The 57671-nt window shown below is 39.2% G+C and carries 49 protein-coding genes (1 of these 49 running past the window's edge); 24 read left to right on the top strand and 25 right to left on the bottom strand.

Going from position 1 to position 57671, the window contains the following annotated elements; genetic code table 11:
* Positions 1–432 precede the first annotated feature (432 nt).
* From BUA53_RS14445 to BUA53_RS14455, 3 genes are read right to left on the bottom strand one after another with little or no spacing between them, the layout of a single operon-like run.
* Complete coding sequence (locus BUA53_RS14445; RefSeq protein ID WP_072836104.1) at positions 433–1647, bottom strand: sialidase family protein; 1215 nt, start codon at positions 1645–1647, stop codon at positions 433–435.
* Positions 1644–3977: a TonB-dependent receptor gene (locus BUA53_RS14450; RefSeq protein WP_072836105.1), complete on the bottom strand. Its 2334-nt coding sequence runs from the start codon at positions 3975–3977 to the stop codon at positions 1644–1646. Before BUA53_RS14450 ends, BUA53_RS14445 begins: the two co-directional genes overlap by 4 nt.
* Before the next feature lie 59 nt (positions 3978–4036).
* The gene (locus BUA53_RS14455; RefSeq protein WP_072836106.1) at positions 4037–4414 is read right to left on the bottom strand and encodes a hypothetical protein; all 378 of its coding nucleotides are present in this window, start codon (positions 4412–4414) and stop codon (positions 4037–4039) included.
* A 192-nt stretch (positions 4415–4606) separates the two neighbouring features.
* Here BUA53_RS14455 and BUA53_RS14460 point away from each other — a divergent pair, with 192 nt between their 5' ends.
* Complete coding sequence (locus BUA53_RS14460) at positions 4607–5848, top strand: hypothetical protein (RefSeq protein ID WP_072836107.1); 1242 nt, start codon at positions 4607–4609, stop codon at positions 5846–5848.
* On the opposite strand, the gene BUA53_RS14465 is transcribed toward BUA53_RS14460, so the two are convergent.
* From BUA53_RS14465 to BUA53_RS14505, 9 genes are all read right to left on the bottom strand, one after another.
* Entirely contained in the window at positions 5822–7261 is a 1440-nt protein-coding gene (locus BUA53_RS14465) for a cbb3-type cytochrome c oxidase subunit I (RefSeq protein ID WP_072836108.1), read from the bottom strand. The two genes, BUA53_RS14460 and BUA53_RS14465, sit on opposite strands and share 27 nt — an antisense overlap.
* Entirely contained in the window at positions 7206–7598 is a 393-nt protein-coding gene (locus tag BUA53_RS14470; RefSeq protein ID WP_072836109.1) for a c-type cytochrome, read from the bottom strand. The genes BUA53_RS14465 and BUA53_RS14470 overlap by 56 nt, the downstream gene beginning before the upstream one ends.
* Positions 7599–7635: 37 nt before the next feature.
* Complete coding sequence (locus BUA53_RS14475) at positions 7636–8403, bottom strand: ABC transporter permease subunit (RefSeq protein WP_072836110.1); 768 nt, start codon at positions 8401–8403, stop codon at positions 7636–7638.
* A gap of 58 nt (positions 8404–8461) precedes the next feature.
* Positions 8462–9205 carry an ABC transporter ATP-binding protein gene (locus BUA53_RS14480; protein ID WP_072836111.1) on the bottom strand — a complete coding sequence of 248 codons (744 nt, stop codon included), beginning with the start codon at positions 9203–9205 and terminating at the stop codon, positions 8462–8464.
* Positions 9202–10434 (bottom strand): nitrous oxide reductase family maturation protein NosD, encoded by a 1233-nt coding sequence (gene nosD, locus BUA53_RS14485; protein WP_072836112.1) that lies wholly within the window; start codon positions 10432–10434, stop codon positions 9202–9204. The genes BUA53_RS14480 and nosD overlap by 4 nt, the downstream gene beginning before the upstream one ends.
* Positions 10435–10453: 19 nt before the next feature.
* The gene (locus BUA53_RS14490; protein ID WP_084080094.1) at positions 10454–11482 is read right to left on the bottom strand and encodes a nitrous oxide reductase accessory protein NosL; all 1029 of its coding nucleotides are present in this window, start codon (positions 11480–11482) and stop codon (positions 10454–10456) included.
* A gap of 80 nt (positions 11483–11562) precedes the next feature.
* Complete coding sequence (locus BUA53_RS14495) at positions 11563–12123, bottom strand: fasciclin domain-containing protein (RefSeq protein ID WP_072836113.1); 561 nt, start codon at positions 12121–12123, stop codon at positions 11563–11565.
* A 47-nt stretch (positions 12124–12170) separates the two neighbouring features.
* Positions 12171–14177 (bottom strand): Sec-dependent nitrous-oxide reductase, encoded by a 2007-nt coding sequence (nosZ, locus tag BUA53_RS14500; protein ID WP_072836114.1) that lies wholly within the window; start codon positions 14175–14177, stop codon positions 12171–12173.
* 29 nt (positions 14178–14206) lie between these two features.
* The gene (locus tag BUA53_RS14505; protein ID WP_072836115.1) at positions 14207–14680 is read right to left on the bottom strand and encodes a c-type cytochrome; all 474 of its coding nucleotides are present in this window, start codon (positions 14678–14680) and stop codon (positions 14207–14209) included.
* 203 nt (positions 14681–14883) lie between these two features.
* On the opposite strand from BUA53_RS14505, the gene ric reads away from it, so the two are divergent.
* The 9 genes from ric to BUA53_RS14555 all read left to right on the top strand — a co-directional run bounded on the left by ric (position 14884) and on the right by BUA53_RS14555 (position 22523).
* Complete coding sequence (gene ric, locus BUA53_RS14515) at positions 14884–16098, top strand: iron-sulfur cluster repair di-iron protein (RefSeq protein WP_084080095.1); 1215 nt, start codon at positions 14884–14886, stop codon at positions 16096–16098.
* 104 nt (positions 16099–16202) lie between these two features.
* Positions 16203–16664, top strand: coding sequence for a hypothetical protein (locus BUA53_RS14520; RefSeq protein ID WP_072836116.1), 462 nt, complete (start codon positions 16203–16205; stop codon positions 16662–16664).
* A gap of 2 nt (positions 16665–16666) precedes the next feature.
* Positions 16667–17470, top strand: a complete 804-nt coding sequence (locus BUA53_RS14525; RefSeq protein ID WP_072836217.1) for a DUF2249 domain-containing protein — start codon at positions 16667–16669, stop codon at positions 17468–17470.
* Position 17471: 1 nt separating this feature from the next.
* Complete coding sequence (locus tag BUA53_RS14530; RefSeq protein WP_072836117.1) at positions 17472–18764, top strand: heme-copper oxidase family protein; 1293 nt, start codon at positions 17472–17474, stop codon at positions 18762–18764.
* Complete coding sequence (locus tag BUA53_RS14535) at positions 18761–19090, top strand: metal-sulfur cluster assembly factor (protein ID WP_245793151.1); 330 nt, start codon at positions 18761–18763, stop codon at positions 19088–19090. Before BUA53_RS14530 ends, BUA53_RS14535 begins: the two co-directional genes overlap by 4 nt.
* Positions 19091–19522, top strand: a complete 432-nt coding sequence (locus BUA53_RS14540) for an RrF2 family transcriptional regulator (RefSeq protein WP_072836118.1) — start codon at positions 19091–19093, stop codon at positions 19520–19522.
* 156 nt (positions 19523–19678) lie between these two features.
* A complete protein-coding gene (locus tag BUA53_RS14545) occupies positions 19679–21511 on the top strand; it encodes a hypothetical protein (protein ID WP_072836119.1) in 1833 nt (610 codons plus the stop codon).
* A 9-nt stretch (positions 21512–21520) separates the two neighbouring features.
* Positions 21521–21907 (top strand): group III truncated hemoglobin, encoded by a 387-nt coding sequence (locus BUA53_RS14550; RefSeq protein ID WP_072836120.1) that lies wholly within the window; start codon positions 21521–21523, stop codon positions 21905–21907.
* A gap of 121 nt (positions 21908–22028) precedes the next feature.
* Positions 22029–22523: a c-type cytochrome gene (locus tag BUA53_RS14555; protein ID WP_072836121.1), complete on the top strand. Its 495-nt coding sequence runs from the start codon at positions 22029–22031 to the stop codon at positions 22521–22523.
* Between the two features lie 29 nt (positions 22524–22552).
* On the opposite strand, the gene BUA53_RS14560 is transcribed toward BUA53_RS14555, so the two are convergent.
* Both BUA53_RS14560 and BUA53_RS14565 read right to left on the bottom strand, forming a co-directional pair.
* On the bottom strand, positions 22553–23788 hold the full coding sequence (locus tag BUA53_RS14560) for a hypothetical protein (RefSeq protein WP_139256456.1): 1236 nt from the start codon (positions 23786–23788) through the stop codon (positions 22553–22555).
* Between the two features lie 13 nt (positions 23789–23801).
* Positions 23802–24824, bottom strand: a complete 1023-nt coding sequence (locus tag BUA53_RS14565) for a multicopper oxidase domain-containing protein (RefSeq protein WP_175546087.1) — start codon at positions 24822–24824, stop codon at positions 23802–23804.
* A 183-nt stretch (positions 24825–25007) separates the two neighbouring features.
* Between BUA53_RS14565 and BUA53_RS14570 the strand changes: the two genes are divergently transcribed.
* From BUA53_RS14570 to BUA53_RS14585, 4 genes are read left to right on the top strand one after another with little or no spacing between them, the layout of a single operon-like run.
* Complete coding sequence (locus tag BUA53_RS14570; RefSeq protein WP_084080098.1) at positions 25008–25463, top strand: RrF2 family transcriptional regulator; 456 nt, start codon at positions 25008–25010, stop codon at positions 25461–25463.
* A gap of 29 nt (positions 25464–25492) precedes the next feature.
* A complete protein-coding gene (locus BUA53_RS14575) occupies positions 25493–26239 on the top strand; it encodes a DUF542 domain-containing protein (protein WP_072836125.1) in 747 nt (248 codons plus the stop codon).
* 33 nt (positions 26240–26272) lie between these two features.
* The gene (locus tag BUA53_RS14580) at positions 26273–27832 is read left to right on the top strand and encodes a sensor histidine kinase (RefSeq protein WP_245793154.1); all 1560 of its coding nucleotides are present in this window, start codon (positions 26273–26275) and stop codon (positions 27830–27832) included.
* Positions 27833–27834: 2 nt separating this feature from the next.
* The gene (locus BUA53_RS14585; protein WP_072836126.1) at positions 27835–28893 is read left to right on the top strand and encodes a response regulator; all 1059 of its coding nucleotides are present in this window, start codon (positions 27835–27837) and stop codon (positions 28891–28893) included.
* A gap of 72 nt (positions 28894–28965) precedes the next feature.
* Here the strand turns inward: BUA53_RS14585 and BUA53_RS14590 are convergent, their stop codons facing one another.
* A complete protein-coding gene (locus tag BUA53_RS14590; RefSeq protein ID WP_072836127.1) occupies positions 28966–30630 on the bottom strand; it encodes a hypothetical protein in 1665 nt (554 codons plus the stop codon).
* A gap of 26 nt (positions 30631–30656) precedes the next feature.
* Here BUA53_RS14590 and BUA53_RS14595 point away from each other — a divergent pair, with 26 nt between their 5' ends.
* From BUA53_RS14595 to BUA53_RS14605, 3 genes are read left to right on the top strand one after another with little or no spacing between them, the layout of a single operon-like run.
* A complete protein-coding gene (locus BUA53_RS14595) occupies positions 30657–32003 on the top strand; it encodes a dihydroorotase (RefSeq protein ID WP_072836128.1) in 1347 nt (448 codons plus the stop codon).
* 56 nt (positions 32004–32059) lie between these two features.
* Positions 32060–33376, top strand: a complete 1317-nt coding sequence (locus BUA53_RS14600) for a MutS-related protein (protein ID WP_072836129.1) — start codon at positions 32060–32062, stop codon at positions 33374–33376.
* Between the two features lie 54 nt (positions 33377–33430).
* Positions 33431–34987, top strand: coding sequence for a M1 family metallopeptidase (locus tag BUA53_RS14605; protein WP_072836130.1), 1557 nt, complete (start codon positions 33431–33433; stop codon positions 34985–34987).
* Between the two features lie 59 nt (positions 34988–35046).
* Here BUA53_RS14605 and BUA53_RS14610 read toward each other — a convergent pair whose 3' ends face one another.
* The 7 genes from BUA53_RS14610 to BUA53_RS14635 all read right to left on the bottom strand — a co-directional run bounded on the left by BUA53_RS14610 (position 35047) and on the right by BUA53_RS14635 (position 45354).
* Complete coding sequence (locus BUA53_RS14610) at positions 35047–36696, bottom strand: pyruvate dehydrogenase complex dihydrolipoamide acetyltransferase (RefSeq protein WP_072836131.1); 1650 nt, start codon at positions 36694–36696, stop codon at positions 35047–35049.
* A gap of 274 nt (positions 36697–36970) precedes the next feature.
* Positions 36971–38326, bottom strand: a complete 1356-nt coding sequence (locus tag BUA53_RS14615; RefSeq protein ID WP_217653004.1) for a vanadium-dependent haloperoxidase — start codon at positions 38324–38326, stop codon at positions 36971–36973.
* Between the two features lie 129 nt (positions 38327–38455).
* Positions 38456–39283 (bottom strand): helix-turn-helix domain-containing protein, encoded by an 828-nt coding sequence (locus BUA53_RS14620; RefSeq protein WP_072836133.1) that lies wholly within the window; start codon positions 39281–39283, stop codon positions 38456–38458.
* A 34-nt stretch (positions 39284–39317) separates the two neighbouring features.
* Positions 39318–39764, bottom strand: coding sequence for an SgcJ/EcaC family oxidoreductase (locus BUA53_RS14625; RefSeq protein WP_072836134.1), 447 nt, complete (start codon positions 39762–39764; stop codon positions 39318–39320).
* A gap of 170 nt (positions 39765–39934) precedes the next feature.
* Positions 39935–43399 carry a polysaccharide deacetylase family protein gene (locus BUA53_RS14630; RefSeq protein ID WP_072836135.1) on the bottom strand — a complete coding sequence of 1155 codons (3465 nt, stop codon included), beginning with the start codon at positions 43397–43399 and terminating at the stop codon, positions 39935–39937.
* A gap of 40 nt (positions 43400–43439) precedes the next feature.
* Entirely contained in the window at positions 43440–43535 is a 96-nt protein-coding gene (locus BUA53_RS21755; RefSeq protein WP_139256457.1) for a hypothetical protein, read from the bottom strand.
* On the bottom strand, positions 43525–45354 hold the full coding sequence (locus tag BUA53_RS14635; protein WP_072836136.1) for a DNA polymerase III subunit gamma/tau: 1830 nt from the start codon (positions 45352–45354) through the stop codon (positions 43525–43527). Before BUA53_RS14635 ends, BUA53_RS21755 begins: the two co-directional genes overlap by 11 nt.
* A gap of 176 nt (positions 45355–45530) precedes the next feature.
* Here BUA53_RS14635 and BUA53_RS14640 point away from each other — a divergent pair, with 176 nt between their 5' ends.
* Both BUA53_RS14640 and BUA53_RS14645 read left to right on the top strand, forming a co-directional pair.
* A complete protein-coding gene (locus tag BUA53_RS14640; protein ID WP_072836137.1) occupies positions 45531–46421 on the top strand; it encodes an alpha/beta hydrolase in 891 nt (296 codons plus the stop codon).
* Positions 46422–46482: 61 nt separating this feature from the next.
* A complete protein-coding gene (locus tag BUA53_RS14645; protein ID WP_072836138.1) occupies positions 46483–47238 on the top strand; it encodes a hypothetical protein in 756 nt (251 codons plus the stop codon).
* Positions 47239–47265: 27 nt separating this feature from the next.
* Here the strand turns inward: BUA53_RS14645 and BUA53_RS14650 are convergent, their stop codons facing one another.
* The 3 genes from BUA53_RS14650 to BUA53_RS14660 are packed head-to-tail and all read right to left on the bottom strand — an operon-like array spanning position 47266 to position 51818.
* Entirely contained in the window at positions 47266–48441 is a 1176-nt protein-coding gene (locus BUA53_RS14650) for a hypothetical protein (protein ID WP_245793156.1), read from the bottom strand.
* A gap of 30 nt (positions 48442–48471) precedes the next feature.
* Positions 48472–50163 carry a L,D-transpeptidase family protein gene (locus tag BUA53_RS14655; RefSeq protein ID WP_217653005.1) on the bottom strand — a complete coding sequence of 564 codons (1692 nt, stop codon included), beginning with the start codon at positions 50161–50163 and terminating at the stop codon, positions 48472–48474.
* A 2-nt stretch (positions 50164–50165) separates the two neighbouring features.
* Positions 50166–51818, bottom strand: coding sequence for a L,D-transpeptidase family protein (locus BUA53_RS14660; RefSeq protein ID WP_072836221.1), 1653 nt, complete (start codon positions 51816–51818; stop codon positions 50166–50168).
* 220 nt (positions 51819–52038) lie between these two features.
* Here BUA53_RS14660 and BUA53_RS14665 point away from each other — a divergent pair, with 220 nt between their 5' ends.
* From BUA53_RS14665 to BUA53_RS14685, 5 genes are all read left to right on the top strand, one after another.
* Positions 52039–52296, top strand: a complete 258-nt coding sequence (locus BUA53_RS14665; RefSeq protein ID WP_072836140.1) for a hypothetical protein — start codon at positions 52039–52041, stop codon at positions 52294–52296.
* A 785-nt stretch (positions 52297–53081) separates the two neighbouring features.
* Positions 53082–54581: a F0F1 ATP synthase subunit beta gene (gene atpD, locus BUA53_RS14670; protein WP_072836141.1), complete on the top strand. Its 1500-nt coding sequence runs from the start codon at positions 53082–53084 to the stop codon at positions 54579–54581.
* A 144-nt stretch (positions 54582–54725) separates the two neighbouring features.
* A complete protein-coding gene (gene atpC / locus BUA53_RS14675; RefSeq protein ID WP_072836142.1) occupies positions 54726–54983 on the top strand; it encodes an ATP synthase F1 subunit epsilon in 258 nt (85 codons plus the stop codon).
* A 151-nt stretch (positions 54984–55134) separates the two neighbouring features.
* Positions 55135–56214 (top strand): glycosyltransferase family 4 protein, encoded by a 1080-nt coding sequence (locus tag BUA53_RS14680; protein WP_072836143.1) that lies wholly within the window; start codon positions 55135–55137, stop codon positions 56212–56214.
* Between the two features lie 10 nt (positions 56215–56224).
* Positions 56225–57671 carry the 5' portion of an amylo-alpha-1,6-glucosidase gene (locus BUA53_RS14685; protein ID WP_072836144.1) on the top strand. It continues 719 nt past the right edge of the window, so only the first 1447 of its 2166 coding nucleotides appear in the window; its start codon is at positions 56225–56227; the stop codon falls past the right edge of the window.

The following is a 57671-nucleotide window of genomic DNA, read 5'->3' on the forward strand; positions in this document are numbered from 1 at the left end:
ATAAGACCCTCGGTCTATTCCTTTGCAAAGTTCACCTCACTTTCCTTCCACAAAATTCTTAATCTTTCTTCTCTCTGCTATTCTATTATGTCAATGAACTAATATTAACCTAAAGGTCCTTTGCGTTACTATTTTCGTAGAGTATCGCAGAGGGCGCGGAAAGAAGAAACGCAAAGGATCGCAAAGTGTTTTCCCGTACTATATACTAACTGAATAGGACAAACGATTTGGCCACTAAAGTTTTTGAATTTTTTCTTTTTACTTTTGACTTCTTCCTTGCGTTACTGTTTTCTTAAAGTATCGCAAAGGACGCAGAGAGAAGGCACGCAAAGGGTCGCAAAGGGTTTACCTTTTCTATATACTAACTGAATAGGACAAACGATTTGGCCACTAAAGCTTTTGAATTTTTACTTTTGACTTTTGACTTTATTTTCACTCTACTACCTGGTACGAAACAAACGTATTCTTTCCCTGTTTCCGTGAATAAGCTACAAGGCATTTATTGTCATCAAGCGCAGTTACAACAGGGTAGCTGCAAGACCCCGAATCAGGTGTTATGAATTTTTTCTTCAGGAATTTTCCTCCTTGTGCCCTCATCTCAATACCTATTCTTTTATTGATACTGGTATCAGTTTTTAGAGTTTCATCCCATGAGATCACAATATTGCCATTGGCCATAGTTGCCGCCTGTGGATGAGAACCCATGCTACTGATACTTTCGGGTGTAGAGAAGCTTTTGCCATTGTCTGTTGACTGGTTATAGAAGCATCCCTTATTCTTTCCACCTGTATACCAGGCAAAATGAATTCCTTCCTTATTTTCCGTCATAGTCGGACCTGTGTGAGGACAGGCATTTAAAACCCAGTTGTCTTTGCTGATCCTTTTTGGTTGCGAAAAGCTTTTCCCTCCGTCAGTAGATACAATGTGAACCATATCCCTGATGCTGTCCTGGATGATTCCCCTGTATAAAACATGTACCTGGCCATGGGTATCAACAAAGAGATCGGTGCGGCAGCACTGGCAGCATGGCTGGCTTATCAGACCTCCGGAGGTAAAGCCGGATCTACCACTTGTAGATGCGAAGTAAAGGCCAGAACCTTCTTTTGTCGTTGTTTTACGATTGTCAAGCCATATGATTCCTATTTCTCCGTTTTGTAACATGGCCACATCGTAATAGCGCTGATCATAACTTTTTTCATCATCTACTAAAGGTCTTGATGTTGTCCATGTTTTACCAGCATCAAAGGACTGGCTATAATATACAAGTCCTGAATATTTGTTTTTGGGATTAGGATAGGCGGCCCCCCATAATGCCATCACTTCACCCGAAGGCTTGTAGATGATTTTTGGAAGGTTTTCTGAATGAGGTTCAATGTTGGTACTGGAAGGCACTTCTTTGCCAGGACTAAACGTTTTGCCCTGGTCTTTAGACACAGCATAACACAAGATATGGGTGGAATCATTAAGGGACCGGATCCAACTCATTATAATATTGCCATTATTGTCTTTGGCCAGGTAAGGACATTCTCCTGGCAAAGAATCTACCTGAAGAAAGTTCCCGGCATTGCCTGACATTTTATTATTTCCTGTTTGACAGGAAGAAATAGTAATAGTTGATATAATAAATATGATCAGTAATTGTTTCATTTGTTTGATTTGAACAGGTTAGCCAGGTCATATGATGCGCCAATATTGAAATTTCTTGGCTCTGCCAGTGTATAACTATAGACTGAACCCGTTTTCGTGGAGATATAAGAATAGTAATTATTGGTAGCATTCATGATATTGACCCAAATGTCAAGGTCCTTTATTTTATAACCCACACGGATATTGAATACATTGTATCCCTGGTATTTTTCTGTGTTCCTGGCATCCATGAAATAGTTTCCAATCCTCTGCCATTCACCGCCTATGCGCAAGCCATTGGCAAAAGAAGGTTTATACCAGATCTCTGCATTATGCATCCACCGAGGGGCATTGTTCATCTCATTACCATTGTACTTGTTTCCTTTCTCTACAAAATCAAGGAAGTAATGGTGGCTGTAGGCACCACTAATTTTGAATGAAAGGTCTTTTAGTGGAGTGGCACTAATCCCGAACTCTATTCCGCGATGCTGGGTTCTGCCAGCATTCTGATTTTCTGATGAACCGTCATCCAGTTTTACAGAGATTACTTCGTTTGTCCCTTCGAGTTGATAGATGCTGATGTCTGCACTTAATTTATTCTTAATAATCTCGGCCCAACCGCCAATTTCATAATTGTAAAAAACAGAAGGGTGCAGGGTTGGCACTTTTACACCTGTGTACATTTCTGTAACCTGGGGAGGAACAAAGCCCTGGCTGTAATTGGCATAGATACCTGTTTTGGAGGAAAGGCTATAAGTAAAGCCGACCTTTGGACTGAACCTTTTGAAATAATTGATGGTATCGGTCGAGCCGCTAAAAGCTGATGGCTTAAGGGAGTTATTAAAACCATAATGAAAAAGGTCAAACCGGAGTGAAGCCACAATCCTTAATCTTTCAAGCGGGCTAACCTCAAAATTGGTAAAGGCAGCATAGTTGTTGATCCTTGTTGTATAGTTGGTAAGGATACTATCTGTTGACTGGTAGCCTGTGTATTTTTTTGAGATGGTATCTTTTTTAATGCGGATGTAGGCGGCATTGTAACCTGATGGGCTCAGGTCCATACTGATGCCTCCAAGCAGAACGGCTTTTTTCCAATCAAAAGAGTGTTTATGCTGTGCAATAAAAGCATAAGAATGAAAACTGCTTACATTGATCTCACCATGTGCCAGGCTTTTGTCGCCCTTATAAACACCATTTACTTTTTTGTAATCATCTTTTATCCTGTAATTGGGGTTTTGGCCTATGGAATTTTCACGATATATAAGGTTTACTGTTGTTTTACTATGATCATTCCAGGTTTGTGTAAGTGAAGAACGAAATCTTGTAGCATTCACTTTACGATAAGTAAAGGTTTGGGGATTAATAAATTTGTGAGTGGTGAACATAGTGCTGTCCACACCACTAGGCATATCGCTGTAGTAATCTAAAAAGGTCAGGCTGTTGGATAAACTTGTTTTATTACTAAAACTATAATCAGCCCTTGCTGTAAATGTTGCCTTATGAAAATCGGAGTACTCCATAAAGCCATTTCTTTTATCAGCATAATACCCGCTAATTGCAAATCCCCATTTGCCCTGTGTAAGGCTGCTTTGGATCTCAGCACGCTTGTAGCCAATATTGTTGCCCTGCAGTGAAAGCTTTAAAACCGGGATGGCTGTTGGTGCTATAGTGATGAAGTTCACAACACCCCCTATGGCTTCGCTTCCATACAATGAAGAGGAAGGGCCTTTGATGACCTCGACGCTTTTAACGGCTGCCATATTCATCTCTAATACAGCATTGTGGTTAAACAGTCCGGTGGTTCTGACAGGAATGCCATCTTCCAGGTACAGGAAAAGACTTTTGGTGGTCATGGGCTGCCTGATGCTCATTTGGTGCTGCTCATTACCCAGGTTCACCATATTCACCCCACTTATTTTATTCAATACCTGGTCAACGGTTATAGCCCTGGTATCCTGTAGTAAGCGGGTGTCAATTTTAGAAATGGCAATGGGCGCCTGCGATCTTTTAATGGCATCTCCACGTGTGGCAGATACCACCACTTCATTCATTGTATTAGAGGCAGGAACAAGGTATACCAATTGTGCGGAGGTTAAAATTTCCATGGGCTTATAGCCTATAGAAGTGACATTAAGTTTTTGACAATCCCTGCATTTCATTTGAAACTCGCCGGAGGCATTTGTTGTGCAACCACACATACAGGCATTATCTATACAATGAATGGTTGCCCCTGGAATAGGCTCTTTAGTAATGGCATCAATGATTTTTCCAGTTGCAATAACCTGAGCCTGGCCTTGCACTCCGTAAAATATTATGGATATAAGAATGAACAGCCTGGATAGAACAGACATAGCAATATTTTAATTTAATACTTAGTGTTATGGAATAGTAAAGGAAACAGTTAGACCGATCAGGCCCGGGAGGGGGGATGGAATATGGAGCTTATTGGTGATTCATAAAAGCGTGCAACAACATAATTATGAAACAATGGTTGAACCTGGGGATACGTAGTTGGATTATATTCTAAAAAGGTATCGAGGTAGACTATATCCTGGAATTTTATAGTGCCCTGGTTATTATTTCCGGGAGCATTTTGTTTTTCTTCCTCAGCCAGTTTTTTCATTAGCTGGCATTTGCCATTGCAATGCAGCTTAGGACGTTTTTTATTAATGCAGAGGTTTTTAGAAATGTATTCCTTATTGATCTCGTAGTCTGCCATAATCACCCACTTACTGAAAGATTGCAGTAAGGTGACAAGAGAAAAGAGTATGACAGCCAGTATTTTCATTTCAGACGCAAATATCCTTTATTATTTATTTCCCATAATTTGGTATTACTCAGTTTATATCATGACTTTAGTCATATTCATTTTCTTGCGAACTGGGATTGGTGATCCATAAATGGCAATAATATGATGGAAATCAGCTAATTATTTTATTGTTCATCATGGACATAGTTGTCCTTTTTCTGAAATTTGCATATGGTTCAGGTGCAGCCTCCATTAAAAGTTGAAGACCCTACATTAGTGAAGCAGGAAAGTTTGCAGAACCTGCTGCTTCGTTTGTCCTTTTTTAATTTGCTCATCATATCTGCTATTGGATTATTGGTTCGATCGCTTCCTTTTATTGATCATTTTCCTTTAGAATATAAAAACCTGTTACATGGCCATTCTCATTTTGCATTTGGTGGTTGGGTGATGCCTGCACTTATAGCTTTACTGATGATGAATATTCCTGAGCTTTCACAGAAAGTAGCTTACAAGCATTGGAGAAATATCAGCATTTTATTGATGGGTTCAGCCTATGGAATGTTGTTTAGCTTTCCCGTGCAAGGTTATAAGGCGGTAAGCATTACTTTTTCTACTTTATCAATTGGCGCAGGTTACTACCTTGCTATTGTATTGTGGAAGGCCCTGAGGACAGTTGATAACAGGGTATCTTATTCATTCATTAAATGGGGACTATTTTATATGGCTATTTCTGCCATTGGACCATTCGCCACGGGACCGTTAATAGTCATGGGCAAGCAATCCACACCCATTTATTTTGATTCTATTTATTTTTATTTACACTTTCAGTATAATGGCTTCTTTACATTTTTTGTAATGGCACTTATATACAAAAGCCTGGAAAGGAGTGGAAAGACCAGGTATGGAAGAAAGGTATTTGGTTTACTGAATGCAGCCTGTATACCAACTTTTGCACTTTCAGTAATTTGGAACCAGCCACCTATAGTTTTTAATATTATAGGTGGAGTAGGTGCTATCTTACAAGTTATTGCAGTGATCTATTTGATCAGGGATATGCAAATCATTCCTTGGCTTAAAAACGCAGGTATTTTATTGAAAATATCTATTGGAGCTTTTTGTCTTAAGGTCCTGCTGCAGTTGTTGAGTGCTTTACCTGTATTTGCATTAATGGGTTATCATCAAAGGAACCTGGTAATAGCATACCTGCATTTAATTTTATTGGGATTTATTAGCTTATTTATCTTTTCGATGGTGTTTGATTCATTTCAAGCAAACAGACCCACGAGAATGGGTTATAGTTTGTTTCTTTTTGCCTTTGTTACTACAGAGGTATTACTGGTTGCTAGTCCTTTTATCGCGATCCGCAGTTTGCCAGCACTCTTACTGATCTTTACCTTCTTCTTTCCTTTAGGAATTAGTTATATGAATTATGGCCTTGGAAAAAGCTTACAGTTCCGTTTCCATCTCAACTAAGCTGTTGGAGTCTATGTGCAATGGAAGGTTATGCTCTTTTTTAAATACAAGTGCAAGCACAGTTACAATGAGAATAGCCAGTCCAATTAAAATGCCGATGCCGCTGATGGCAAATATTTTAAAAAAGGGCTCGCAATTTTTCATCATTACGGCAAAGGCTTTATTCTCCAGCCGGGCGGAGATTTTTACCAGCCCACTGCCAATAAGAGAAGTCCAGAAAAGGATCAATGATATATTGGTAATCAGAACCCCTTTACCTATCCATGAACTTTTTTGGTTTAAAGCGCCAGGTTTTTGTTGCTGAAGTATATAAAAGATAGAAGCGAACAACAGCATGGTATTTATGCCAATGGTAGTACCCATGGCATGTGCCACGGTAATGTGAGTGCCATGTGTGTAAAAGTTTATTGCAGGAATGGAAATAGCTATGGCGGCTCCCAGGTTAAGAAAGATCCATATATCGGCAAAAGATAAAAGCCTGAAGGGAATAGAATAATAATATTTGAGCGTGTTTGAAATAGTTTTGCGGAACTGGAAAAGAATCTGGCCAAAGATCAATAACTCCGTCATGCTGATGACATAGGCCACTGTTTTTACCCATGGTGCAGCGGGTACTATGTATGTATGGTGGCCCCAGTTAAACATTAAATTGGTAAAGCCTAGAAAGAAAAAGAAAAAAGCAATGGGTGAGCGTGAAATCTTTTTATCACCTTTTAGTTGCTCCATTATATAAAGGCTGGTGCCATAAACGAGCATATTCCAACTGCCAACCATAGAGCCAAGAGCTTTCCATTGAACGGTAATATCCCTGGTCACATTATTATTGAAATGGTCAAAGACCCAGAGATAGCTTTCTGACAAGGTGATATAGAAGAAAACAATTCCGATGGTCCAACTGAAGTAATACACTGGCGCTGTTTTAAATTGCGGGCTTATGGTACCAAAGAAATTGATGGCAAATGGAAGCCAGCTGATAGCTATAAATATTCCCATGAAGGGAGGAAACTCCAGGTATTCTCTACCACCAAAGTAACCCATGAAGAAAGCTGTAATGATTGCCAGCGAAGTCAGTAATTGTAAGGCAAAATGAATCCATGCACCTTGTAACCAGAATAGCTTCCTGTTACTCAACCTTGGCAGGTAATAATATAAGCCACCTTGTGCTGCAGTGAAGATCCAGGAGATGGCCAGGTATACGTGTAAAGGCCTGGTTTTTTGAAAGGTAAGGTAGTTGTTGAGAAACTTGGGCAGCAAGTACTGTAGGCTGCCTAAAACTCCAAATGTCAAGCCAAGCAAAAGATAGGAAACTGCCATAGCAATAAATGCCAGTGCTGCCTTGTCCGAATTATAACATTGCTTAATGTAGCTCTTGCCTAATTCGGGGCTTAAGGGAAGTTGCTGTTGTGTCAACATATTTTAAATAGGCTATGATGGCCTCAGTTTGTTCATTGTTGAATTGGAAAGCCGGCATTCTATTGCCTCCTGAAATGAGCATTGCCTTTATAAGGTATTTACCACGTTGGGGATCAGACCAGGCCGTGGTAAGGTCTGGCCCGAGGTAGCCTCCAAGCCCATATATTTGGTGACATGCCTGGCAATTGTACTGCTGGTAGATCTGCTTACCATGCGCAATCATTTTCTGTTCAGACCCACTGAGTTTGATATTATTGGCCGTACCACGCGTATAAATAAATCCTGAATAAACAACAAAGGATATAAAAAGGAAACAGGCAATTATAATTTTGGTCATCTCTTACAGTGATAAATAAATGTGAATGCACAATTATTTAAAGGTCCTTTTTATTAAAGGAGCGAATAGCAATTGTTAATGGCACTAACATCCAGATTATAAGTATGCCTAAAGTATAGATCATACCAGAACTGCTTCCAAGAAAGTCTTTATACATGGCTCCTGTATATCCCATAAGTGCACTGATATCCATATTTAACATGATAAAGATGCGTCCAAGATCAACAGGATTCAGTGAAGACAATACCAGGGTGATCTTTTCAAGTGGATAATCACTAAAGGCAAACAGAATGAGCAATACCAGTCCATCATAAATGAGGGCGAAGTAAAACCATAACAAAAGTGCTGCACCAATACCCCGGGCCTTATCTTTTGACTTTACAGAGGCCAGGAAGGCAAGCGAGGTAAATATCAAGGTTAATAAACTTCCTATAAGCAACAGGGAAACCCCCGTGTCGTTGAAATTATAAATGCAAACCGGTATACCTACACCTATTAGGAATGCTGTGACAAGTGATGAACTGATACCAGTGTATTCACTTAATATCACTTTCTTCCGACTGATAGGTTGTGTCAGCATTAATTCAATGAATTCATAGGAATTATACCAGTGAATTGTTGAGAATATCATACTGATTAATGGAACTACTATCAAAACGATATTGAGTAAACTTAACATCGCTTTTGAACTGTTCTCTTCCATTTGAAACATTGATATGGATACGATGAACAGGAATGCGGTATACCCGATCATAACCCTGTTTTTGATTATATCGTAAAGAACATATTTGGATATCTTGAGCATAATAATATTTTTTTGTTAACCTGATGCGGTTGTAAAGTTTGACCTGTTGGTTTTTACTTTAGGTGGCGATCTTTAAATAGCTTACTTCTTTTTTATGCAGACCATTTTTCATCATGTGGGCAATGATCTTGCTTAATTTTTCTTCCCCTGTCTGTTCCTGTAATTCTGCCATTGACTTAAAGAATATTTCTTTTCCATCCTGGAGGTACATAACATCTGTAGTTATTTCCTCCAGATCTGTAAGCACATGAGAAGTGATGAGTATTAGTTTATTTTTTTCCTTTTCTACAAGGATCTTTTCCTTGAGTATTTCTGATGACAACGGGTCGAGGCCGGCAGTAGGTTCGTCCAAAATGAGTACTTCGGGATCGAAAAGGAAAGCCAGTGCAGCACTCACCTTTTGCCTGGTGCCACCTGACAAGGCACGCATTGATTTGTCAAGGAGGGTATCAAGTTTGAATTTGAAATATAACTCTTCATCCAATACTTTAGCCGTATTGCGTAGGTTCTTTATCATACTGAACAACTGGCCGATCTTCATGTTGTCAGGGTATCTGCCAATTTGAGGCATATACCCGATATTGCTTCTGTAGGCCACATCTTCTGTAACGGGAACGCTGTTAAATGTGATCAAACCATTGTCTGGTCTTACCAAACCAAGAATGGATTTGATTAATGTGGTTTTTCCTGATCCGTTAGGTCCAATTAACGAGATAACCTGTCCCTTGTTAAACTCTGCGTTGATATTATCTAAAGCCTGGAGTTTTTTAAATCTTTTATTAATATTTTGAATGGCGATCATAATGCTAAGGGTTTCATTAAAGGTTTATTGTCTGTCATGTTTTCTGGTGTAAGGCTTGGAATTGCCTTTTCTGCTTTATCCAAAAGAGATACCATAAAGCTGCGTAATAAGATAACAGCGTTTGGGTTTTGTTCAATAACCATGGAATACATACTAACTGGGTGATATGGAACATCGCCGATAATGTCTTTGTTCATGTCATACCCTTCATATTTATCCCAATAGTTATTATAGAATTCATTTAGCATTAAGGTGCCGTTGGTGGCTACATCAAATGTATTGCCTTGGAAATTATTGTGGTGTACTGTATTTTCGTTGCAACTGGCCTGGATGCGTAAGGCATAACCATTTCCCCTGTAAGAATTGAGTTGTACATCTATCCGGTTGGTACTTTCCATTACAATGCCTGCTGTGTTTTGGACAAATTGATTCTGGACTATAGTTCCATCAGAGATCTCTTTCAAGAGTAAACCATAGGCACTTCCACCCCAGTTATTTTCAAATACATTCTTTTGCATCAGTACATGGTGTGAATACATCACTGCCACACCAGCTCCATTATTATTAAAAGTATTCTCCAGGTAGGCATCGTTATTGGAAAACATAAAATGTAAGCCATACCTGATGTTATTATGGCTGTTGTTCTGCTGGATGATGGAGTTGGTGACAAATTCAAAGTAAATACCATCCCTGTGTCCCTGTATATTGTTGTTCTCCACCACAATGTTATTACACTTCCACAAGTGAATTCCGTTTCCTGATGTTTGTTCAGATTTAAAAGTGCCAACTATGGTGTTTCCAGCGATCAGGGCTTCTGATGAATTAGCAAAATGAATGGCAAAGAATGTATTAGAAAAGGAGTTGTTTTCAATAATTATGTTTTGTGCATCTATAACACCAATGGCTGCAAAATCAAGGGTACTTGAATAGCCAGCATTTTGAAATTTTATTCCTTTGATGATCGCACCGTTGGTACTTACTGTGAGTATTTCATACCGGTTATCTCCATCCAGTATAGGTTCACCTTCACCTATGAGGTAAAGCGGTTTATTGATAATAATATTTCCTTCTTTATAAAGGCCTTTTTCAAGGAGAATAGTATCCTTACTTGCTGCCAGGGCAACCGCCTTACGCAAGGAAGTGACAATATGGTTCTTTCCTACAATGATGGTTCGTGCCTGGGAGGCATAAAAAGAAAGTAGGAGAAGTATGATTAGAATTCGTTTCATTTCGTTGGTTTAAATGCTGCTAAAGTGATGCAGACAATTCGGTCCAGTTTTCAATTTTCCCATTCGTTTCTTGTGCAGTTTTTTGGGCTGCTTTTTCATTTTCAAAGGCTGCAGCATTACTGTTCATAGGGCTTTTAAGCTGGGGACTAACAACAAAAACAGCAGTTCCCGCTGGTAGGAATGTATTAGGTTTTTCAAAGTTTATAAAAACAGTTTGGGCAATTTCCTCTTTTTTGATAGTGTTTGATTTTATAAAGTTGGCAAGGCAATGGGCGTCGTCAAATTTGTAAATCCTTCCTTTTTTAGTAATGATCTCACCGCCAAATTTTGCATCCATAATGGTCATTTTGCAATCATCGCAATTATCTTTTCCAATATTAAAAACTGTTGGTTGAGCATTGCAGGAAGACAATAGAACAATCAGCATACCAAGTGCAGGTATTGTTTTCTTAGCTTTCAGCGACAATGGTTTTAATTTTCTGTTTCTGTATAATTCATATCCATAGACCAGGAAAAAGAGAATAGCTATACCTATTACCACCCATCCGCCAACATCAGGATAAGAATAAGCATCAAAGTTTAGCAGGGTTTTATGTCCGATAAGAGGAGGTTGGTAAAAAAGACCTGGCACCTGTATGGCGGCCTTAGGATCAAGGTTGTGTCCATAATCATATCCCCATTTATAAAAGTCAACCATGGCGGCAATCCCACCTAAAACCGTAAGAATAAGGTAGTAGAACAATAGCTTGCGACGTCCCACGATAGCCACAAGAAGACCTAATGCTATAAAAGCTGCTACTACATAGATTAGATATCCAAATTCGGGAAACATCTCTGCTTTGATATGTTTCATGCCGATATAATGGTTCAAACCATTAATAATTTCTACCTGGCCAGTTATTTTGTTTAGCCATATATTCATAGTCAAACCTTCAGGATACTGTGGTGCTATCAGGAATATAAACCATACGGGTAGAAAGAATGTTGCTATTAAACTCAGGGATCCTAGTGCAATAATGATTCTGGAAGGAAGGCTCATCTTTGACATACTACGCTTATTTAAAACTCCTGGAAGGACCCCGCCTTGAAGCGGGGATTTCCGGAAGTAGAATTTTTTCAATGAAAGATCTATTTGGCAGGTGGTAGCAGAACTGCATCAATAACGTGGATGATACCATTTGAAGCGGGAATGGAAGCTATAATAGTAGCTGAATTATTGATCATTACTTTACCATCTTTTTTACTAATGGTTATATTACCGCCATTTACTTCATTTAATGTTTGTCCATCCTGCATGAGGTCTGTGTTCAAACTGCCAACATATACATGATATTGCAGGATATCCTGCAATTTTTCTTTGTTTTCTGGTTTCATCAGATCTTCAACGGTTCCCTTAGGTAATTTTTCAAAGGCTGCATTAGTAGGAGCAAATACAGTGAAAGGTCCTGCATTTGATAAAGCATCCACCAATTGGGCTTGCTTGACTGCAGCAACCAGTGTAGTGTGGTCTTTTGAAGATGCAGCAACTTTTACTACATCTTTTGCTGATTCATTATCCTGAACCGCAGATTGGCCTGCGGCAGGGGAAGCTTCAGTTGATTCACTTTGAACAACTGGTGTTGTATTATTATTGCAGGAGCTCAAAACAAGAACTGCTGCCAGTAAGGTGAAGTTGAAGACCTTTTTCATATAAATAGTTTTGGTAAGGGCCTGCGTTTAGGCAGGCCCATTGATAATTATGGTTTAACTGTTTTTGTTGTTGTATCAACTGCCGGGTAGTTTTTGCCAGTGCTGAACATTAAGGCAACATTGCTTCCTTTAGGAGACACTCTTAAATATCCCTGCATTTCCTGGTGTAGTGCAGAACAGAAGTCCGTGCAATAGAAAGGAAATATTCCAACCTTGTCAGCAATGTATTTTAAAGTTTGAGTTTCGCCAGGCATGATCAGAATTTCAGCATTGTTTGCATTTTTAATTGCAAAACCATGGGGAACGTCCCAATCCTGCTCAAGGTTGGTCACATGGAAATAAACCACATCTCCCTGCTGAATACCTTCAATATTGTCGGGAGTGAGGTGGGACCTGATTGCTGTCATGTATACGTGTACTTCATTTCCATTACGTGTAACCTTGGTTTGAGCTTCACCTTTAGCCGCATAAGGATTCTGATTCTCTTCTATTTTGTAGATCTTGATACTGTTGTTCCTGATTTTTTCTGCGGGTATAGCTTCGGCATAGTGTGGCTCACCAACCGTTGGAAAGTCAAGGATCATTTTCATTTTATCACCACTGATATCATACAACTGCGCACTTTGGGCTAATTCTGGTCCAGTTGGGAGATAACGATCTTTAGTGATCTTGTTGTAAGCGATCATATATTTTCCATAAGGTTTTCTTGTAGGTCCACCCATTACACTCAGGTGACCAATAGAATAATAGGTAGGCACCCTGTCGAGAACTTTTACATCCTTAATATTCCATTTTACTATTTCTGATGAAACGAACATGGAAGTATAGGCATTACCATTATTGTCAAACTCTGTATGTAAAGGGCCTAAACCTGGTTTCTGAACCTCACCATGTAATACTGCTTCATACTTAAGTATTGGAAAGCCATCGAATGTGCCGTCAAATGTTTTATTGGCAATAGCCTGCTGGATCTTGGTAAAAGAAAATACGGGGATCAAAGCCGCCAGTTTACCAGAACCTACAATATATTCACCTGTAGGATCAACGTCTGTACCGTGAGGAGATTTAGGACAAGGAATGAAATAGATCATATCAGGACAATCCTTTGGATCTAACATCAACACTTGTTTTTCAATGGTTGAAGTGGCCTGGTGTTTTACTTCATCATATATATTATGAGCATATTCGGCAGGAACCATTTTGCCTTTTCCGGCTTTGGCATATTGCTCTGCTTTTTTCCAGTTCACTGCCATAATGAAGTCTTTATCTTTTGCTGAGGCATTAACTTCCAAAAGCGTGTTTGCTTTTTCAGAGTTATAGCAGCTAAAGAAGAACCAATCATGTGACTTTCCTTTACCTGCACGGGAAAGGTCAAAGTTTACTCCAGGGGTTAAGATCTGGAAGGCTATATTCATATGGCCTGTAGAGGAATCCACCTTGACGAAACTAATAGTTCCTTTAAAATTTTGTTTATAGGTATTAATGGGAACATCAGGATTGCCCTGGATAGGAATGCTAAATCGTGTTCCGGCAACTGTATATTCTGTATTCTCCGTAATAAAGGGAGAGGAGTGGTTACCAGCGCTGTTTGGAATTTCAATGATCTCTGCAGTACGGAAGCTTTTCAGATCTACACGGGCAATACGTGGTGTATTATTTCCATTGGCAAACACCCAACGACCATCATGCTCACCATTGGTAGTAGACAAAGCAATATGGTGCAGATCATCCCAGGGTACAAATCCGTGGGAAGTATTTAGCATGGGCTTTGTTTCTTCACTGAAGCCATAACCGTTTTCTGCAAAAGTCGAAAAAACAGGTATGATGCGTAAAAGCCTTCCGGAAGGGATGCCATACACACTCATTTGACCATTAAAGCCACCGGATACAAAATCATAGAACTCGTCATATTTTCCTGGCGCAACGTAAACCTTTGAGGCCGCATCGCCACTAATGGCAGCTTCTGCGCCCTTTGGCTTACAGCTATTTAAGGAAACAGCCGCTATGGCCGTAATGGCCAGGGCTGATAAAAATCTGTTTGAATTGGGATTCATTTTTGAAAGATTAATATTTATTGATTGGTTTATTTTTCTCCATCATTGCTACGCTGGAATTCCAGAACCTTCCTGGCTTCATCCGTTGTAAGATTTTGGTTTGGCATGCGCACCAAACATTCTTCGAGTAATTTTTGTGCTGCAGGATCTTTCTCAAGCATCATGTCGACATTAGTAATCATATTCATGATCCATTCTGGTTTTCTTTGTTTAGTAACTCCTTTCCATCCAGGACCTACCAGTTTTTCGTCGGTCAACTTATGGCAGCTTTGACATTTTACATCATAAATAGCTTTTCCATCAGCTACCCATTGTGCATTAAGCGGGTTGGTAATTTGAATATCGCCGGGTAAAATTTCTTTTCCGTGCACTTCAGATTGATTACTGGTCAGTGCCTGGGTGTCCAAAGGTTCTTTTTGACTGGGGTTTTTGTCCACACAGGCAACAAAGAACATGGTTGAAACTACAATTAGCAAAGTGGCCCAAATTGTTTTTTTCTTCATGTTGCAATTTTTGTTTTTATCAAAAAAGACATCTATGTCTGAGAAGACAAAAGTATTTTGCCCTTATTCCATGCTATGTGATAGCAGTCATTGTTGCAGATGATATTTATCACGTTTTTGTTTTTGGTACGATATGATGAAAGTCATGTTTTGAGATAGAAGTATTGGAATACTTTTATTCCCTAAATCTAATTTTTTAAAATATGCAAACAATTGATAGCCTATTTGTCCCTGAGCTGGCGCCGGCTCAAAAGCATCCAACAGTTTTAAACAAATTTGACAACCTGCAAATAGGAGAGTCCTTTCTTTTGATCAATGATCATGATCCTATTCCTCTTTATTATGAGATGAAGGCAGAAAAAGGTGAGGTATTTACCTGGAAGAAAGTTGAAAATGGTCCTGAAGTTTGGAAAGTAGAGATTACCAAAACAGGTGGAAATGCAACAGGCTCATCAAAATTGTCTGAGCAGAAATCAGCAGTAACAGAAGATAATTTTGTATTGAATGTTACATTGATTGAGCCCAGGTTAAAACACCCTACTATATTCAAACATTTTGATGCCTTAAAACCCGGACAAGCATTTCAGATTTTAAATGACCATGATCCCAAGCCTTTATATTATCAAATGCTAGGGGAGCGAGGTAATGTTTTCACATGGGAGTATTTAGAGAAAGGACCATGGTGGAGAGTTCAAATCAGGAAAAATGATGGAGATGTTGAAACCCTGGGCGAAATAGCAACCAAAGATCTACGTAAAGCAGAGATATTTAAAAAATATGGCCTGGATTTTTGCTGCGGTGGTAAGAAAACAGTACGGCAGGCTTGTGCAGAAAAAGGAATTGACGCTACTAAAGTGGAGGAAGAATTACAAAATGCAGAAGTAGCCGCTATTACACGGCCATTACCTTATAATGACTGGAGTCTGAGTTTCCTGGCTGACTACATTGTGAATACACATCATAGCTATGTTAGCAAAAGCTTGCCTGAGTTAAGGACCTATGCTACAAAAGTGGCTAAGGTTCATGGAGCCCATCATCCTGAATTAATGCCTGTTCGTCAACTGGTGGAAGATATTAATGAGGAATTGACAGGGCATATGGTCAAAGAAGAAAATATTCTATTTCCATTTATTAAACAATTGGAATCAGCAAAAAGCAATGGCAAAAAGGTGGAACCTTCTGGATTTGGTACCGTTGAGAACCCTATAAATATGATGGAACATGAGCACGAAGCTGTAGGTAAAAATCTTGAAAAGATAAGAGTGCTTACAAATAATTATGCACTTCCTGACGATGCATGTGCAAGCTATAAATTGTTATTTAAAATGCTCGAGGAATTTGAATCAGATCTTTTTATCCATATCCATTTGGAAAATAACATACTCTTTCCAAAAGCCTTGAAGCTGGAAAAGCAATAGAAGTTATATGATTAACCTAACAGTTGGAATTCTTAAAACAACTGTTAGGTATCTCTTTCTTTGCTATAATTATAAGGTAAGTTGAAGTAAGAAAATTTAGAGATATGAAGGCTGGATTCTTGTATTTATTGTTCATTTTTATCATTTTTTCCTGTAACAACAGTGCAAAAAACGAAGAGCAAACAAAAGAACCTATACATGAACAACATAGCAATGAAATTTTAGGAGATTCATTGAGATTGAACCAGGGTAAGAAATGGAAGAGTGATGCCATTACAAATGAAAACATTGCTTCTTTTCAGCATATTGCAGAACAGGCAAAACAGATCAAAGATCCAGGGATAAAGGAATATAATGAAGCAGGGGCCAGGATGCAGAAGCAACTGGATAAATTGATCAGTGAATGCCGCATGAAGGGGCCAGATCATGAAGCACTTCATAAATGGCTTGCTCCTTTATTTACCAGTGTATCCTCACTTGTGAAATCGCAGGACAAAATCGAGGCCTCTCAATTGATCGATAAAATACATAGCTATGTCAATAGCTATGCAAAATATTTTGAATGACAATGACGATTAATTCAAATACAAAGATTGGCGCCATTTTAAAAGAGGCACCTGGCGCATTGGATGCTATTATAGAAATTAATGCAAAGTTTGAAAAGTTACGAAATCCCATACTTCGTAAGCTTATGGCTGGAAGAACTACTTTGGCCACTGCCAGTAAGTTTGGAAATTGTGAACTAGAAGATTTCTACAAAAAACTTGAGCCGTTTGGCTTTGAAATTGACAGGTCAATAGCACATACTTTGGAAGAGAAGAAGGTGCCTGAATTTATGAGTTCCTTAGCTTCCAGGCAATTAACAGAGTTAAATGTAAGACCTGTTCTGGCTTCAGGTGAAGATCCTCTCAATATAATTATGAGTAAGATAAAAACCATTGAGCCTGGTGGTATTTTAAAAATTATAAACAGTTTTGAGCCTACGCCCTTGATCCTTTTATTGGAAAAGAAAGGCTTTGAATCTTATGTAGAACACATAAGCTCAGACCATGTTAATACTTATTTTTATAAAAGGAGCAATTCTCAGGCCTCAATACAACCAAAAACACAAAATACAATACACGACTGGGATGATGTGGTTAAGAGATATGAGTCACGTATAAGTAGAATAGATGTTCGTGAACTGGAAATGCCACAGCCTATGATGAAAATATTAGAAGCTTTAGATCATATGGCAAATGATACAGCATTAATGGTTTATCATAAGCGTATTCCAGTATTCCTGTTGCCTGAACTAGAACAAAGGGGGTATGAATATAGGATCAAGGAAATAAGTGATAATGAGGTCCATCTAGTAATATTCAGGAATTGAAATGAGTATCCAAACAGTGAAAACGGATCTGGTAAAGAACACTACACACAAGGTTGTGATTCCTTTTTATATATATGCTGCTTTATCTTTTTTTGTAGCTACCATTTTATTATTTTGTTCAGCTAATTCATTTACGCAGCATTATTTTCAGCCCAGGACACTTGCCATAACGCATACCATGGCTTTGGGCTGGGGAACTATGATCATTTTAGGTGCCAGTCACCAATTAGTCCCCGTATTAATTGAGGCCAGGCTGCATAGTACATGGCTGGCTTTTTTGTCTTTTATACTGGCCGGCATAGGGATCCCTGCATTGCTCATTTCTTTTTTTGCATTTCATTTTGGTTGGGTTGCGGTCACAGGAGCCTTGTTAATTAATGGAGCAGTGTTGCTCTTTTTGATAAACATGGCCTTATCCATTTGGAAGTCGCCAAATAAAAATGTTCACGCACTATTTATATTAACTGCAGCTTTTTGGTTGTTGATCACTACTATAATAGGATTGCTACTTGTGTGTAATTTTTCACACCCTTTTTTGCCCTCTGCTTCCCTACATTACCTTTCCCTGCATGCGCATATAGGAATCCTGGGTTGGTTTTTATTACTGGTGATGGGTGTTGGCTCCAGGCTTATTCCCATGTTCCTGATATCCAAGTTTCATAACAATAAGTACCTGTGGAGTATGTATGGACTAACGAATGGAGCATTGCTTGCCTTTATATTATTATTTATTTTACAATCTGTTAGCATATGGTATTTGATGCCGGTAAGTTTCTTATTTATTGCTTTGATATTATTTGGCCGATTTTGTTACCTCGCATTTAAACAGCGCATCAGGAAAAATGTAGATGAGCAAATGAAAATATCCTTGCTCTCAATTACAATGATGGCTGTGCCAATAATATTTTTGGCTATTCTGATAGGCTTTGTTTTAAGATCTGGAAATCAAGGGTACAAAGAAATACTAGCCTATGGATTTTCAATATTTTTTGGGTGGATAACTGCTATTATTTTCGGTATGACATTTAAAACGCTTCCCTTCATAGTCTGGAACAAAATATATCATGATAAGGGCGGTCTTGGGAAGACACCCAATCCAAAGGATCTATTTAGTGCGAAAGTTTTCAAAACTATGTCATTAACTTATCTGGCAGGATTTATTTTGTTTTTGGTGGGTATCTTAATTATCAATTCAATTTTATTGCAATCTGCAACAGTTTTATTGGTTATAACATCTGTTCTGTATAATTGGAATGTAATGAAAATGCTTTTGCACAAACCTTTGATCACGTGAATACAGTAATTACAAATAATGAGGAAAAATGCGCTGGTGCCATGGACTCCCTGCATAATGTCATTGACCCTGAAATAGGTTTGAATATTGTGGACCTGGGTTTGATATACCAGGTAGATTTTGATGATGATACAAAGACATGTTTTGTTTCAATGACTCTAACAACGCAATTCTGTCCTATGGGTGAGAGTATCAGGGATAATGTTGTGAATGCATTGGAACAGGCATTCCCTGGTTATGCGATAAATGTAGACCTGGTTTTTGATCCACCCTGGAGCACTGAAAAAGTTTCAGAACAGGGGCTAAAATACTTAAATGGCGAATAGATGTTAAGCTATACATGTAAGACGGCTATAAAAGCGGTGATATTCCTGGCAACGAAATATGATAAAGGCTATAAGTCAGGTATTAAAGAAATTGCCGAACATATTGAAGCTAGTGAACATACCGTGGGAAAATTGTTGCAGATTCTCGTAAAGCAGCAAGTAATCAATAGCCTTAAAGGTCCTGCGGGTGGATTTTATATTACAAGTAAACAATTGAACCTACCAATAATTAATATAGTAGAAGCTATAGATGGAAAGAATATATTCAACATGTGTGGGTTGGGCTTAAGCCGATGCTCTGCGATGCATCCCTGCCCTATTCATAATGATTATAAAGAAGTAAGAGACATCATGGAAAAGATTTTCCGATCCAATAGGATTTTAGACCTCTGCGCACCAGTAAATAATGGATTAGCCTATTTAGTTGGGTGAAATTTAAAATTAACAGTAATAAAAGAAGATATAATTATCCTTTAATATTGTGTCCCTATATTTGCAAATATTTTATTCTGGTCCATCTAAGCACAGTAGATATTTTCAAGTGATTAGCTCTTCTATTTAAAACTTCTTCCATTATTTAATTATCTAATGAAAAATCCCTCACAGCATAGCTTCCATATCCCTGTAATGGGCCTGGCTTACACTATTGATTCTCCCATCAAGGTGGCACGATTTGGCATCGGTTCTGCCATATCGATTGTTGAAGACAGGTTGATCGAATTGATGAGGAGCCATTATTACTCTTTTATTAATGAAGTCTATATTCCTATTCCAACGAGTCAGGCGGATTATAGAGCAAAAAGGATAACTGACTACTTAAACCTGGTAAACAAGATTGTACTTCTGCAAATAGAACGAATTCGCAACTCCGCATTTGAAGCAGGATCAGAAATAGTCAAATATTTTGAATTATTGCCAGAGTCAAATCCTTTGAAACAAATTTATAATAGGGTAAATAGTATTTCAGATTTGTCTGAAAAGATGGAGCTGGAATCCTATTTAAGGTCGATTGTAATTCCCGGGAGCATTGATGTGAACATCATGACCAAGATTGATAAGAACAATTATTCTAAAAATGGAGACCTTTTGGAAGATGGTTCTGACGCTATAACTGCACTTAAAGGATATGCGAACAGCGATCTTTCCAATTCTTCTGTAATATTTTCAGCAGGTATGAATCCGAGGCTCTATAATTACCTTGAAAAATGCAATGAATTCCAACCTGACAAAAAGGGTGTTTTCCAAAAAAAAATCATTGTGAAGGTGAGTGATTACAGGTCTGCCCTGATCCAAAGCAAATACCTGGCTAAGAAAGGTATTTGGGTAAGTGAATTCCGTATTGAATCGGGGCTCAATTGTGGTGGGCATGCTTTTGCAACTGATGGATTCCTGATGGGACCAATTTTGGAAGAATTCAAGTCCAGGAAAGAGGAATTGGTAAAATCCGTATTTGAAATTTATAAGAGCGCTCTTGAGAAGAAAGGATTGGATGTACCTGGTTGTGCACCGGCTATTGCTATTTCAGTGCAAGGTGGTATAGGTACAGCTGAAGAAGATGCGTTTTTACATCAGTATTATAATGTTGATAGTACAGGATGGGGCACACCATTCCTGTTAGTTCCTGAGGCTACAACAGTTGATGAAGCAACTTTAAAGCTGTTATGTAATGCAAAGCAGGAGGATGTTTTGCTTAGTAATAATTCACCATTGGGAGTAAGATTTCATTACCTGAATGGAACTACTTCACATTCTGAAAAACTGGAGCGAATAAAGAATGGCAAGCCAGGAAGCCCCTGCACAGAAAAGCACCTGGAATTTAATACAGAATTTACTGAAAAACCTATTTGTACAGCCTCATTTAAATACCAGAAATTAAAAATATCCCAATTAGACAAAATGGGATTACCTGAAATAGAATATCAAAAACAACTTAAGTCTGTAGTTGATAAAGAATGTTTGTGTATAGGATTGAGTAATGCGGCAGCTATTAATTATGACAAGACTTTAATTAAAAATCTTGATGCAGTAACTATTTGTCCCGGGCCAAATATCATATATTTTACAAAAAAGGTCTCATTGCAGACCATGACTGATCATATTTATGGCAGAACAGATTTACTGGAAGGTATAGAACGTCCTCATATGTTCATCAATGAATTGAACCTGTATGTCAATTACCTGGATGATGAATTATCATCGCAAGGATCATTGGATGATAAGAAGGTTAAATTCTATACTTCCTTTATTGAAAATTTAATGACGGGGATTGCCTATTATCATAACATCAACGAATCGCAGTTGCTGAATGATTCATTCAATCATTCACTCCAGGAGGCAACAATGAGGATTCAATCCATGAGGAAAAAAATGGAGATGGCGTCTAGTAAAAATTTGTTGTATATAAGGACCAATAACAATTAGAAATAAAGAATGCAAAAAAGAGATATTGTTGCAATTGAAGATATTAAACTCATGGTTGATTCTTTTTATGGAAAGATTCAGGAGGATGCTATACTTTCTTTTATTTTCAACGATCGTATCGGGGATCGTTGGTCTGAACACCTGGAAAAAATGTATAAGTTTTGGCAAACTGTACTGCTTGATGAACATACTTACTTTGGCGCACCATTTCCACCACACGCCACATTAGATATCAATCATACGCATTATGAACGATGGGTTCAATTATTTAATGAAACAATTGATCACCTGTTTACAGGCGATAAAGCTCAGGAAGCTAAATGGAGAGGTCAGAAGATGGCTCAGGTTTTCCTTGCCAGAACAGCTAATTATAAAATGCAGGTAACAGCTGAATGATTATGCCGGCAAATAGATTGAATTATAAAAGGATAAAGGTGCCCGTTAGGCGAACTGGCATATTTTTTATGTCATAGTAATGTAAGAATGATAACTTTATATAAAACCAAAATCAAATAATATGACTCAGAAGAATTTTTTAGGATTGCTCCTTTGCGTTAGTATGGCTGTATTTGCAGCATGTAATTCGGGTGGAGAGAAGAAGGGCGAAACATCCACTACTAATGAGCCTGCCGCAACTACCGGGGGTGGTAGCATAGCTTCAGAAGGTTCTGATCCTAAAGGAATTGGGCCACATAAGAATGTTGAGCTAACACATCCTCTTGATGAAAAAATGGTAGCAGCCGGTAAAGGAATTTATGATGTAAAATGCTCTTCCTGCCATAAAACCACCGATGAGAAATTAGTGGGTCCAGGTTGGAAGGGAGTAACTGACAGAAGAACACCTGAATGGATTATGAATTTTGTTACCAACACAGAAGAAATGATCGAAAAAGATACAGCTGCTCAAAATATGCTTGAAGTCTGTTTGGTGAAGATGCCCAACCAGGGACTTACAGAGGCGGATGCCAGGTCAGTTTTAGAATTTATGCGAAACAATGATGGTAAAAAATAAATGATCTTAATAAAATAGCGAATGGCTGTCTACAGGACAGCCATTTTTTTTTGCGTATTATATTTGTCTGTAGTTAAATATGAAAGCATGATAGATAGCGCACCTAGCAATAAAATTATACTTACACCCCACAAAAGCCAGCTGTACAAGGAGCTGTTTGTTTTGAATAATATTTCCAAACCTTGAAGCATTAATAAACTTTCATTAGCAATAATTCCAAATCCAAAAAGGAAGAAGGGAAATTTTATCTGCTTGTTTTTCCTTTTAAAGAAATTATTTTCTACAAGGCTGCTAAGGATGAAAAAGCTGACAAAGCCTAAAAAGACAAGATGCAAAAAGCCTATTATTACAGGACGATTTCCGTAAATAGCATTACCAAGTGTAGGAAATATTGTTCCCACATTAAGTGCCATTTTTAAACCAAAAGAAAATGCTGCCAGCTTCCACATATTCAATGCAAGTGGTTTATCATAAAAATCATCCCATGGAAATTCAAGAATAAACTTTAAAAAATAGAAAAGACTAATTAATATAAAAATGCATCCAATGCCTGCAATTATATATAATATGGTACTGTTGTGCCAAAGCATTGAAAGAAATAATGATGGCAAAACAGAAATAGATAGGAATAAAGCAAATCTTTTTGCATTTACGCTAATTATATAATTCTTTTTAATTACATCATTTAAAACCAGTGTAAACACTGATAGAGTAAAAAAGCCATTGTATTGGAAATGTAGAAAGGTATAAATAGAGTCTCTATAGAGTAAAGAGTTGCCAGATCCTGATAATAAAATATAGGAAAGTCCCAAGGGTCCGAGGGAAGACAAGACCATTGATGCTATTGCTGAAACTCCTAATAGTTTTACAGAATTATGTATGGAAGTTTTTAAAAGATCTTTCAGAAACATCCAGGCAAAGACAAATGATGCAACTATGTAGAGCGAAGAAAATGTTACAGTGAGGGGTGCATATCCAAAAAATGGAAATAACAAACCCATTCCCAGGGAACTGACCTCTATTGAAGCTAATATCCAAATGTATTTTTTATGAACTACAGGTAATACATCAAAAACGAGAAGTGTCATTAAACTCAGGCCTACCCATCCACCAAATGCAAAATGAGAATGTGCACTTAGTACCTGGCGGTAATCAATCATAGGAATAGAAAAAACGATCTTACTTCTTAATGTAACGCCCAGTAGGGCTACAATACAAAGATTGACCAGGCATAACCCGACCCAGAAATATTTTTTACTCATCATGCAGTTCAAGAATTTATTCTGCCACAAAGGCTCCAGCGGCTCCCATCTCTGCATTTGCAAAGGAATGGTCCACAAATGTATATCTTCCTTTTTCAGGTAGAACAAATTCCATAATAGCCCCCTGAGCTGGTCCTACCAGGGCAGCCTGCATACCAACTAATTGATTCGCAGGATTACCATCCTGCCATACTTTATCCAATATAGTTCCTATTACATGGAAGCTGGAAATATTATTAGGGCCAACATTCATAAAGTACACCCTTATCCTTTCCCCTGCTTTGACATGTATAGGATGAATGACATACTGGCCAACCTTACCATTAAATGCTACCTGGGTAGGTTGTTTGCGCATAGCTATTGAAGTGTCAGGCACAAAATAATTACCATTGTTTTTTAAATAATATTCATTTTGTACAATAGCAAACTCTCTGTCTACCTTTCCTGGAAAACCTTCCTTAGGTTCAACTATGACCATCCCAACCATGCCAGAGATCATATGTAGTAAAACCATGGGAGTACCGCAATGGTACATAAAGACTCCTGGATAATTCGCAGTCCAGGTAAAATTGATGGTTTCTCCAGGGAAAATAGTTCTGTACTTATCTTCAGGATTTACCATAGCAGCATGAAAGTCAATGGAATGCGGCATAGGTTTCATATTCATATTCATGGACATATTCTGCATAGTATCCAGAGATCTGTCCGTCATTGAAAATTTTATTGTTTGACCTACACGTACTCTTAATACAGGCCCCGGTAAAGAATCTCCGAAAAGCCAACCAGTGAATGAGATTCCTTTTGCTACCTGGAAAAGTTTATGTGAAACATCAATTTTAACTTCTACAGTGTCACTATCGATAAGTTTTGGAACTTGTGGGGCATAAGCTAATGGACCTTTAGTAGTTACATTGTTTGGTTCTTTCGAAACAATAGCCTTAGGGGAACCCAGAATTTTATCACTTTTATTATTCTCTTTGTTATCGCTACAAGAAAGGATCGAACTGATTACAAGGGTATATACAAGAAGTTGTTTCATAGTTGAATTTTGTATTGAGTATGTGAATATATTGAATATAATATTGGCAAAAAAAGCATGCCACTGCATATTTCCTTACACTCCAAAATAAAGTGTATTGATCATCATCACTATCAATATTGACTTTTATCATCTTTATTCATTTGGATTAAAAATATTTTTGATTTTGTGTAAAGGATAATTATGATTTTTTCCAAGTCTTTTGGTTATGCGGTAAGGGGTTTATTGTATATAGCCTGGAAACAGGACGAGAAAAGTTATGTTCAGGCCGGAGAGATAGCAGCTAGCCTGGCAGCGCCCAAGCATTTTATGGGAAAGATCTTAAAAAACCTGGCAAAACACGGGGTGATCCACTCGGTGAAAGGTCCCACTGGGGGCTTTACAACTAATAGTCATTCTCTAAATATCTCCCTTCTTGAAATAATGGAAATAACCGAAGGCCTGTTAAGTTTTCACAATTGTGCCTTAAGGTTAAAACAATGCAATGCCAGCAACCCATGCCCGTTTCATACCCGTTTTGAGCATGTAAAGAGTAATCTTAAATCTGTTTTATCAGAAACTACAATCAGGGATCTTTTAAAAGAAAGTAAGGTCGATTTTGTGGATAGCATATCCACTAGTATTTCAGTGCTAGATTAACCCCAGTTAACTCTGAAAAGTTTCAAATCATGAAGAATTTTAGTATTGATCCAGGTAAAAGTATTGCAGATATAGTACGCGAGGATTATCGTACAGCGGAAACATTTATAAAGTTTGGAATTAATTATTGTTGTGGGGGAAAAACCACCCTCAGAGATGTATGTGAATCACAGAACCTTAAACTGGAAGAGTTGCTTGCTGAACTCGAAAAAAGACAACGTAAAATAACCGTTTTTCATGAGTTGGATTACAATAGCTGGAAGGTTGATTTCTTAATAGATTATATTATTAATGTGCATCACGCCTATTTGAATTTGACTATGACCAGGTTGCTGGACCAGGTTACCTCTTTTGTAAATAATCATAAAAAGCAATATCCCAACCTTCAGGATGTATTGAAGGTATTAAGCCAACTAATAACACATCTGACTATTCATATTAGCCATGAAGAGGAGATTATCTTCCCCTATATGAAACAGATAGATAATGCCTACAAAAGGAAGGAGTCATATGGCAACCTTCTGGTAAGAACACTCCGAAAGCCCTTGATCAACCATGAGGATGAACATTTAAAAATAGATGAATTCTTTTTGAAACTGAGAAGCCTTACCAATAACTATAATTTTCCTGCAGATGCCTGTACAAATCACCAGGTGATTTATCATAAACTCCAAGAGTTTGATGATGATATGACCCAGCATAAGTATCTTGAGGATGATATTCTTTTTCCTAAGGCTATGAAAATGGAGAAAGAACTATTGCATATTCAATCATAATTAGGTTTGGAAAATAAAGAATTCGCGATAGGTATGATGCCACAGCTTTCCCGTGGGAAGGCTACTCTTTTTGCCATCCTGGCATTTGCCATGACCCTGGTATGCAGTTATTTTTTACCTCAATACCTAATTATTTTAAATGGCTTGCTGGTTGTCATTTTCCTTTCCATTTTTGTACATACAACTTGGTCCACCATTATCGCAGCATTAATTAGCCTTATATCAGTCGCCCTTCATATTCTTTTCAGGCGTATTGTAACAATCTCACATGAAGAATGGAATAAATACGCAATCCTTGTTTTCCTGATAATCATATCAACGCTTGTTGTTTTATATGTCAAAAAATTAATTTTGAAGATGCAGTTCGACAAATCACATATGACCTCCTTGTTTGAAAATGCTACAGAAGGGTTAGTAGTAACAAATAGCGATGGAGATATTGTGCTGGTCAATCCTTCTGCCTGCCGTATGTTTGGATACGAACCTGATGGTATTATGGGTCAAAAAATAGAGTTATTGATACCAAGCCAATACCGTAAAGCTCATATCAAGTTACGAGAAGGATTTTATGAGAAACCTCAAAACAGGGTAATGGGTCATGGTCGTGATCTCCATGGACAAAGAAGTGATGGACAGACATTCCCTGTAGAAGTAAGCCTGAGCACTTATACTCAAAATGATCAGCGCTTCGTAATAGCTTTTATTGTTGACATTACTCATCGTAAAGAAATTGAACGGAGCATGGTACAGCAACAGAAGCAATTGGAAAAAGTTACGGATGAAATGCGCAAGTTAAATGCAGATCTTGAAGCTAAGGTGGAAGAACGTACCGTAATTTTGAAAGAAGCACTTCAACGCCTTGAGCAATCACAGGAAGAATTAAGTGAAGCCCTTGATAAAGAACGCCAGCTAAACGAGATCAAAAGCCGCTTCGTTTCGATGGCTTCTCATGAATTCAGAACTCCATTAAGTACAGTGCTTTCCTCAGCATCGTTATTATCCAAGTATACCACAACAGATGAGCAGGACAAACGCAACCGGCATATTGAAAAAATAAAAGGTTCTGTAAAGCATTTAAATGATCTCCTGGAAGATTTTCTATCCCTAGGTAAACTGGATGAAGGAAAGATTGGTGCCATTTTCGGAGAGCTTAATTTAAAAGACGTTGTTCATGATACAATTGAGGAGTTAAAGGGATTGATAAAACCCGGTCAAAATGTTCAATATGAGCACCATGGACAGGAGATCATTGAGAGCGACAAAAAGCTCATTAAGAATATCCTTATCAACCTGATAAGTAATGCAATAAAATTTTCCGAAAATAACAAAAATGTATACGTTGCCAGCCAGGTGAACCAAAACCAGGCAGTAATTTCTGTTAAGGATGAGGGTATTGGTATTTCTGATGAAGACCAGGAACACCTTTTTTCTTCATTTTTCAGGGGTAAGAATGCCATTAACATCCAGGGAACAGGCCTTGGATTACATATAGTTAAGCGTTATCTTGACCTATTGGGGGGAGATGTTGATTTACAAAGTGAACTGGGCAAGGGGACAATTATTACATTTACAATTCCTGTAAAATATTCATAAGCATGGAAAAAAGAGTTCTTGTTATAGATGATAACAATGATATCAGAGAAAATACTGCCGAAATACTCGAACTGGCAGGTTATAAAACCTTTACTGCCGAAAATGGTAAAAAAGGGGTAGAGGTAGCTATCAAAGAGAATCCTTCTGTAATCGTTTGCGATATTATGATGCCGGAACTTGATGGATATGGTGTGCTTCATCTATTAAGGAAGAACCCGGAAACCCAGAATATTCCTTTTATTTTCCTGACAGCAAAAACTGAAAGAAGTGATTTTAGGAAAGGCATGGAAATGGGCGCCGATGATTACATTACTAAACCATTTGAAGACATAGAGTTATTGAACGCGGTAGAAATGCGTTTGAAAAAGTCTGAGATTCTTAACCAGACATATAATGCTACGCCACAGGGACTCACCCAGTTTCTTAAGGATGTAAAGAGTACTGGTTTAATACAAAAGCTTTCTGAGCAATACGACATTGAGAACTATGAAAAGAAGCAGATGTTGTACCAGGAAGGAAAACGTCCCCGGTTTTTATATTACCTTATGAAGGGAAAGGTCAAAGGATTTAAGTCACATGAGGATGGTAAGGAATACATTACTAATTTATACAGTGAGGGGGACTTCATTGGTTATACTGCCCTTATCGAAGATTCAAATTACGATGACAGCACTTCAATCCTTGAAGATGCAGAGATCATGCAGATACCCAAGGAAGACTTTCTGCAAATGGTGTATAGCGATATCAGCATAGCTTCTAAATTCATACACATCATTACTCAAAATGTTAAGGAAAAGGAAGAACGCCTGCTGAATCTTGCCTATAGCTCATTACGTAAGCGAGTAGCTAAAGCCCTTGTTGATATTGTAGGAAAGTTTAACCTTAAAGAGCAAATGAATCCTATAGAGATATCAAGGGAAGATATAGCTCAATATGTTGGAACCGCAACAGAATCCCTGATACGGACATTAAGTGATTTTAAAGCAGAGAAGCTTATAGATATAAAAAGTGGGAAGATCATTGTTAACAATGTAGAGAAGCTCAAAAACCTATTGTATTAATACATTTATTTATTAAAAAGATAAAGGGAAGAGGCTACCTCTTCCCTTTATCTTTTATGCAAGTACTTGAGATCAATAATCAAATTCCCTTCTATGCATGTTCCACCTGATTCCTGCATATATTACAAAAGTGTTAGCAGAAGTACCTAAGGCACTTTCTTTACGGTATACGGCATTACTTTCGATGAATAAGTTCGGCTTCAATTCATAAGAAAGTAACAAAGAGGCATAAGCGGTTTTTGTCTTTACTCCTGACCCTACATTAAACCCATAGTCCTGTTTGCGATAAGGATCTACATTCGGGAGAAAAATATTACTTCCATAGCTCACATTGCCTGAATCTTTGCCCTGAGTATAGTAAATGGCTTTGGCTTCCACCATCCACTTCGCTGCAGGTTGATAGCGGGCGATCCCAATAATTTCCTGCAGGTTAGCACCCTGGGGATGCGCCAAAGGTTGATTATAGTGCGTATAGTTTGCCACTGAATCCCTGTGAGAATAAGTAAAGGGACGTATCCGGTTACTTTCTATTTGCAGGTCAAGGTTTTTAATATTGAAGGCGTCTATATATTTAGCACCTAGCTGATAAGCAAATTTATTGGCCCACCAACCTCTATGTGCCTTGATCTCTGATAGTTTAAATTCATCCAGTAAAAGCTGTCCGTAAAACTGAAAACGATGCGCTACATTGGCTTTAAAATCCAGGCCGGCTACTGAATTATCAAAACTCCCGTTTTGTTGTTCAATCGACCTGTAAAATATAACTGGGTTCAGGTAGCCAAATTCAAAATGATCCTTGCGGCCAAAAACAACACCCTCAAAAATGCCCACGTTCAACCATTTGGTGATGCCCATATCCAGGTGGTGCATAGCCGCATATTTCTTAGGAATCAGAATGTCAGCACCAAAGCGTTCAGCATTTTGTAATTCCATAAACAGGTTCTGGTAATTAAATTTCCAGATCCGGGTATTAATTTTAAAGAATAAAGCACTATTTGAAAAATCACTTAAGAAAAGCGAACGATAGCCATTGCCAATAAAATTCTTATCATATCCGAACGCTATATCAATATACCTGGCAACATTTAAGGTGATATAACCCCTGGCGTCAAAGTAGTCATACCCCGTGCCTTTAAAATCTTTATAAAACCCTTCACCGGGCACTGCCTTTCTTTCATTTACCCATTGTTGCACATAGTGAGGATCTCTTTCCTGATTATCAGTGACATAAGCTGCAAAGCCAATTTTGTCCGCAATACGGCCTCTCAGGCTCACGCCCCTGGTATTTAAGAATATATGCTCATTATTGTTTTTCTCCTTGCCTACATAGTATTGAAAAACAGGATTTACAGCCAAAAAGAAATCTTTTGTATTGACCTCGTAAAAGGTAGCAGGGGTTTTGTAAAAATTCTTCCAGAAGGTTTTTTTGCTGGCAAACTGCGTCCTGTCGCCAATAGCCCACTCCAGGTTACTTATGTTGGCAGTGTATAAATTGTATTGGTCAACTGCGGATAATGCCGCAATAGAATCTAACCTGTTGATTTCTGGTATAACCTGCCGGCGGCTATAGGGCCTGGTTTTCGAAAAGTTTAATATGGAATCTGTTTGCGCTTTTATTTCCAGTCTTTCTATAAGGATGTTTTCTTTAGCCCCCTGGGGTAAATACGTTGTTTGTGAAAAAACAGGAATGGAAATCAATAAAAAGAACAGTCTTACAAGGGTTTGTTTAAATTGCATGCAGGGAGTTTATCGTTTTTCAAATTATGCAAAAATACCTGATTAAAGATATTCATATAGTGAATGAGGGAACCATTCGCGTATCTGATCTATTGATTGCCAATGGAAGAATAGAAAAGATTGATGGGTCAATTTCACCTGCACATGGAGGAGTTATTGAAATAGATGGCAAGGGAAAGTATCTATTGCCCGGTGTAATTGATGACCAGGTCCATTTCAGGGAGCCAGGCTTAACACACAAAGCAAACATTTACACGGAAAGTAAGGCTGCTGTAGCAGGTGGAACCACCTCTTTTATGGAAATGCCCAACACTATTCCGGCAGCCTTAACACAGGAGTTATTAGAAGATAAATATGCTATTGGAGCTAAAACTTCGCTGGCAAACTTTTCTTTTTTTATGGGAACTTCAAATGATAATACTGAAGAAGTTTTAAAGACCAATAAAAAAAAGAATTCTGTTTGTGGTATCAAGATCTTTATGGGTTCATCTACTGGCAATTTATTAGTAGATAACTATCTTACAATAGACAGGATATTTAGAGAAAGCGAAGTCCTCATCGCAACTCATTGCGAGGAAGAGACCATGATCAGGGAAAATCTGCAAAGGCTAAAAGCAGAAAAGGAAATACTGGAACCCTCTGATCACCCTATTATCCGCAATGACGAAGAATGTTTTGAATCTTCTTTCAAAGCAGTTCAGTTAGCCAAAAAATATGGCACAAGGTTGCATATACTTCATATCAGTACAGAAAAGGAGTTGGTACTCTTTACCAATATGCTTCCTTTAAAGGATAAAAGAATCACAGCGGAGGTCTGTGTTCACCATCTGCATTTTACCAGTGATGATTATGCTACATATGGTAACCTGATAAAGAGTAACCCTGCTATTAAAGCTCCCAACAACCGTAAAGCTTTATGGGAAGCTTTGATGGATGATAGATTGGATGTAATAGCAACAGACCATGCGCCACATACCTGGGCCGAAAAAAATGAGCCTTACGAAAAGGCGCATGCCGGCATTCCCCTGGTTCAACATTCATTGCTACTGATGCTTGATTATTATAAGCAGGGAACAATTACACTAGAAAAGATCGTGGAGAAAATGAGCCATGCTGTGGCTGATTGCTTCCAGGTAAAAGAACGGGGTTATATCCGGGAAGGTTACTTTGCCGACCTGGTAATTGTTGATATGGATGATACTACCACTGTTAGCAAAGGCAATATAATTTCTAAATGTGGCTGGAGCCCTTTTGAGGGCAAAACTTTCTCAAGCAAGGTCACTCATACTTTTGTCAATGGAAATTTAGTTTATGGAAATGGTCAATGGGATGAATCTATTAAGGGACAACGGTTACAATTCGACCGTTCCTGAACCCTTCTACTAAACGGGGGTTAAAACAATAGCTATTTTTTCTATATTCATTGCCAATGCAGATAGATAAAGTCACTTTTAATGATATCTCCGTTTTTCATACCGAAGAAGAATTTTCCATTTTTCACCGGCTCAATTTTACCCAGACAGTAGGAGGGAAGGAGTGGCTTCGACGCTTTTTCCTGGAGCCACACCATGACCTTAAGCGCATCATTGGGGTACAAAATATTATCAAGACCTTTTTAAGCCGCATTGAAGAATGGCCAAAAGAAATAACTAATGGAACTGTGATCATGATGGATAAGTTCCTGGATTACAACCTTGATCCTGTACCTGAGCATCCTACCACGTTAAACAGCTTATTATATAAGGTCCTGCATCCCCAGGATTTTTCCATGGCCAGGTTCTCCGTGAAGCATTTCTCTGATTTTTTCAGGGGCCTGAATAAAATTTTGCAGCTTTTGTCTGAGACGGAATTGCCCGCCAATCTTAGTTTTTATATTGAAAGAATAAGAAAGATCCTTCATGAAAAGCCATTAAAGGAATTGGCAGAAACCAATGGTTCGGAAACTTTCTCCCAAACCCAGGTTCTTTACTATGCTTATTATTTGCGGAGGGATTATAAGACAGACATACTGGAACTAATAGATGTTTTCAGCCGGTTGGAAGCCTGGTATTCCATGGCAATGGCAGTTCATACCTATAATTTGAAATTCCCTGAATTTATTATTTCCGATGATCCTTATTTCCAGGCAGAGGGCCTGTATCATGTTATGCTGCAATCACCTACAGCCTATGACCTTGTTTTGCAGCCAGACCAGAACTTCCTGTTTTTAACAGGTGCTAACATGGCCGGGAAAAGTACACTTATTAAAGCTGTAGGATCATCGGTTTTCCTGGCACATATAGGAATGGGCGTACCTGCCAGGCATATGAAACTTTCTCTTTTTGATGGTCTGCTTACCAATATCAATGTAGCAGATAATATTGCTAAAGGAGAAAGCTATTTTTTCAATGAGGTACAAAGGATCAAGAATACCATTTACAAGATCAATGATGGGAAAAAATGGCTGGTCCTTATAGATGAATTGTTTAAGGGCACCAATGTGCAGGATGCCATGAAATGCTCGTTGGCTGTTATAAAAGGACTGATCAAAATACATAACTCATTGTTTATCCTTTCCACACATCTTTACGAAATAGCCGAAGAATTGAAGCCATTTTCAAATATATCCTTCAAATATTTTGAGACCAATGTTATGGACGATCAACTTGATTTTACTTACCAGCTCAGGGAAGGAATAAGCAACGATCGCATTGGTTATGTCATCCTTAAAAGAGAGAAAGTGGTCGAGATGCTGGAAAAATTATAGATTCACTGCCAGGTATATTGCCGGTAAGAAATTAATTCATGATTTAAACACCTTATGATGCGCATCTTTCTGTCATTTATTTTAATAGTGCTTTGTGTGACAGGGAAGGCACAGGTCATAGATGTACAACACTATAAATATGAGATCGAATTGTCTGATGCTTCTGATGCTATTAATGGAAAGGCATATGTAACTGTGAAATTCTTGCAGGCATTGCCAGAACTCGAACTTGACCTTGTTTCTGGTAAAGACCAAAATGGGATGTATGTATTCCAGGTAAAAGAGGGAAATAGTCTACTGAGCTCAAAGCAGGCAAATGATAAATTGATCATTTCGCTTTCAAAGCCATCTTCAAAAAATGAAGTGAGAACATTTGAAATCAGCTATATGGGTACTCCCCGGGATGGATTAATTATATCCAAAAATAAGTTTGGAGAACGAACCTTCTTTGCTGACAATTGGCCCAACAGGGCACATAATTGGATCCCTTGTAATGATGTTCCTTCTGATAAAGCAACCGTGGAATTCATCGTTACGGCTCCTTCACATTATCGTATTATTTCAAATGGAGCTCTAAAGGAAGAAAAAGTAATAGGGAATAACAAAAAAAGAACGCACTGGTTAGAAGATATTCTGATTCCAACAAAGGTCATGGTTATTGGGGCTGCCGATTTTGCTGTGACCAGGGTAGATAATTCATATCATATTCCAGTCACGGCATGGACTTATAAAGAAGATAGTGCCAGGGGAGCTTATGATTATTCACTGGGAGATGATATTCTGCATTTTTTTGAAAGCTATATTGGCCCTTATCCTTTCAATAAACTGGCAAATGTGGAATCCAAAACCATATTCGGGGGAATGGAAAATGCCAGTGCCATATTTTATGCTGAGAGCAGTGTTACAGGCAAACGCAGTTCTGAAGCATTGATGGCGCATGAAATTGCACACCAGTGGTTTGGAAATACAGCAACTGAAAAGAACTTTTCCCACTTGTGGTTAAGTGAGGGTTTTGCTACATACCTCACAGATATGTATATCGAACAGAAATATGGTATTGACAGTTTTCAGAAGCGCCTTCAGAATGAACGTGAAACGGTGATTGATTTCGTGAAGAATTTTGACCAGCCTGTTGTTGACACAGTTACAAGCCTGATGGACTTATTGAACCCTAACAGTTATCAAAAAGGGGCCTGGGTACTTCATATGCTAAGGGAGGAAGTAGGTGATAGTACTTTCAAAAAGATTATAAACACTTATTACAATACATATAAGTTAAAAAATGCCGACACAAGGGATTTCCAAAAGATCGCTGAGTCAGTTTCAGGCAAAGACTTAAAATGGTTCTTTGATCAATGGCTTTACAAACCTGGTGTCCCTGAATTAAAAATCCAGGTGAAAGCAGACAATGAAGATTTTAAATTGGAGATAACGCAGGGAAAAACACTATATAAATTTCCTATAGAAATATCTATTATTTCAAAAAGCGGCACAACCCATGAAAGGTTATTTATAGATAAGCAGGTGAATGAGGTTAAGGTAAAGGCATCAGGCCCTTTCCGGATACAGGTTGATCCAGGTGTAAAACTTCTGTATGCTGAACTAAAATAGTTCTTATTAAAAAAGCTTCCCTTAGGAAGCTCTTTTAATTATTTAGTTTTTTAAAATGGTTACACCAGCATAGTTACCGGGTTCTCCAGGTATTTTTTAAACGTTTGCAGGAAGGAAGCACCTACAGCGCCATCCACACTTCTATGGTCACAGCTTAAGGTGATCTTCATTACATTACTTACCCCAAAACCTTCACCTTTACGGACAACGATTTCTTTAATTCGTCCTACTGCCATGATAGCACTATCAGGCGGATTGATGATAGCGGTAAATTCTTCAATATCCATCATACCTAAATTGGAGATGGTAAATGTATTTCCTGTGAACTCATTGGGTTGCAGCTTTTTATTCCTTGCCTTTCCCGCCAGTTCTTTACTTTCTGTAGCTATTTGGCTGAGCGTTTTCTGATCAGCAAAACGCACTACAGGTACGATCAATCCATCTTCTATTGCCACAGCCACACCTATATGAATATGCTGATATTGACGGATAAAATCGCCCATCCAGGAGCTGTTAACAGCAGGGTGCTTTCTTAAAGCCATTGCTGCTGCTTTCACTACCATATCATTGAATGAAATCTTGACATCACTTACTTCGTTCATCTGTGCCCTGGCTACCATAGCATTGTCCATGTTGATCTCCATGGTCAGGTAAAAATGCGGAGCGCTGAACTTGCTTTCACCAAGGCGCTTGGCTATCACTTTGCGCATTTGAGAAACTGTAAGATCTGTATGTCCTTCCTGGCCGGAAACAACCGGTGCACTGGGTTGTACAGCGGGCTGCTGCACGGGAGCCTGCTGAGATGGCTTGTAATTATCAATATCTGTTTTGGTAATTCTTCCATTATCACCTGTGCCCTGCACCTGGGAAAGGTCTATTCCTTTTTCACGAGCCAGTTGCTTAGCTAACGGGGATGCCTTTATTCTTCCTTCCGGAGTCGTTGATTGGCTTGTTGCTTGTGCAGGCTGAGATGGTTGTTGTGCCGCCGGTTGAGCAGCTGCAGGAGCTGATGATGGCTGCTGAGGGGCTTGAGCTTGTGGTTGTACTCCACCTTTTGAAGCAGCAACAATGGAATTGACATCTACTTTTCCTTCATCACCTATAATACATAGCAGGTCATTAACTGCAATTTTTTCTCCTGGTTGTGCACCCTGGTATAATAGCTTGCCATTCTTGTAGCTTTCCAGCTCCATAGTGGCTTTATCTGTTTCTATATCAGCCAGTACATCTCCTTTTTTAACAGGATCTCCCACTTTTTTATGCCATGCAGCAATTACCCCTTCGGTCATTGTATCACTCAGGCGGGGCATCAATACTACTTCTTCCATCTTACTCAAATCCATTCCGGTAGCTTTATTTTCCTGTGACTGTGGAGCAGGAGCAGGTTGAGCTTGAGCCTGGGGGGAAGGGCTGGGTGCTGCCGCCTCTTTTTGCTGTCCTTTTCCTGAAAGCAATCCGGAAATGTCTTCTCCGGCATTTCCAACTATTGCTAAAAGATCATCTACCTGGATCTTAGCTCCTTTATCCCCACCAATGTGAAGTAGGGTGCCATCCTTATAACTTTCCAGTTCCATGGTGGCTTTATCCGTTTCTATTTCCGCTAGCAGGTCACCCTTTTTTACAGGGTCACCAATTTTTTTATGCCAGGCTGCAATAACTCCTTCCGTCATCGTATCGCTCAGGCGAGGCATCAATATCACTTCGGCCATGATTCTTGTTCTGTTTATTTTGAGAGCCGAAATTAAAGCAAAACAAGGAAATAGAAGGAAATGAAGATATGGCAGGTTGAGAAGCGTAATACATTAAAATGGTGATAATTATGAAACGGGTGAAAAAGTGCTATTGGAGTTTTGGTTGCGACCTTAGCTTTATTGGATAATTTCTTATTCTCTTCCACCTCATAGTTTATGAAAGCCCAATAGCACTTAATGTTAGGAGACAAAGCCCCGATTGTTCATGAACTTCGGGCTTTGACGAAGATTATTAATTACCGTCCCCGGATTCTCCAAAACTGTGATCAAACACATATCGGGCAACATCTTCTCCCATTTTTTCACCCCTGAGGCAGGAGTTTCTAAAATGGAATCCAACATAAATTCTGGAAAGAGAATTGTCTCTTGCTGCCTGTGACAGTGTAGCATAGTGCCTTGTTACGCCTGGTGTTGTCAAACTGGTTTGATTGATTGAAATTTCATTGCTTTCGAACAACAGTCTTAAAATTTCAGAAGCGGCTCCTCCAAAAGTTGCGTGTGCCGAGGGATAATCAGGTATAGGAGGTGTGTTGACGTTTAGGGCAGGATTAAGTGGATTTGGCGACTCTGTATAACTCGGCAGCCAGTTTGCATCTCCAACTGTGTTATCAATACCATCTGATGCACCCAACCGGATGGCTGTCTCTGGCCTCCAGAATAAATAATAATACTTTGCTTCAAAGCATCCGCTTATAGCATCCGTCATGGCTGTATGCAGCAAGGCAAAAAGTCGGGCTGTTTTCCATGAATCCATTTTAGTGTTGGCTATTAAATTCCGGGCAAGCCGGTTCCAGGAGATGGAGGATCTTTCGACCCAAAATCTTCCAATTTCATCCTCATCAGCCGTTCGGGTGTGTCCAACCCTTGCCCCTTTAGTTTTTACTTCATTATAATCCGCAAGGTATTCTGGTGAATTAACTGGATAAGGTGCTACTGGCCTGAATAGGGTATTACTTTGAGTAACAAAAGGAGCCATTTTTATTCCCCACATACTTAATGCCTTTATTTTAGGCATGCCAGGATTGCTGAAAGGTAGTGTGGACCGATACTCACCAGGAGCCACACCATCCGGACCTGGCAATTGCTGGTTGGCAATGGAAAAGTTATCATTTGAGCGGTTTGAAATAATGGCATTGGCAGACTGTTTTCCCAGTTCAATACCCAGGTCTTTACTTTCTCCTGCAGGTACAGTAGCAAGACTTTCCGTGTACCAATCATCTATAGGGTTTGCACCCTGAATATTCATTTCTTTTATTGTCCAGTATGCAGCACTCGCTACAGATGCATCCGGGTTAGCACGTTTAGCTCTGACATTATTCAAGGCAAAAGTTTTGAATTTAGGCTTGATTGAATTCAAAGCGTCATGCACCGCAATTTGAATCATGGAAAAATAGCGTGATTGGGCAGGTGGTGTATTAGGACCATTCAATACAATAGCTGCTTTCTCATTCCAATATAATACCATATCATTTTCTGCAAAACCCTGGAAACCTTTTTTGCTGAATGTGGTGGCTGATTGTGAAGATGTTTTATTATTTACATCTTCTTTTTTGCAGGATAAAATGAATACGGCGATTAATAATGCCATACTCCCAAACTGAAAGAGTTTATTTCTTTGCATTGCAGTAAGTTTATTAATTAAAGGATATGGTGAAATTGAAAAATCAATTTCTTGTCAGGTGGTAGAAAAACGACATTCTTTTCAGGAGGGTAATTATTATTTGGTCAAACCAAGAATACGGCCGGGTGCATGACTTTCTTCTGCAAAAAAATGGTTGGGATTAGCATTTGCAAATTCCTTGTATTCTTTTACAAGGTGTTGATAATCTGTATAGCCGCAGGCCATAGCTATTTGAAACCAGTTAAGTTTTGGATTTTTTAAATGCAGCCAGTACGATCGGTTGAATCGTGAAATCCGAACAAATGTTTTTGGGCTTATCCCAATGCGTTCATTAAGTTTCCGTTCCAGTTGCCGCGGGGAGAGGTAAGCTTTTTGGGCCAACCAATCTATAGTGTGTTCGTGCTCCTTTACCGTAAGCAGAAGCATACGGTCCACAGCTAGCAATTCTTTTTTTGAATGTTGCACTAGTTGACTAACAAATTCTTCTACAATCTGAATCATTTCAGAATAGGAATCTGTACTGCTTAACCGGTCATTTACTCTTTTTATTTCAGGCGGGAAAACGGTTTCCGCATCCAGGTCTTTATCGGTGAATTCTGTGAATGGTATGCCTGTAAGACGATGTAAAGCCCCAGGTTTAAAGTCAACAAAAATGATCAAGACCTCTGGATAGCTGACATAACGATCCACCCTTGATGTAAACTGTCCTGAAATAACGGATCGCCATTTTTTTAATTCCAGGTTATCTTTTAAATACCTGGCTGTTTCAGATCCCCTCACATAAAAGGTCAAACATTGTTCTGGCCTGGGTGGGAAGGGCTTAGCAGGTGGAATTATTCCGTTTTGAAAAACGAAATGGCGTAACCGGAATTGATAAATAAATTCTCTCAATGCTTCTGAAGGCAGAAAATCTCTTGAGATCATAATTTAAGCCGGTATTAATTAATTGTATGAATGCTTAACAATTCTGGCTTTTGGATCCTGGCAAATCCATATTGTGCATTACTGTTATCAACCAGTTGCCATGATGCTCCGTCATGATCAAGTTTAAAAGCCCATTCCTCGGTGGACGGTCGTTTCCTTCAGGAGTTCTTAATCTTTCAAGTGTCCACCAGGCATCAACTGCTGCCACATCTTGCTTTATAAAACGGATCTTGCTTTTGGTAATTGTTAGGATAGAATGCGCCCAAATAGTTTTAAAATGAGGATCGTGTTTTTCTTCAATAGCAGAACGGCCCTTGAAATAATCACCCATTACATTGGTGCAATCTGCATCTTCAGCAAAGACTTTCGAAAAGTTTTTAGCATTATGCGCATTCCAACCTTCTACAAAACCATTCAAGACATTCCGAATACCTGCTTCGGAAGTAATTGCAACAAGGTTGTTTACTGGGTTGAGTGACATATTTCTTGTTTACATTAAAATAATGAATTATTGCCATATAAAAAAGCATATGGAAACATGTAGAAGAATAGTAGCCGCTAATCATTTGGTAATGCTATTATAACACTGTAAACAGGCGTGCATGCCTTACCTTGATAATGCTGATAAATAAGAGTGGAATAGAAGGCAGATTATATTATTTCAACCTCTTTTACATTACCTGTTCTTTTCAATACACCCCAACTTTGTAATTCACCTTTTACTGCCCGCCTTAGTGACTTAAACAATACCCACCACATTAACCACCTGTAGATAAGTCTTTGGGGAAACAACCAGATCAGCCTCGATAACCTTTCTTTTTCCATTCTGAAAGCAATGACAGCAATTCCCGCGTCAAAAAGCATAAAGGCAAAGTAGTAGGGTATGATCTTTCCTGCATTCCCGGAAATTAATCCTACTACCATGAATAGGTCGGCAAATGGGATGAAGGCAGGGATGATATATTGAAATAAAAGGATATTCGGCATGGCAAGGCAACCTAACCATTTATAATTTGTATTGAATAACACATCTTTATGTTTCCAGAATGTTTGAAGCACGCCAAAACTCCATCTTAAACGCTGCTTTAAAAATTGCTTTGTTTTTTCCGGTGCTTCTGTTAAGGCTATGGCATTATTCTCGTTCTTGATAACATAGCCAGCACGTAGAATGCGTATGGTTAGATCACAATCTTCAGCTAATGTGTCAGTGGTAAAGCCCCCTGCTGCTTCAATGGCCTTTTTTCTAAAAGCTCCAATAGCACCAGGAACAACCGTTATGGCATTGAGGTAGGCAAAGGCTCTCCGGTCAAAGTTTTGGCTGCTGATATATTCTATGGCCTGCCATTTGGTTAATAAGTTCAATTCATTGCCAACTTTCACATTACCTGCAACTGCTCCAATTGTTTCCAAATCCTGGTTATCCCTGGAAAGCAGGAAATGCTTCATCAGGTGGGAAATGGCATCTGTTTTAAGTTTTGTATCAGCATCAATACAAACAACAAAATCTGCCTTTGAAATTCCTATTCCATAATTGAGTGCTGAGGCCTTTCCTCCATTGGGTTTCGTAAAAGCCTTTATTCTCCCGTGTCCCTTAAAGACATCTATAACCCTGGCATAGGTATCGTCAGTGCTGCCATCATCAACGAAAATGATTTCATAATTGGGATAGTCCGCTTTCAAGAGATTTTGAAGAGAACTAACAATATTTACTTCTTCATTGTAAGCAGGTACTATAACAGATACAAGCGGAGGATTTTCCAAAACAAAAGGTATTGCAGCCAGGTTACTCTTTTCCAGCTTTCTTTCCTTAAGTGCCAGGAATGCCATCAATACTGTCCTGGCAATGGATAATAAAATAAATGTTATGAATAAAGCAAATAACACTGTTCCTATCCAATACGTTACTTCCAGGAAAACATAATTGGCTTCCAGCAAATAATACCCACTGCCCTTTGGCACAGGCGGCATTAATTCTTCCTTTTTCTTTCCCAGCAAGTCTGCAATGGTGGTAAATGTGTAACCTCTTTCCTTAAAATAGTCAATGATCTTTGGCAAGGCTTCCAGGGTTGCTTCCCTGGTTTCTCCACCGGCGTCATGTAAAAGAATGATATTTCCACCGGTAGTTTTATCATCCATTTCCAGTTCTTTCTTCCTTTTGATTGTCCTTTGAAATATACTATCCGCATTGATACCTGGTTCCCAATCAAGGGGATCAATAGATTCACCTACGTCCAGGTAATTCTTGGTCCTTGCTATGGCAACAGGTATCAATTCATCCAGTTTTTCCGGGGTAAAGTCCGCATTGTAAGGAGCCCTGAATAATACGGTGGAGTGGCCGGTAACACATTCTATCAGCAGACGGGTAGATTCCATTTCTATAACGGCACGGCGGTGACTCACCTCTGCGATATTGGGATGAGTGAAAGTATGATCACCTAATTCATGGCCTTCCCTGTATATTCTTTTTAGAAGGGGAATGTTATTTTCTCCGTTCATGCCAACAATAAAAAACGAAGCGGGTACATGTTTTTCTGATAGCACGTCAAGTATCTTAGGCGTCCAGGTCGGGTCAGGACCGTCATCGAATGTTAATACAAGTTTTTTCTTGTTGCGTATAGTATCTTTTCCATTCCAGCCGAATTTCTTAGCCATAAAAGAACTGGGAAGATTGTCATAATTCTCTTCTGAGATAAGAAGTTCTGTAGAATCTATAGTTGTTTGTATACTTCCCTTTTTAGGCATGGCTAATACATCCAGCACTTCACCAAAGCCTGAGTAGGTAACATTGTCCTTCGATTGGATCTGGGAGAACACATCAAAATCAAAATGCTTTATAGAATCCTGTGAAAGGTTCTTATTATAAAAGTTCCAGATTCTATCATCTTCTGAACCTAATCTCCATAGCGCTACTCCTGCCAACTCACTTTCAGTGGCAAAACGCATGGCATTAAATGTAGTGGCCGCATCTGTAAAATAAGCCTGGTGAAGAATGTTTTCATCATCATAATAAGAGAAACTTAAATTATAGGTGTCGTTGTCAAAAATTATTTTAGCCTGTGCTTCCTTAGCCGCACTTAACGCATCCTGGTAAGTCAATACAGCAACATCTGCGGGATCCGTTTCTTCTTTTTCCACAGGCCAGTCATAACCATAAGCTGCAAGCCCTAAAACAACTTTATGAGACGGTATTTTTTTTAAAGCCTGGTCCATGGCGGCCTCTATCCATTTTTGTTCAGCAATTGGCCCGGGTTTGGTGCCGGAAGAATTCTCATCATAAGCCATTACAAACAAAAAATCATTGTACCTGGAAAGCGCCTCATAATTATAATCTTCATTGAATGGAATAACATCCTGCGTTACAAGTAATTTCCTGGCATGAAGCTTTTCATATAATTCTTTCTGAAAAGCAACAAAGGCTTCATCAGATGTTTCTTTCAACTCTTCCAGGTCGACATTGACACCTGCAAATTTGTTTTTCTGCAGTATATTAATAAGATCATTGATCAGCTTTTCTCTCTTGGCCTTGTTGTTTATGATCCTGTGAACAGCTTCCCCATGAAAATTTTTATCCTTATCATAGAAGTTAGATAGCATGGGCATAATGTTCACTCCTGCATTCTTCATGACTGCCAGCCCTGCCGGGTCAATGGTGGAATATACAGTATCTGCTTTTGGATTGATAAATAACCATTCAGGAATGACCAGGTTTAATTTGTGAATATTGCGTTCAAGGGATATCAGCGATTGTTTATTCCAGGTTACATAAAATGCAGATCGAATACCACAGGGCATGTTATTGTTAATGATATTCCTGTAACCAGGCGCAGTTTTCATTTTATAAGGAGCTTTATTAGTCAGGTCCTTTTGATTGATGTATTGCCGGTATCCCTTATATTTCTTTGCAAGTTGACTGTTCCTGGATAGAAAATTTTGCTGTGTAGATAGCACCTGTTTATAAGATGCAAGCTGGGGAAGCGTAGGTAACTTTTCAGTAATAAACCAAAAAATAATAGCAAGAATAGCTACTCCAATAAAAAGAAAAAATACCCTGCTGCTCCATTTGAAGCGCGTCCAGCGAGTGGACGTAACGGTTTGAAAAATCTGCCGATCCTGCATAAATTCTCCTGTCTGGAAGCAAAGTTGACAACTGAATTCGTTATAAGAAAGGCAAATTCGGTGAAGAGCGTGTTAAATAAGCTATAATGGAAACTATAAGAAAAACAGCTATTTTATATACATTACTAATAATCAAGTTCCAACCTGAGTCGTTCTCTTAACTCTTTAACCAGGGGAAACTGTTCAATGATTTTTTGATATTGTTCCTTCGAGCTTAATGGCCTGTCTGTATCTATATGTTCTATTACACCTTCCTGTAAAACAATTATAAATTGTAATTGCCTGTTTTGTAATGCTGCCTGAAGGAATTCACAAGCCTTATTTCTTTCCAGTTCAAGAAATTTCTGGTTGATATTGTTGGTAACAATAGCCTCAAAGCTGTTATTATCTTTGATGTTCAACCTGGCTGTTTCGAAGCTCTGCCATGCCGGATTCTTCGAAGCCTTCAAATTTATTATGAATTGATCCCAGGCCTCTTTGAGAGAGTTATCATCCAAAGGTTTGTCAGCAATTACATCCACGCCACTCCCATTACCTATTTTTTGACGCAATGCATTCAGCGAGGAAATCTTTTTTCCATTAACTGGTGTGGGAGCCGGGGATTTGGTTTCAACTGCAGTTACTGGTGGTGGCGGCGGCTTATAAACCTCTTTTTTCTCTTCTACCATGGGGGTAGGCAACGGAGTAGGAGTTTCAATAATAAGTTTGGCCTCTGTCTTTTTATCCTTCGCGTTCGTGGTCTTAGTTATATTCTGGGCTATACCTTGAGCAAGCGGAGTGATATTCCTGAAAGCAATTGATTTAGGTCCATCAACTACTTTTTTTTTATCAAGTGTGCCGCCATTGCTGGTAAGTTCAATAGCCTGGTGCAGGTAACAAAGTTTGATCAATGCAAGCTCCACATGCAATCTTTTATTCCTGGCAGACCGAAAGCTGATCTCGGCTTCATTCAGGATATTAAGGGCACTGACTAAGTAACCTGCTTCGGTTCTTTTAGCTGTTTCGGCATAACGTTGTCTGAAACTCTCTACCACTTCCAGTAGTCCGGCCACCCTCTCATCTTTACAGATAAGCAGGTTGCGGATAAATTCTGCAAACCCGTTCAGCACCATATCCCCTTCAAAACCTTTTTTATCAATGTCATCATATAATAACATGGCGCCAGCAAGGTCCTGGTTCAGCATACACTCCACCAGTTTAAAATAATAATCGGCATCCAGGATATTAAGATGTTCAATAGTATTCTCGTAGGTCACTTCACCATTGGTAAAGCTTACTATTTTATCAAGGATACTTAACGCATCCCTCATGCAACCTTCACTCTTTTGAGAAATTAGTTGCAAGGCTGTTTCTTCAACCTTTATATGTTCTTTGTTGGCAATCCCTTCCAGGTGGTCAACAGTATCCTGCAAGGTTATTCGTTTAAAATCAAAGATCTGGCAACGGCTTAAAATGGTTGGCAGTATCTTATGCTTTTCAGTGGTAGCTAAGATAAAAATAGCATAGGGGGGAGGTTCTTCCAGCGTTTTTAAAAAAGCATTGAAAGCAGCGGAGGAAAGCATGTGTACCTCGTCTATTATGTACACTTTGTATTTGCCAGCCTGTGGTGCAAAACGTACCTGCTCTACCAGGCTCCTGATGTCCTCAACAGAGTTGTTGCTGGCAGCATCCAACTCGTGAATGTTCATGGAGGTGCCCTCATTGAAAGAGCGGCAGGAGTGGCATTCATTGCACGCCTCTCCATCTTTACTGGGATTTTCACAGTTGATCGTCTTCGCCAGTATACGTGCGCAGGTGGTTTTACCTACACCTCTTGGCCCGCAAAACAAAAACGCATGGGCCAAATGCCCGGATTTAATAGCATTCTTTAATGTGGTGGTGATGTGGTCCTGGCCTACCACGGTATCAAACGTCTGGGGACGGTATTTCCTGGCTGAAACAATGAATTTTTCCATACAAACCTCGGTTGCTAAGGTAAAGCAATGCCTTCAGAGATAGCATAGGTGTGAAAAGATTTAAGAAATGAAGCGGGGCGTATGTGGAGAACTAATTATCCAGATCTCGAAACAGTGAATAAAAAATAAGCTTTTAAATGTCCTCTCAGTAAATTTATCAGATAATAAATCCCTAAATGAAAAGAGAGATATCTGCGCTCCTTATAGTTTGTTGCCTGGTTTTTTCATCCAACATCTTTTCCCAGCCTGCCGGCAAAGTCATTGAACAATTAACTGTAAAAAGCAATGTGCTAAATCGTCCTGTCCGGTATACTATATACCTTCCTTCAGACTATGAAACATCCCAGAGGGCCTATCCTGTAGTTTATTTATTACATGGCTATACAGATGATAATACTGGTTGGTTGCAATTTGGTGAGATCAACAGGTACGCCGACAAGGCTATAAGCGAAGGTATCATACCACCAATGATCATTGTAATGCCTAATGCCGATTCCAGCTGGTATATCAATTCCTACGACGGAAAGGAGAATTACGAGGATTTCTTCATTAAAGAATTTATGCCGGCAATTGAAAAAAGCTATAGGATCAAAGGTGAAAAAAGATACCGGGGCATTGCAGGGCTATCTATGGGAGGTTATGGCACTTTGAATTATGCTATAAAATACCCGCAGCTTTTTGCTGCAGCTGCTCCGCTAAGTGCTGCTGTTTTTGATGACAGTGCCCTTGTTAATGCAGACCAGGCAGACTACGACAGGACCTTTGCCCAATTATACGGCCGTGGATTAAAAGGTGCTTCAAGGTTAAATCAATCATGGTATAACAATTCCATCCTTAAAATGGTAGCTACCCGTAATGCCGACGACCTGAAAAAAGTTCGTTACTGGATTGATTGTGGGGATGATGACTTTCTTACTAAAGGGAATTGTCTTTTACATATTGCAATGACTGAAAAACACATTCCTCATGAGTTCAGGGTAAGAGACGGGGCTCATAACTGGACATATTGGAGGACGGGTATAACTGATGCATTGCAATTTATAGGTCAAAGTTTTCATCAGCAATAACCGCGAATAGTTATCCCGTGTGTAGAAAGTTGTAACTTAAGGCTACAGTTGACCACTGCTTATGCGAAAGGGTTTATACATAGTCTTGATCTTATTACCCCTTTGCTTTTTAAGTATACAGCATATCAAAGCGCAGGTGCTTTTGCGTTCAGATTCCGCTGCTTCTCAAATTGGTGCTTCGGCAAATAGTGAAAAATTTTCAAATGGTAATAATCCCAGGGAAGATGATTGTATTGCATTAAATATAGGTATGCCCTCCAGGGCCATGCAGCAGGCAATCCGCAATAATATGTTCAACAAAGGGTTTGGATTATCCATTTTGGTAGTTTATAATCCTTTTAAAAAAAGCAGCGTATTAAGGTTGGGAGGAGAAATTGGTTATACCTATTATGGTAGATTTAAATCCGGTGGATTAAAAACCAGTTATGGTATTGCGCATTTGGTTCCGGTTATTCGCCTGCGGCCTGATATTTCAACATCAATCATTCCTTTTGCAGATGTTTTTGCAGGTGGAGACTTTTATATTTCCAATACGAAGCAAGACCTGGGAGCCCTTGAAACCATTGCCGGCATAGAATCTTATGATTTCGGGAGCACCATAAGTGCCAGCTTTGTTAAAGGCCTCGCCACAGGCCTTATGATCCGTTTTTCCAAAACTGCCACATCTCGTCTTCTATTACGCTTTTCCTATGCACGTGGCACACCGATAAAATATGTCGACCGTAATAGCCTGAACCCTGTTTATGGATTTCTTGAAGGGCGATCCCCGGTGGAGTATTTTGCTATACAAATAGGCATCGCTGGTATTGGAAAATAAACCTGGCTACAGTTTTAAATTAATTGCTTATGCCAAAATAGGGTGCCTGTGAAACTCTTTAGTGCGATCAAAGAGGTAACGATAGGTAGCCAGTTTCCTGCTTGTAAACACATCGCCAAGTCCAAGTCCTACATTCAGCATTTTTGGATTAAAATCACCAATCCACTGCATCTCGTATTCAGTATATTTAAAATCCGGTTTCATTACATCTTTATAGGCTTCACCTATTATAAAGGCATCAATACCTTTTCCCTGGAACTCGGGAACTATGCCAAATACAAGGCCAGTGAATTTCTTGCAGGGCTTCGTTTTCTTTACCCAGAGGAATTTAAGCTTATGAAGCAGGTCGAATTTGCCATCCAGGTATTTAAACCACTGGTTAAGGTCAGGGAGGTTGACAAAAATAGCTATGGGTTCATCCTTATGATAAGCAAACCATACGATCCTTTCATCCATAACAGGTTTCATCTTTTTAAACATTAGCATCACCTGTTCTTTTTTCAACTCTTTCAATCCACCATGCCCTGCCCATGCAGCATTGTACACTTTGGCAAAATCAATGGCATATTTTTCAAGTCTTTTTTTCTCTATACAACGTACACTAAATTCAGGATCCTTATCGAAAGGTGCATGGCGTTCCAAAACCTTGGCAGACATTTGCTGCTTCGGATTCATGCCCAGGCATACCTGGTTAAAAAATAATCGAAATCCATACACTTCAAACAGCTCCTGGTAATAAGGTGGGTTGTAATTCATACAGTACAAGGGCTCCTGGAAGCCTTCAATTACCAAACCCCACCAGCGATCTCTTTCACCAAAATTGATAGGGCCATCCATAGCCTGCATTCCCTTTTGCATCAGCCAGTGTTTAGCCACATCAAACAGCATATCAGCTGCCTGCTGGTTATTGATACAATCAAAAAAACCTATACCACCCACAGGCACATCATCACCTTTGTTTTTATATTTTTTATTGGTAAAGGCCGCAATACGGCCAATATAATTATCATCTTGTTTTAATAACCAGCGGGTAACTTCTCCAAAACGGAAGGTTTTGTTCTTGCTTTGGTCAAAAACATCATTGACATCCTTATCGAGAGGTCTTATGTAGTTAGGGTTGTCGCGATTCAGTGAAACATTCACTTCCAGGAATGCTTTATTATGTGCTGGGGTACTAACTTCAATTAATTCCATTGGCGCCATGGCGCAAATGTAAAGGCAAGCTTTGTTTTTTTAATTAGTAAATAGGTAGCGGGCCATTTTTTGATCGTGACCATAAATGTCATCCCGAAAATTAATTTCGCCTTTACTATCTACCCAGGCTGTGAAATAACCTACAAATACCGGCACGGGATTTTTTATCGTTACATATAATTCTTCTGTGCTGTCCATCGCCTCATCAATTTTTTCCGGGGTCCAGGGTGGTTGGTTTCGAAGCACCCATTTGGCCATCCTGCCTGGTTCCTGGATCCTTATACAGCCATGGCTGAAAGCCCTTGAACTTTCTTCAAACAATGATTTGGTTGGCGTATCGTGGAGATAAATATTAAAGCTGTTGGGAAAAACAAATTTTACTTTCCCCAGCGCATTCCATGGTCCTGGAAGTTGTCTCACGCCGCCATTATACCATTCCATATGATTTTTCCACAGGTAATTACTGTTGCGGCGAATAGCAGGTAGCACCTCCTTTTTTAAGATACCCGGGGGTACATTCCAGTAAGGTGCAAAAACAACATATTTCATTGTTCCTGTAAAAATCACTGTTTTGTTCTGGGAGGTTCCAACCACAACGTTCATCCCAAATGAAGGCTTGCCATTTTCAAAAACCGTAAGGCGGAATTGGGGAATGTTGATCGTAATGAAATCACCCTTCGGTTGTGCCGGCACCCATCTCATGCGCTCCATATTGATCAAAATTTGCCGGATCCATTTATCAGCCGGTTGGTTTATATAACGCACAGTTTTAGTATTGGCAATGCCATCGCTTTTGATACCATGTTGTAGCTGGAATTTTGCAATAGCTTCCTGTAATGCTTCGGTATAGAGCTTACTGGTGTCCTCTGCTGCATACCTACCCAAAGCATGTAGACGCTTTTTAAGAGCTGTAATGGCAGGGTTCGAATCACCTGGCATGTATTCTTTTTTGGGAAGTGGTATCACTGGCACATCCGCTCTTTGTTTCCAATCATTATAACGCAACAAATGTTTTTTTAATAAACCATATTGTTCATTAACCGGCTCTGTATTCAATGCCTCTTTGTTCCTGTAAAATGAATCTAGTAAAGCCAAAGGATTGATGCGCCTGCGCGGAATGAACCAGTTCAGGTCGTTTTGATGCAGTCTTATATTTCCCTGGTATGCACGCCAGGCATATCTTAAAAAAGATGAACTGAATGCCATTTCAATAGCAAAACGGGTACTGTCGTTCCTTAATAATGTTGACCAATTTTTGTTACCATTATCCTGCAGGTCATTTATAAAGTGGTTAAAAACAGTGCTGTCTCCTGAATAACTTATGTAATCAGCAAGAAGGTTCTGAAAATTATATGCCTGTTCATTAAACCCTTCAGAATTGATCCATGCATATTGATAATTTCGGCCTTTATAAAAGTTGCGCAACGCATTTTCAAGTGAATCATGCCATTTGGCTTTTTCCAGGAAATGTTCAAAGGTTGTGCTATCAAAGAAAAGATCGGAGTAGGAGTTAGAAGGATTAATAGTAGTATCCCGCCTCGTCTCTTTTGCAGAAGCTGGCGCGTTTCGGCCGGAGCAATAAAGAAAGAAGGCTGTAAAGCATATAAGGCCTGCAAGAAAGAAGGGAGTGAAAACGAAAATTCTCCTGGAAAATGGAGTTTTCATAAATACATACAGGAACCGGGGAATGAAGCCCTGGTTCCTGTATGTAAAATTACAACTACTTGACAAGGCTATAGAGCCGTACTGAACATTTTATCTGCCAACTTTTGATCATGGGAATAGATATCGTCCCTGAAGTTGATCCGCCCATTGTCATCAACCCATGAGGTATAATAGGTTATGACAACTGGTACAGGTTTTTTAAGCTTCACAAATTTCTCAGTGCCACTATACATTGCTTCATTGATCTTCTCTGGAGTCCATTCAGAATTATCCTTAAGAAGGTAGTTGGCCATTTTTTCTGGGTCTGATAAACGGATGCAACCATGGCTATAGGCTCTTTTATCCTTGTCAAACAGGCTTTTGGCTGGCGTGTCATGAAAGTAAATATTGAAACTGTTGGGGAAAAGGAACTTTACTCTTCCCAAAGAGTTCTTTTCACCTGGCAACTGTCTAATCTTGGGTAGCCCATCCTCGGTACCAACCTGCTCCATATTCTGGCTAGCCAGGTAGTCAGGATTAGAGGTCATTTTTGGCAGTATCTCTTTTTCCACTATGCTCTGTGGCACATTCCAGTAAGGGCTGAAGACGATCTGGTTAAGGTCGCCGCTAAACATCATGGTATTATGTCCTTCTTTTCCAACCACTACATTCATATCAAAAGCTTTCTTTTTGCCTTCATATACATGCAGCACAAACTCCGGGATGTTTACTACTATTAATTGTCCTGAAGGTGTGGTTGGCATCCAACGCATACGACCCATATTCATAAGGATTTGTTCCACTCTTTTCAATACTGGTACATTCATGTCTTTGATCAATCCTGTTGTAACTGTGCCGGTTGGGGTATAGCCCATACGCGCCTGGTATATTCGTACTGCATTTTCAAGCGTATCATTAAACACCTGGCTGGTATCATGCCCTGCCATATCGCCTGTAATCTGCAACCGCTTTTTAATAAGTGCAACTGCGGGGCTTGAAGTTCCCTTCTTAAGCGTTTTGGTAACCCCTGTTACCTGTGGCCATCCACCTGCTTTGGCGATATTATAATATTGACCCAGTTTCACCTTTAATAGCTTATAAGGTTCATTCACATCCTCGAAATATTTATTGTCCTTATGCTTCTTATTAAGCAGGGAATCGGCTACCTGCATAATATCCTGCTTCTTATAAGGAATGAACCGTTCCATTTCCTTACGCTTCACATAACCCTTGTCAAAATTGTTCAGCATATACATTATAAAATGCTGGGTAAGTGTAAGTTCAGTATTGATGAAGGATTTATTAGAAGCACTAACAGACAGGTCTTCTTCCGCAACCAGCGCATCCATTCTCTTTTGGAGTGCCTTATCCCGCAATAGAGTATCATTTTCATATGTGGTCGCATACTCATGTAGGTTCCAAAAACCTAAAGCTTGTTCAGTTAGCCCATCTTTACTGAACCAGGCAAATTGGTAGTTACGTGTATTATAGAAACTGCGCATGCGTCGGGAAACAGAGTCACTGATCTTTTTTTCTTTAAAAAAGTTCTCCATCTGCATACTATCCAGGAAAAGACTGGAATAGGAGTTGCTCGGATTAATGCTCAGGTCTCTTTTGCTCACATTCTTCTGACCAGATGACTTGTCATCATTATTATCCTTAACTGTATCACCACCGGCATTGCTTTGGCAGGAGGCAAATAAATTTCCAAGGATAGCGGCATATACTATAAATCTCTTCATATTGTTGAGTTGTACAAACCACATGCCTTTTAAAATCACCCGGCCATAATGAGTAAGAGACCCCATCAGTGTAAAAAGTTCTGGAAAAGTGGGGAATTTTTGGGTTTGATTATAATCAATAACCAGGCTCGGCATGTTTATTTTATGGTAACATATTATGCTTGTAGGATTATTAAAACAATTCAATTACAGTTTCTTTATAAAATAAAAACCAGTCACTATGTCAAAATGTAACTTTTCAATTGATTTTACCGGAACCGCTAACGAGGTATTTAACAGAGCCAAATCGGCTGTTGAAAAGCAGGGAGGTAGTTTTTCCGGTACGGCTGACAATGGCAGCTTCTCTATTAATGTTTTTGGAAATATTAGTGGAACTTATAATGTTTCGGGTCAGCAATTGCAAATTTCTATAGAAGAAAAACCTATCATGATTCCTTGCGCTGCCATCGAAAATGCGCTCAAAAGCCAGATAGGGTAAGGGAAAGGTAAAAGTCAAAATTTAAAAGTAAAAACCTGGGATTTTATAAACTCTTATTTTCTAAATATATAGGCTACTTATCACCTCTTAGGCTAAAGGGAACAGGCCTGAAGATTGAATAGGGCAAACGACCTTATTAACAATAAACCTACTTTTCCTGATTTGGAGCTCTTGTGCTTATATAGATATGATAAATGCTTGCGGCCAAATATCCCTGTGGTTGTGATCACAAGTACCTTTATTAGAGAGGCAAGCTTTTCCTTCAAAAAAAGGTTTAAAGTTCAACTTTTAACTGGTTAAAGGCTAACATCTCCTATTTATATTCCATTAATAAACCATAGATGAGCTGAGGATATCCCGACTCTATAAGAGTCGGCTTATCGTCGGCTTATCCTCGGGATATCCTCGGGATATCTATGGCTTATCTCTACCCCTGGTTACCTTTTATAGGGGCACTGGTAATTCCATAATAAGTAGATAGTTTTTAAGCCTTAACAATAAGGGTTATATTGGGTCCTAAGGGTTTCGCAATCAAATTGCAGTTTGTACCATAAATTAATTTGAAAGGATCCCCTAAAAGCTGAGAATTTATACACGGAATTCATATTACGTAATAAAATAATTCTTCCTAATTGTCAAAATCTTGGGAAAATCACTGTAAGGGGCTATTATCTTGTATATTGTATTGGCAGATTAACGGTGTGCCCTTACCTTTGCAGCCGAAATTGAAAACCACCTCTTTTTAACCCAGTTTTCAATTTAAAATCTTCTTTTAAAAGCTATATATGGCAAAAGTTGGTAAGGTAAAACAAATCATTGGCGCAGTTGTGGATGTTCAGTTCCATGGCAGCCTTCCGGAAATTTATAATGCATTGGAAATAAAAAGGGACAATGGCGATACCCTGGTTCTCGAGGTGCAAAATCACCTGGGAGAAGACAGTGTTCGTACTATTGCCATGGACGGTACTGAAGGCCTGACCCGTGGAGTTGATGTGGTTGATACAGGTTCGGCTATAAAAATGCCTGCCAGTGACCAGATCAAAGGCCGTTTGTTCAATGTAACCGGTGATCCAATTGATGGTTTGCCTGCCGTATCTAAGGTGAATGGCCGACCTATTCATGCTAAGCCACCAGCATTTGAAAATCTTTCTACAGCTACAGAGATATTATTTACCGGTATTAAAGTTATTGACCTGATCGAGCCATACTCCAAAGGTGGTAAGATCGGTCTGTTTGGTGGAGCTGGTGTAGGTAAAACAGTATTGATCCAGGAACTGATTAACAATATCGCCAAGGCTTATGCAGGTGTTTCTGTATTTGCTGGTGTGGGTGAAAGAACCCGCGAGGGAAATGACCTGATGCGTGAAATGATCGAAGCAGGTATCATGAACTATGGCGAAGCTTTCAAGCATAGCATGGAAGAAGGTGGATGGGACCTGAGCAAGGTGAACATGGATGAACTGGCTGAATCAAAAGCTACCTTCGTTTTCGGACAGATGAATGAGCCACCCGGAGCCCGTGCCCGTGTTGCCCTTTCTGGTTTGACCATTGCTGAATACTATCGTGATGGGGATGGCACAGGTAAAGGCCGTGATATCCTTTTCTTCGTTGATAATATCTTCCGTTTCACACAGGCAGGTTCAGAGGTGTCAGCCCTTTTAGGTCGTATGCCTTCAGCGGTGGGATACCAGCCAACGCTGGCCACTGAAATGGGATTGATGCAAGAGCGTATCACATCCACTAAAAACGGATCTATTACATCTGTGCAGGCAGTATATGTTCCTGCGGATGACCTTACCGATCCAGCCCCGGCAACAACCTTTGCCCACCTTGATGCTACTACCGTATTATCACGTAAGATTGCTGACTTAGGAATTTACCCTGCTGTGGATCCACTGGATTCTACTTCACGTATCCTTATGCCATCTGTAGTAGGTGATGCCCATTACAATTGTGCTAACCGTGTAAAGCTGATCTTACAGCGTTATAAAGAACTGCAGGATATCATTGCTATCCTTGGTTTGGATGAATTGAGTGATGAAGATAAACTCACAGTATCCCGTGCCAGGAAAGTACAGCGTTTCTTATCTCAACCTTTCCACGTGGCAGAAGCCTTTACAGGTCTGAAGGGTGTATTGGTTCCGATTGAAGAAACAATACGTGGTTTCAACATGATCATGGACGGTGAAGTGGATGAATATCCTGAAGCAGCATTTAACCTTGTTGGCTCTATTGATGATGCCATTGAAAAAGGTAAGAAACTGATGGCGCAGGCGCAGGGATAAAATAAGTTTATAGTTTGTAGTTTATGGTTTATAGTTGGGCGTAAAAGCTATATGTTTTTTCTCTTTACACCTGCTAACCTTAAACAGTGATAAATGGTTGGAGACAGGCAGCCATAGAAAAAAATAAGAAACCAGATTCAGATCATGACTTTAGAAATATTGACCCCAGATAGAAAGTTATTCAGTGGTGAGGTCTTTGGTGTGCAAATGCCAGGAATCAGTGGCTCATTTGAAGTACTGGACCGGCACGCTCCATTGGTTAGTGCTTTAAAAGCAGGACGCCTGAAAGTGTTACGCGATAAGCAGAACCATACTGCCAGTTATGACATCCAGGGTGGATTTGTGGAAGTATTGAATAATAAGGTTACTGTTTTAGTAGAAGGGGCCATAATTATTGAATAAAAAATATCCCTTCTCTTATAAATTTTTTAAAAGCTCCTTCAACAGGAGCTTTTTCTTTTTTATTTCATGCCCATTCCTAGTGGCAGACCCATCAATAGTAAGTACTATGGCATATTCATTGCCAAAGTATTAGGACTATCAATACATAATTATGAAAATCGCACAAATTGCACCGCTTTATGAGGCAGTACCACCTAAGTTATATGGAGGTACGGAAAGAGTGGTGCACTTCCTGACTGAAGAACTGGTCCGTTTAGACCATGATGTTACCTTGTTTGCATCAGGCGATTCAAAAACAAGTGCAAGACTGAGTGCCATTGTTCCTGAAGCGTTAAGACTGAAAAAGTGTGAAGATTCATTGGCACCCCATATACTCCAGATAGAAGAGGTTATGGATAGAGCAAATGAATTTGATGTTATACATTTTCATACAGATTACCTGAATTTTCCTTTTACAAACAACCTGGTCGTGCCTCATGTTACTACACTTCATGGTAAATTGAGTATTCCAGAACTGCAGCCTTTATATAATAAGTATCGGCATCAACCAGTAATATCAATTTCGAATAGCCAGCGCCAGCCTTTGCCCCAGGCTAACTGGGTAGGTAATGTCCATCATGGGTTGCCTTGCAATTTATTCAGGCCGGGAAAAGGCAAGGGGGAATACCTGGCTTTTTTAGGAAGAGTTTCGCCCGAGAAAGGTTTGGAAAATGCTATAGCCATAGCTATCGCTGCGGGGATACCTTTAAAAGTTGCAGCCAAGATAGATAAAGCTGATAAGGAATATTATGAAGAAAATATCCGGGAGCTTTTTGAGCATCCTTTAGTGGAATATGTTGGTGAGGTCAATGAAAAGAAAAAGGAAAAGTTCCTGGGAAATGCAATGGCGTTATTATTCCCGATAAACTGGGAAGAGCCATTTGGGATGGTATTGATCGAAGCTATGGCTTGTGGTACACCAGTAATAGCTTTCAATAGAGGCTCAGTGCCAGAGATCATTGAAGACGGTCAAAATGGCTTTGTTGTTTCTACTAAAAAACAAGCGATCAGGGCCTTGGATCAATTGCATAAAATTGACAGAATGGTGGTGCGCCATTCATTTGAAGAAAAGTTTTCTTCAGCCAGGATGGCCAATGACTATGTAAGGATTTATGAAAAACTTGCAGAGAAAACCAGGTCCAAGGTCAAATCTATTTATCCTTTAGGCGAAAGAAAACTTTCTGCTATTTAAACCAGTAGTTATGTTTCCAAAAACGACAGTTTCAACAGAAGAAGACAAATTTCATATAGGTGGGGATATTATTTATGTTGATGACCGTACCAGGGTACTCAATCATTTTGATACATTCGGCATTTTTGATCAATGGGGTGACATTCACCCGCATGCAAGAAAGCTTCATGGGATCTATCATGAGGGTACACGTTTTTTGAACAGGCTGGAATTGCGCATCAATGGACAAAAACCCTTGTTATTAAGTTCTGCTATTAAAGAAAACAACCAGGTACTTTCAGTAGATCTTACCAACCCGGCTTTCTCCGATTGTAATATGCCAGAGAACACAGTGCATATTTCACGCAGCCAGTTTATCAGGAATGGTGTGTTTTATGAAGAGATCTTACTGGCCAATTATGGTCCAACCAGTTGTGCCCTGAATCTTAGTTTGCAATTTGGAAGCGATTTTAAAGACTTGTTTGAAATTCGGGGAATTGAAAGGAAATCAAAACAACCAAAGTGCGAGCTTCTTCCAGGGGATGAGAAGATAGTATTTGAGTACAAAGGATTGGATGACATTACCCGGCGTGCAGAAGTGAAATTTGAAGATACAGGATACCAAATCAAAAGGAATCTTTGCCTCTATACACTTGAACTGGAACCACAGGAAGTGCAACAAATCCATTATTCCATATTCTTTAATGCAGGTGATAGTGAACTGGAAACTATTAAATACACCGAAGTAAAAAATGCAATACGTGAAGAGCAACAAACTGCTCATCGCATATTTGCTGATATCGTTACTTCCAATGAACAATTCAATCATTGGGTATCGCGATCAAAAGCGGACCTGCTTTCATTGCTTTCGCAAACACGCTATGGAATGTATCCGTATGCAGGGGTGCCCTGGTATAACACAGCCTTTGGCAGGGATGGTATCATTACTGCCATGGAAACATTGTGGCTGGCACCGGAGATCAGCAAGAATGTATTGTTATTCCTGGCGCAGCTACAAGCCCGGGAAGTGATACCAGAAAAAGATGCAGAGCCGGGCAAGATATTACACGAGACTCGATCAGGCGAAATGGCCAATACGGGGGAAGTGCCATTTGGTAAATATTATGGAACGATCGACGCTACGCCACTGTTTGTGATGCTGGCAGGCATGTATTACGAAAGAACTCATGACAGGGAAACAATAGTGGAGATTTGGCCTAACATCAAAATGGCTTTATTCTGGATAGATGAATACGGCGATATCGACAAAGATGGTTTTGTAGAATACATACATAAATCTGAGAATGGTTTAACCAACCAGGGATGGAAAGATTCTCATGATTCTGTTATGTATGAAAATGGTGATCTGTGTGAACCACCAATAGCCTTATGCGAAGTGCAGGGATATGTATATGCTGCAAAAAAATATGGTTCTTTACTGGCTGGCATCTTTGATGAAAATGAATTGTCTGGAAAGC

Source organism: Flavisolibacter ginsengisoli DSM 18119 (genome assembly GCF_900129295.1).
In the GTDB taxonomy this organism is placed as follows: Bacteria; Bacteroidota; Bacteroidia; order Chitinophagales; family Chitinophagaceae; genus Flavisolibacter; species Flavisolibacter ginsengisoli.

What these genes read in the sequence shown, in the direction of transcription:
- BUA53_RS14445 (WP_072836104.1), bottom strand. Translation starts at nt 1,647, where the DNA reads ATGAAACAATTACTGATCATATTTATTATATCAACTATTACTATTTCT.
- BUA53_RS14450 (WP_072836105.1), bottom strand. Translation starts at nt 3,977, where the DNA reads ATGTCTGTTCTATCCAGGCTGTTCATTCTTATATCCATAATATTTTAC.
- BUA53_RS14455 (WP_072836106.1), bottom strand. Translation starts at nt 4,414, where the DNA reads ATGAAAATACTGGCTGTCATACTCTTTTCTCTTGTCACCTTACTGCAA.
- BUA53_RS14460 (WP_072836107.1), top strand. Translation starts at nt 4,607, where the DNA reads ATGGTTCAGGTGCAGCCTCCATTAAAAGTTGAAGACCCTACATTAGTG.
- BUA53_RS14465 (WP_072836108.1), bottom strand. Translation starts at nt 7,261, where the DNA reads ATGTTGACACAACAGCAACTTCCCTTAAGCCCCGAATTAGGCAAGAGC.
- BUA53_RS14470 (WP_072836109.1), bottom strand. Translation starts at nt 7,598, where the DNA reads ATGACCAAAATTATAATTGCCTGTTTCCTTTTTATATCCTTTGTTGTT.
- BUA53_RS14475 (WP_072836110.1), bottom strand. Translation starts at nt 8,403, where the DNA reads ATGCTCAAGATATCCAAATATGTTCTTTACGATATAATCAAAAACAGG.
- BUA53_RS14480 (WP_072836111.1), bottom strand. Translation starts at nt 9,205, where the DNA reads ATGATCGCCATTCAAAATATTAATAAAAGATTTAAAAAACTCCAGGCT.
- nosD (WP_072836112.1), bottom strand. Translation starts at nt 10,434, where the DNA reads ATGAAACGAATTCTAATCATACTTCTCCTACTTTCTTTTTATGCCTCC.
- BUA53_RS14490 (WP_084080094.1), bottom strand. Translation starts at nt 11,482, where the DNA reads ATGTCAAAGATGAGCCTTCCTTCCAGAATCATTATTGCACTAGGATCC.
- BUA53_RS14495 (WP_072836113.1), bottom strand. Translation starts at nt 12,123, where the DNA reads ATGAAAAAGGTCTTCAACTTCACCTTACTGGCAGCAGTTCTTGTTTTG.
- nosZ (WP_072836114.1), bottom strand. Translation starts at nt 14,177, where the DNA reads ATGAATCCCAATTCAAACAGATTTTTATCAGCCCTGGCCATTACGGCC.
- BUA53_RS14505 (WP_072836115.1), bottom strand. Translation starts at nt 14,680, where the DNA reads ATGAAGAAAAAAACAATTTGGGCCACTTTGCTAATTGTAGTTTCAACC.
- ric (WP_084080095.1), top strand. Translation starts at nt 14,884, where the DNA reads ATGCAAACAATTGATAGCCTATTTGTCCCTGAGCTGGCGCCGGCTCAA.
- BUA53_RS14520 (WP_072836116.1), top strand. Translation starts at nt 16,203, where the DNA reads ATGAAGGCTGGATTCTTGTATTTATTGTTCATTTTTATCATTTTTTCC.
- BUA53_RS14525 (WP_072836217.1), top strand. Translation starts at nt 16,667, where the DNA reads ATGACGATTAATTCAAATACAAAGATTGGCGCCATTTTAAAAGAGGCA.
- BUA53_RS14530 (WP_072836117.1), top strand. Translation starts at nt 17,472, where the DNA reads ATGAGTATCCAAACAGTGAAAACGGATCTGGTAAAGAACACTACACAC.
- BUA53_RS14540 (WP_072836118.1), top strand. Translation starts at nt 19,091, where the DNA reads ATGTTAAGCTATACATGTAAGACGGCTATAAAAGCGGTGATATTCCTG.
- BUA53_RS14545 (WP_072836119.1), top strand. Translation starts at nt 19,679, where the DNA reads ATGAAAAATCCCTCACAGCATAGCTTCCATATCCCTGTAATGGGCCTG.
- BUA53_RS14550 (WP_072836120.1), top strand. Translation starts at nt 21,521, where the DNA reads ATGCAAAAAAGAGATATTGTTGCAATTGAAGATATTAAACTCATGGTT.
- BUA53_RS14555 (WP_072836121.1), top strand. Translation starts at nt 22,029, where the DNA reads ATGACTCAGAAGAATTTTTTAGGATTGCTCCTTTGCGTTAGTATGGCT.
- BUA53_RS14560 (WP_139256456.1), bottom strand. Translation starts at nt 23,788, where the DNA reads ATGATGAGTAAAAAATATTTCTGGGTCGGGTTATGCCTGGTCAATCTT.
- BUA53_RS14565 (WP_175546087.1), bottom strand. Translation starts at nt 24,824, where the DNA reads ATGAAACAACTTCTTGTATATACCCTTGTAATCAGTTCGATCCTTTCT.
- BUA53_RS14570 (WP_084080098.1), top strand. Translation starts at nt 25,008, where the DNA reads ATGATTTTTTCCAAGTCTTTTGGTTATGCGGTAAGGGGTTTATTGTAT.
- BUA53_RS14575 (WP_072836125.1), top strand. Translation starts at nt 25,493, where the DNA reads ATGAAGAATTTTAGTATTGATCCAGGTAAAAGTATTGCAGATATAGTA.
- BUA53_RS14580 (WP_245793154.1), top strand. Translation starts at nt 26,273, where the DNA reads ATGATGCCACAGCTTTCCCGTGGGAAGGCTACTCTTTTTGCCATCCTG.
- BUA53_RS14585 (WP_072836126.1), top strand. Translation starts at nt 27,835, where the DNA reads ATGGAAAAAAGAGTTCTTGTTATAGATGATAACAATGATATCAGAGAA.
- BUA53_RS14590 (WP_072836127.1), bottom strand. Translation starts at nt 30,630, where the DNA reads ATGCAATTTAAACAAACCCTTGTAAGACTGTTCTTTTTATTGATTTCC.
- BUA53_RS14595 (WP_072836128.1), top strand. Translation starts at nt 30,657, where the DNA reads ATGCAAAAATACCTGATTAAAGATATTCATATAGTGAATGAGGGAACC.
- BUA53_RS14600 (WP_072836129.1), top strand. Translation starts at nt 32,060, where the DNA reads ATGCAGATAGATAAAGTCACTTTTAATGATATCTCCGTTTTTCATACC.
- BUA53_RS14605 (WP_072836130.1), top strand. Translation starts at nt 33,431, where the DNA reads ATGATGCGCATCTTTCTGTCATTTATTTTAATAGTGCTTTGTGTGACA.
- BUA53_RS14610 (WP_072836131.1), bottom strand. Translation starts at nt 36,696, where the DNA reads ATGGCCGAAGTGATATTGATGCCTCGCCTGAGCGATACGATGACGGAA.
- BUA53_RS14615 (WP_217653004.1), bottom strand. Translation starts at nt 38,326, where the DNA reads ATGGCATTATTAATCGCCGTATTCATTTTATCCTGCAAAAAAGAAGAT.
- BUA53_RS14620 (WP_072836133.1), bottom strand. Translation starts at nt 39,283, where the DNA reads ATGATCTCAAGAGATTTTCTGCCTTCAGAAGCATTGAGAGAATTTATT.
- BUA53_RS14625 (WP_072836134.1), bottom strand. Translation starts at nt 39,764, where the DNA reads ATGTCACTCAACCCAGTAAACAACCTTGTTGCAATTACTTCCGAAGCA.
- BUA53_RS14630 (WP_072836135.1), bottom strand. Translation starts at nt 43,399, where the DNA reads ATGCAGGATCGGCAGATTTTTCAAACCGTTACGTCCACTCGCTGGACG.
- BUA53_RS14635 (WP_072836136.1), bottom strand. Translation starts at nt 45,354, where the DNA reads ATGGAAAAATTCATTGTTTCAGCCAGGAAATACCGTCCCCAGACGTTT.
- BUA53_RS14640 (WP_072836137.1), top strand. Translation starts at nt 45,531, where the DNA reads ATGAAAAGAGAGATATCTGCGCTCCTTATAGTTTGTTGCCTGGTTTTT.
- BUA53_RS14645 (WP_072836138.1), top strand. Translation starts at nt 46,483, where the DNA reads ATGCGAAAGGGTTTATACATAGTCTTGATCTTATTACCCCTTTGCTTT.
- BUA53_RS14650 (WP_245793156.1), bottom strand. Translation starts at nt 48,441, where the DNA reads ATGGCGCCAATGGAATTAATTGAAGTTAGTACCCCAGCACATAATAAA.
- BUA53_RS14660 (WP_072836221.1), bottom strand. Translation starts at nt 51,818, where the DNA reads ATGAAGAGATTTATAGTATATGCCGCTATCCTTGGAAATTTATTTGCC.
- BUA53_RS14665 (WP_072836140.1), top strand. Translation starts at nt 52,039, where the DNA reads ATGTCAAAATGTAACTTTTCAATTGATTTTACCGGAACCGCTAACGAG.
- atpD (WP_072836141.1), top strand. Translation starts at nt 53,082, where the DNA reads ATGGCAAAAGTTGGTAAGGTAAAACAAATCATTGGCGCAGTTGTGGAT.
- atpC (WP_072836142.1), top strand. Translation starts at nt 54,726, where the DNA reads ATGACTTTAGAAATATTGACCCCAGATAGAAAGTTATTCAGTGGTGAG.
- BUA53_RS14680 (WP_072836143.1), top strand. Translation starts at nt 55,135, where the DNA reads ATGAAAATCGCACAAATTGCACCGCTTTATGAGGCAGTACCACCTAAG.